A 57,671-nucleotide genomic window follows, 5' to 3' on the forward strand; every position below is an offset into this window, starting at 1 on the left:
GAGAAATGTTAGGAAACAATTTGACGGGATGGGTTCCATCCTCCGGAATTGGTTTGCTGGCCGTGTCGGCGCTCGTTGCGATCATGACGTCGGAATTTACATCCAACGTATCGTCGGCCAATATGGTGGTGCCGGTCATCATTCTGCTTTCCGGGGCGAACGGCTTTCCGGCCGCAATCGCAGCAACGATGGCAGCTTCACTTGGGTTTATGCTGCCAATTTCTACTCCGACGAATGCGATCGTCTACAGTTCAGGCTATATCCCGCTCGGACGCATGATTCGTTACGGGGTTTTGCTGGATATAATCGGGTGGATCGTGATTGTGTGTGGCGTGATGATACTGTTGTAGATATACCTTTTTTGGGTTATTTTATTGGGTACGAATAACCGTTACCTTCATATCTTGCTTCCGGGATTTAGGATCATGGAGTTTTCATGCGGTATTTTCTTTTAATCAGTTTCCTGACATGGTCTTCTTTTGCTCAAAACATTCTGCCGACATCCGGGAAAGAACGTTTATCCGGTTTTCAGAAGCGTCAGGAAATGCAAAAATATTCGCTCGTGCGGCAAGTGCCGTTCCGCTCGATCGGGCCGACGATCATGAGCGGACGCGTTACGGACATTGACGCGTCGCCGGATGATCCGACGCATTTTTACGTAGCGTATGCCAGCGGCGGTTTATGGAAAACTGTAAACAATGGGATTTCTTTCGTTCCGGTCTTCGATTACGAAGCATCCATGAGCATCGGTGATATTGCGGTCGATTGGAAGCATGGTGAAACGATTTGGGCAGGAACAGGTGAAAATAATTCCAGCCGTTCGTCCTATTCGGGTACAGGTATTTATAAAAGCACCGACAGCGGACAGTCGTGGATTTTCTGCGGTTTGGAAGAATCGCATCACATCGGCCGGATTGTAATTCATCCCGGCGATCCCCAAACATTGTGGGTGGCGGCTACGGGGCACTTGTATTCACCTAATCATGAACGCGGTATTTACAAAACGACCGACGGCGGACTTTCATGGAAACAAGTTTTATTTATCGATGATAAAACCGGTGCGATCGATCTCGTTGTTGATCCGAATGATCCGAATATTTTGTATGCGTCGATGTGGCACCGGGAACGTTATTCGTGGGATATGGTCGAAAGCGGCGCTACGTCCGGTATTTATAAAAGCACGGACGGCGGCGAAACATGGAATTGTCTGACGGTGGAAGGCAGCGGTTTCCCGACCGGTGAGGGCATCGGACGAATTGGCCTCGATATCAGCCGAGTCAATTCCCAAACGTTGTACGCTATTCTGGACAATCAATTGCGGCGTCCGAAGGAACCTCAAGCCGATCATATTCTGACCAAAGAAACTTTACGCACGATCAGCAAAGACGATTTCCTGAAACTCAACAACGATCAAATCAATCAATTTCTCGACGACTATAGTTTTCCCGATTATTATCATGCTGATACGATCAAAGATTTAGTGAAGGCGGATCAAATTGTTCCTTCGGCTTTAGTTGATTTTCTTGAAGACGCGAATGTGCAGCTTTTCGATACACCGGTGATCGGGATGGAAATTTACCGTTCAGATGACGCGGGTAAAACGTGGCGCAGGACGCACGAAGGTTATCTTGAAGATACGTATTATTCGTTCGGTTATTATTTCGGGCAAATCCGTGTTGCGCCCGACAATTCAGAAAAAATTTACGTTCTTGGCGTTCCGATCATAACGTCTGACGACGGTGGAAAAACTTTTCATTATATTGGCGGCGACAATGTGCACGTCGATCATCATGCTCTTTGGATCAATCCGCATCGTCAAGGGCATTTAATTCTTGGGAATGATGGCGGTGTTAATATCTCGTATGATGACGGTTTGCATTGGTTTAAAGCCAATACGCCTCCGGTCGGACAAGTTTACGCCATCGCGGTCGACATGGAGAAGCCGTACAATGTGTACGCGGGTTTCCAGGACAACGGCGTGTGGTGGGGACCAAGTTCCTACAAAGCAGGATACGGATGGTATGCCGAAGGTACTTACCCATACAAAGAAGTCTATTCAGGAGACGGAATGCAGGTAGCCGTGGATACGCGGGACAACCAGACAATTTACGTCGGATACCAATTCGGTTACTATTCACGGATCAATAAAAAAACGTTTGAACAACTTCCGGTGAAACCCACGCACCGACTTGGCGAACGTCCTTACCGTCATAATTGGCAAACGCCGATTTATCTCTCGCGCCACAATCAGGATATTTTTTACATCGGTTCGAATCGCTTGCACCGCTCTCTTGATCAGGGCAAGACGTTTGAAGTTATTTCACCGGATTTGACTAAAGGCGGACGTTCCGGTGATGTTCCGTACGGAACATTAACGGTCATCCGTGAGTCTCCGGTAAAATTCGGCATCATCTATACCGGAAGTGATGACGGGTACATACATATTACAAAAGACGGCGGTTACACATGGACGCGTATTTCCGATAATTTGCCGCAAGATCTTTGGGTGAGTTCGATCGAGGCCTCGTATAAAGATACCGGAACGGTTTATGCCGTACTTAACGGATACCGCTATGATAATTTTGAAGCACATATTTATATGTCGCGAAATTTTGGAAAAAAATGGGAACGCATCGGTCTTGATTTACCTGCGGAACCTGTTAATGTAATTCGTGAAGATCCGTTTAATTCAAATATTTTATATGTCGGAACGGATCACGGCATTTATGTGTCGCTTGATCGTGGAAAAACATTCATGGGCATGTTCAAGAACTTTCCATCGGTTGCGGTGCACGATCTGATCATTCATCCTCGTGACAGGGAATTGGTGATGGGGACGCACGGACGGTCGATTTTTGCAGCGCCGGTCGATCATGTAGAAAAACTGACGAACGATCTGCTCGAAAAACCTCTCCACTTTTTTCCAATGCGAAGCGTTGATTTCAATAAAAACTGGGGTAAGGCTCCGGATGGATGGGGGCAGCCGGAGGAAACAAAGATTCAGATTGGTTTTTATGCTAAACAAACGGCGCCCGTCATTTTGCGTATCAAAGGCGAGGGCGATGTAGTCTTGAAAACTATCGTTGACACATGCGTGGCCGGTTTGAATTATGTTGAATACAATCTTTCAGCCGATTCAATGGCCATCGAAAAACATCTCAAAAATGTCGATAAAAAGCTCAAATCATCTGAACGGAAAAAATGGGAAATTAACCGCTCTGCAAATGGAGAATTTTATCTTCCGGTTGGAACCTATACCCTTGAAGTCGGAACGAGCGGTGTCAAAGAAAAACAAACTTTGACTATCAAATCACCGAAACGAAAATCGCGCGGTTCCGTAGAAAAACGTTAAATAGTTCCCTACATCAATTACTTTAAATTAAGTTTAGGAGGTGTCATGAAGTCCAAAGTGTTTTTTGTCCTCTTGGTTTTGTGCGTCAGCCTTACCAATGTTTTTGCGCAGGATTTCAACAAACAGGAATTTGCTTCACGCAGGGCAAAACTAGCTGAAAAGATTCCGGATGGAATTGCCATTATTTTTGCCAATCGCGAACATGTTCATCCAGCTCATTTCAGACAATCTCCGGATTTCTTTTATTTCACCGGCGTGGAGGAATCGGACGCTATTTTAGTAATTAACGGTATGACGAAAAATTCGGCTGTGTTTGCCGGTAACCGGTCCGAAATCAAAGTGATGATTGAAGGCCCCGGGCTTCGCAATGAAAAAAATGCGGCTGAGAAATACGGGTTCGGCGTTTTACCGCTCGAAAGTTTTTATACCTATATGCTGTTCATGACAGGTAATGCTAAAAAAATGTATTTGCCGACCAGCGCGCAGGATGAACTCCAAAAAGCGCGCGATGAAATGCTTGAAGGTGAAATGTCCGGAATGTCGCACCCGGTTTTCGGCGGTATTTCTGAAATGCGACGCGGCATTAATAAATTACGTGAAATGTTTCCGAACCTTGAAGTTGCAGATGTTACACCAATGATCGATGACTTACGTTGGATCAAATCGGCGTATGAAATTGATCGTCTTCGTAAAAGTGGGAAAGTCGGGGCCGAAGGCTTTAAAGAAGCCATGAAAGGAACCAAACCCGGTATGTATGAATACGAAATCGAAGCGGCGGCACATTATGTGTATAGAAAAAATGGTATGCGGGATGCCTTCACGCCGATCGTTGCATCAGGACCTAACACTATTACGTGGCATTACGGCGATAATGACCGCCAGATGCAAGACGGCGATATTGTATTGATGGACTACGGGTGCGACTACGATTACTACACGTGCGACATTACCCGTACATGGCCGGTGTCTGGTAAATTTACTGCGGAACAAGAAAAAATGTATCAATGCATTCTCGACGCAAGCAAAACAATAATCGCAAACATGAAACCGGGTGTCTCCATCAAAGATCTCAAAGATGCCGCGCAGGTGGTCTATAAAAAATACGGTTATGAAAACGAATTTCTTGCCCTGGGACGTTATATCGGCCACTTCATCGGTATCTCGGTTCATGACGTCAAAAATGCAAGCGAAGACGTCGTTTTAAAAGCCGGTGTCGTACTCAATGTCGAGCCGATCATCGAGTTTCGCGACAAAAAAATTCACATGCGTTTAGAAGATACGATTTTAGTAACCGAAACCGGATCGGAAAACTTGACGGCCGGTATTACGGCTGAATTAGATCAAGTGTATTCTTTGATCAAACAGAAGAAGTTTGGCAGTTAATCAAGGTTTATAAAGAACAAAAAACGGAGTTGATATCGATCAACTCCGTTTTCTATTTTAAGATATCAAAAAAATTTTTATGCTGAATACAAGTAACGCTTAACTTTTTTCGTTGGCGTTTTTTCAAATTCCTCAGGATGCAGATCAATGCGGCTGACCGAAATCCACGATGGCATCAGCTGATTGAGGGTCTTGCGGTTCTCTTCCATCTTGAGTTTGAGTTCATCCTCGCCCCAGCCCATTGAGTCGACCAACTCCATATCAGGATAAACCAACGCTACAAGTTTACTATCTTTGCCTTCGAGCAGAATCGATTCCGCTACCATTGGTAATGTATTGAGTTTCGATTCGACCGCTTCCGGATAAATATTATGTCCGGAAGGTCCGAGCATCATTGTTTTGCATCTTCCTTTGATATAAATGTAACCGTCTTTGTCGATCAAGCCTAAATCGCCGGTGTGCAACCAGCCTTCGTTATCAATAGTTTTCTGAGTCTCTTCATCGTTTTTGTAATAACCGGTCATAACATTTTCGCCGCGAACCATGATTTCACCGACTTCATTAACGGGATCCGATGAATCAATTTTAATTTCAAGAGTGTCGACAACTTTGCCGACTGAAAACATACGGAATTGATCCGACGGAATATAACTGATCAGCGGCCCGCATTCCGTCATGCCGTAACCGCAGGTAAACGGAAATTTTATTTTCATCAGGAACTGCTGCACTTCCGTACTTAACGCGGCGCCGCCGATGACAATTTGTGCAAATTTTCCTCCGAAAGCTTCCGTTAATTTTGTACGAATTCTCGAATCAATACCGTTGCCGAGCATCGGGACTTTGCGAAGGAATTCAACCGTTTTTTTATCGAGCATCGGGCGAATCCGGCTTTTGTAAATTTTTTCCATAACCAGCGGAACGGAGAGAATCAATTTAGGACGAATTTGCCTGAACGCTTCCAGAACAATATTCGGAGACGGAATTTTATTCAAAAAAACAATATGTGCACCACAAGTAAACGGATATAAGAATTCAAATGCGCATCCGAAAGCATGTGCCAGCGGGAGGAATGAAACGATCGTTTCATGCGGGTTCAGGTCGAAATTGCGTTGAGCAAAGCGAATATTAGCGCTGAGGCTATTGAGCGGAAGCATCACGCCTTTTGAAAAACCCGTTGTGCCCGATGTATACACAATCGACGCGAGCATATCATTGGAAACCGGATTGATGGTAAACGATTCCGGGGTCAATCGGTAATTGGGTTTATCGAGCAAATGTTCCTGCGCTTCATCGATCGCCTGGCGCACGTCGCTGTGGGATGGCGCAAATAATAACCGATAATCCGTCAGCGAAAAAATTCCTTTCAAATGCCGCATCTGGGTTTCATCGAGCTGATTAAAAATATCGTCCGCGACAAACAGAAAAACGGAATCGGAATGATTAACGATATGATGTAAATCTTCCGAATGAAAATCCGGCAAAGCCGGCACGACGGCCGCACCGTAAGTTATTACAGCCAGATAGGCCATGGCCCAGTGCGCGGAATTTTTTCCAATCAGCGCGACTTTATCGCCTTTCTGTACATGACTCAACCGGAAAATGTAATGGAGCCAGATGATTTTTTCAGCGACGTCGCAGTAGCGCATAGTTTCTCCGCGGTAATTACTAAATGCCGGAAGATCCCAATTTTTTTTGATGCTCTGCTCGATGTATTCAACAAGGTTTTCTTGTAACATAGCCGTAATTCTTGTTTGATGGAATAATTCAATACATCAAAGTCAAAAGTGAAAAGTCAAAACTTCTGACTTTTTAATTTTTGATTTTATTAATAACTATAGCTCTCGCGAATGGCTTCATCAATTTCCTGTTGAGCTTTGATTTCAAGAAGGTACTCTTCCAGATCGTGCTGTTGCACTTCTTCACTGTGCGCCAGTTTCAATAAATAGGCTTTAGCCATAGGGTCGCCGGCTTCTTCGGCACAGTGACAAATAATATCATGGAATTTGTGTTCGCTGGCGATCGCTTCTTCGAGCACTTCCGTAACGGGGCGGCAATCTTTGGGTTTCATACGATACCTCCTTGGAAAATTTAGGCAAGTTAAACATAAACGGATTTACCGTGACGCTCCAATAATTTTTTTCTGACATAGGGCGTCAGGCCGCCCGCGTCCATAATGGCTTGGCGGGCAGGCGGTAAAGGAATGATGGAATAATTTTTTTTCTGCGTCGCATTGACTACTTGATTTTTTTCAACGCTGATTTCGTCTCCAAACTCCGCCTGGATATCCGGGCAAATGACCAGGTGCAGTCCGACGTTGACGGCGTTCTGCAAAAAAATCCGTGCAAAATTTTTAGCGATAACGGTGAGTTCGTGTCCTTTGATGGTTGATGCAGCTTGTTCACGGGATGATCCGCAGCCGAAATTGCTCCCGGCGATAATAATGCTCCCGGGCGGAATTTTTTTCTGGTTTAACGCTTTATTGAAATCCGTATCGTCGGCGAATGCGTATTGAGGAGTTTCCGACGGCAAGACTGTTGCCATAAAACGTCCGGGATAAATGACGTCAGTTGAAATGTCGTCGCCAACTTTGAGTACAACTTTTACCATAATAGCCTCACAATCTTGGATCGGTAATTTCACCTTTGATGGCGCTTGCCGCAGCGACAGCCGGCGAACACAGGTACACTTCGGCGTTGGGATTGCCCATACGGCCTTTGAAGTTGCGATTGGTTGTGGACAAAGCCACTTCGCCGTCGCCAAGAGCGCCTTGATGCACGCCAAGACAGCAGCCGCAACCTGGGTTCATGATTACCGCTCCGGCCTCCATCAGTGTGCTTAGATAACCTTTTTTCATAGCTTCTTTGTAAATGCGCCATGTCGCGGGAAATATCAACATGCGTACGTTTTTTGAAATATGTTTTCCGTAAACTGTTTTGGCCGCCATTTCCAGGTCATCCAACCGTCCGTTAGTACATGAGCCGATCACAACCTGATTGATTTTTTTTCCTTCGATGGAGAAAATCGGCACAACATTATCGACGGTATGCGGGCAAGCAATTTGCGGTGGCATTTTGGAGACATCGATTTCAATTTCTTCAGCGTATTCTGCATCCGGATCGGGCTGGACGATGTCAATTTCGTCAGTGACACCAGCCGTTTCAATCAAATAACGTACGGTTTCTTTATCGGCCGGTACGATGCCGGCCGTAGCGCCCGCTTCGACAGCCATATTGCATAAAACCAATCGTCCCGACGTCGGCATGCGGCGAATGGTCTCGCCGTGGAATTCGATGACTTTGAAATTAGCGCCTTCAGCTGAAATGGCGCCGATAATATGCAGGATCAGATCTTTAGGAGTAACATACGGAGGAAATTCACCGTTGACGGTAAGTTTGATCGTCGCCGGTACTTCTACGTTGAGGATCGATCCGAGCGTCCACACGCCGGACATCTCCGTAGCGCCTATACCAAATGCAAGCGCACCCAGCGCGCCGTGGGTAGTGGTATGGCTGTCCGTACCGACAATGAGCTGTCCCGGACGCACGTAACCATTCTCAGGTAAAATCTGATGGCAGATGCCGCCTTCATCGCCACGAATGTCATGAAATTTGTCGATAGTTTGTTTCTCAACAAATTCGCGAATTTTTTTCTGATTAGTTGCCGTCTTCGCGCTTTCAGCCGGAATACGATGATCGAGAATGATCGCGATTTTGGATGGATCCCACACATGCGGTTCCAATCCCGTGCCTTTGTAAATTTCATTGAATTGATTGATCACCAATGCTGCGTTTTCGTGCGACATTGCGAGATCGACATTCGCCTCCACGACGTCGCCGACTTTGACGCTGTATTGATTGGAAGCACGCGCCAGAATTTTTTGTGCAACCGTCATTCCCATGGTATGCTCCTTTTAACCGCATGTTGAGCGAAGTCTAAAACATGCTCGGATTCGGTTTCAAACAATGACTTTCTTATCGTGATACTTGGAATTTAATTTTTGTTTTGGCAAAAACTCATCTTCTTTGGCACGGTACGATTTCAATCCGACAAAATCGGTGTACTCTTCGAAGGTTGAAACCCAGTGCTTTTCTCCGGACAAGATTCCTGTCGGCGACGCCTTGAGTGCTGTAAAAAAATTCACCAACGCTTTGTGAGTGACCATGATCGACGCAACGGGAATTGAAACGCGGCCAACGCCCATTTTGGCTAATTCCGGGATTGGAATGAGTTCTGTTTTCATGCCCGTGATGGCGTCCATCAGATTGACTGACAACGGTCCCATAATACCTTTCACGGCCGTCTGAATATCCGATTTGGATTTGATGCCGTCGATGAATGCCAGATCGGCGCCTGCCTCGATATAAAGATTGCAACGGCGAATGGCTTCATCCAAGCCTGCGATAGCAAATACATCCGTGCGCGCATTGATAATAAAATTCGGATCGAGTGCATCACGGATTTCCGCACAAGCTTTGATTTTGCCGGCCATCTCGTCCGCGTCGATCACTTCCTTGCCGGCCATGTGTCCGCAGCGTTTTGGAAAAACCTGGTCTTCGATATTCATTCCCGCAACGCCCATGTGAATGAGTCTTTCTGTAATCCATGCGGCATTCAAAGCATTGCCTCCGCCGGTATCAATATCGGCCATCACCGGGATATTAACGGCTTGCGCGATGTTCCACGTCAGATCTAAGATATCCTTCATTTGAATGATTCCGACATCCGGTTTTCCCAAAAAAGATCCTGCCAAACCGTAACCGGAAACCTGAATCGCTTCAAATCCGCATTGTTCAATGATTCGTGCGCTCAAAGCATCGTGACATCCCGGCACCGTCACTGCGCGGCGTTCCATAATAGCATTTCTTAAAACAGTCGTTTTCTTCATAATCAACTTCCTATTTTTTCAATCATCAATTCGCCTTTCGACTTCGCTCAAGGATCGAGTTGGTGAATTTCGAAAGGACTGTGCAATTTACAATTTTCTCGCAATTGCTTTTGCGATATCCAATGTTTTGGCGTCGCCACCCATGTCATACGTACGCACGCGGCCTTCGTGAATGACCTCCGCCACAGCGTGCTCGATCGAAGTCGCTTTCTCCGTTTCGCCGAGCCAATCGAGCATCATTTTCGCCGCGAGGATCGTGGCTATCGGATTGACTTTATATTGTCCGGCATATTTAGGCGCCGATCCGTGGCTCGGCTCGAACACCGCTAATTTATCGCCAATATTACCGGAACAGCCGAAGCCGAGTCCTCCGACCAATTGTGCGGCGAGATCGGAAATAATATCGCCGTATAAATTCGGCGCAACCATCACGTCATAATTCATCGGATTTTTCAAAAGCCACATAGTCATCGCATCAATATTGGCGTCGTCCATTGCAATGCCGGGATATTCTTTGGCAATCGTTTTGGCCGCTTCAAGAAAAAGCCCGTCTGTAGCACGAACAACGTTGGCTTTGTGAACGACAGTAACTTTTTTGCGGTTATTGTTCTTGGCAAATTCAAACGCTGCACGGATAATGCGTTCGCAGCCTTTTTTAGTATTGACTTTGCATGAGATGGCGAATTCGTCGCCCTTCAGGTTTTTGAAAGGCGCAAACGGTTTCGATAAATCGGCCAGCTTTGAAGAAAGTTCGGGAGGGACGGGAGAAAACTCCACGCCGGCATAAAGGTCTTCGGTGTTTTCGCGGAAAATGACAAGGTCGATGGTTTCTTTGTAATTCAACGGATTGCCCGGATACGCTTTGCACGGGCGTAAACACGTGTAAAGATCAAAGAGTTGACGCATACGGACAATAGGTGAACGATACGTAAATCCCTGACCCTTCAAAGCTATGGCCAATTCATGTTCCGCCTCTTTAGCGGGTTTGGACGTGATGGCACCGAACATCGCTGCGTCGACGTTTTGAAGTAGATGAACCGTACGTTCCGGAAAAGCATCGCCTTCTTTGCACCAGAATTCCCATCCGATATCGCCGTGAATATACTCTGCGTCCAGCGCGACACGGTCGAGTACAATTTTAGCAGCTTCGAGAACTTCAATGCCAACGCCGTCGCCCGGCAGCCAGGCAATTTTATATTTTTTCATACATTAATCTCCTGAAATTTTTTGATGATGCTTTTTTCAGAAATTCAGCCAATCAATCTGTCAGACACCATCACGACAATTGTTTTAAATGTAATCAAAATACATTCTTAGAACTCTGATGTACATCATAGAAAAACATGATTGAATGTTCAAAAAAAATGATGAATGATTAATAAGGTCTTTAGAAGATAAATTGGAGGGCAAAGAGTATGTCGCGAGATAAATCAGTAAAAATTATGAATATCCAGAAATAAACTCCGAATGAAGTATTAACAAGAAATTTCGCTTTTTCTTAAGTCTGTCAGGAATGAAAGGACGTTCTATAAATTTTCCGGTTTTAAAATAATTCCTTTATTCTGATGACCGTTCAGTTTAGCTGCGATTGGCGAATTGAACCGAATGTGGCGCGTGAACGTCATGGCTTCGATAGGCGGTTGCTGTAACAACCATTGCCAATCGATAAAGCCGTCGTTGGCGTTTGACGTAACAGTGAAATATCCGACCATAAATGACGTGATATTTTGAAAAAAGTGCGAGCCTTGCGACGGCGTGACTTCGAAATCTTTGAATGTCGATTCAACAATAGCCCGCGCTCCGGAAATCTGATCCCACCGTACGGGAATTCCCAGCCATGGATCGAGCGTACCCCACCGCCCAACACCGATCAAGACGTACGTACGATTTTCCGCAACAAGCTTCTCATTAAATTTACTGATCTCTTGTGCAACTTCCCGGCTTTTGCCGCGGTCGTATTTCTCAAAATCGACAACCACAACGTCGTAAAGATCGCTGATGACTCCATTGCCGAGAACTTGTGAACTTTTGCAAATCAAACGCTCGGCCGGTTCTTCATCGACGTTAAGCGCGTCATCTTCGCGGTTGAGAACCATCGGGCGAATTTGTAAAATGCCAAATTCCTGCGGTTTGCCCGGCGGAACGCTCAGGTTGACAGCGAACTCAATTTCGACCGGTGAGCCCATGCCCCAACTTCCAAGATCGAGCAAAAGATCCAGAATTTCCGGCAAAGGAAAAACACGATTTTTCAGAATGGGAGCAAACGTGACGACGCGCAGACCTTTGCGGGCGATGCCGTCATACACAGCGTCATTTTCAAGTGAAAACGTCGATCCGACATGGCTCAGCGTGCCGTCGCGCTCGGCGATATTCAATCCGTATTTTTTTATGAGCGTATCGTGCGCATGAAATGCTTTTTCATCTTCATGAGCGTCGAGCGCCAGCGCATAAAACTCCTGTTGAGCCGTTTTTAAAGTATCCGCTGTCGAAAAAAACTGCAGCAAATGGCGCGGATATTTTGGACAAAAGCGAACTGTATTACCGCCTTCAACCACCGTCTTCCCCAATCCCAATCCCACCGACGCGATGCCATCCGAAGCTGTTTGCGGCGGCATCGGATAAAAGTTGTAGGATTTTGCAACACCGGCGAAATCGGGATAAAACCGGTTTTCATGCGGCGACCCAACCATCTTCTGAATGATCACAGCCATTTTTTCTTCTTCAAGGCGATAGGAAGTCACTTTGATATAATCTTTGGTGCTTTGATAATACGTCGAAGCGTAAACGCGCTTAATGGTTCGTACGAGTTCATCTAGCCGTTTCTTCGGGTCGGGATGGTTATTGGGCAGCATGAACGTTTCATACACGCCGGCGAATGGTTGATACTGTGAATCCTCCAGAAGGCTTGATGAACGTACGGCTAGCGGCACACGAACGATTTCCAGGAACTCTTTGAGTTGTCGCAATATTTTTCGCGGAAATTTTTGGGTGCTGACAAACCGGCGAATCAATTCTTCATCGTCATGGCATTCCAGTGCGAAAGTTTCAAGATTATTTTCAGCCATAAATTGATCGAAGACATCGGTTGCCACCACCACGGCTGCAGGGATGATAATTTTTACATTTTCAAAATGATCGCGCACGTTGTAATTGTTATTCAACGCTTTGATGAAACCTAAGCCGCGCGCTTTGCCTCCAATGGAACCGCCGCCGATGCGCGCAAAACTTCCGTCCGGATCAAACGTTTCCCTGGAAAAATCGACGATCGTTCCGCGATGTCGTATTTCTCTGTATGAACGTAACGTTTGAATGAGATACGTTCGTAAATCTTCCACATTGGCATAATCGCTGATTTTTTTTGGGCGGAGATTAAACGCGAGCCAGAATTCCGTACGGGCTTTGAGCCAATTGGAAAAATGATTGCGTTCCGCATGATACAGAATACTGTCTCCTGGAACGAGCGCCAATTGCTCCTCCAAAGCCATTAATTGGTTAGCTCTCCCGACTTCTTCACCATTCGGCATACGGAAAACAAAATCTCCGAACGAAAAATAATCGGCCATGAATTTTCGCAATTCGTGGAGCAGCGTCGGCGAGTCTTTAAGCACAAACGAAGCGCCGATGGCATTCGCTTTGTCGGCATTGTCGGCCACGTTAGATTGAAATAAAATCGGAATATCCGGATGCTGATCGCGGACATTACGGGCAAAAGTAAGGCCGGCTTCGGAATCGGTCGTGCCGTTGCGGCGAAATTCTACGTCGCTGATAATTCCTAGAATAAATTCTTTGTATTTTTCATAATAACTCCACGCTTCTTCGTACGTCGTACACAACAGAATTTTCGGCCTCGCACGCATACGGAGAAATTTGTGCGTGAGATTGATGCCTTCGGAAATCAGGCGCTCGGACTGTTTGAGCACTTCGGTATAAATGATCGGTAAAAAAGATGAATAATATTTGACATTGTCTTCGATGAGCAGAATGCATTGCACACCGACGGTTTGCGTGTCGTTTTCGACGTTAATTTTATCTTCGATGGATTTAATAATACCGATCAGTAAACGGTAATCGCCTTGCCAGATAAATACGCGGTCAAGCACAGCCGAATCGCGGTGCAATACGAGTTCGCCCTTTTCACGATTGTCATACGCCAGGGCCACGACAGGAACCGTATATCCTTCTTCTCGCAAACGTTTTGCAAATCGGATAACGTGCATGTCTTCGATGTGCAACGTTGTAATAACCAGATCGAATTCATGTTCTTTGAGTATTTGAAACGCTTCTTGCCCTGTCGCAACATGCGTGATATCCGGAGCTTGAGTGAGATTAAGGCCTTCGTATTCCTGTTGAAGCAATTCGTAGAGCCGCCCGTCTTCTTCAAAAATGTAGGAATCGTACAAACTGGAAACGAGCAGGATATCACGGATTTTAAAACGCATCAGATCCTGAAAATTCTGTATACGACGGCTGTATCCGCGTCCGGCCCACAAAGCATCGAATTTTCTTGCGGGTAATTTGATATCACTCAATAGTCTGTCTTGTTAATTGTGTAATGCACGCATCTGAATCTGGTTGGATGGTAATGTGCAAAAGTTCCGCTTTTATTCAAATAAAAAACGGAGCAAGTTTTTAATCCGCTCCGTTTATTTTATTTCAACAGGATAATCGTATTATACTAATCCCTGATCCAACATCGCGTTGGCGACTTTCAGGAAGCCTGCGATATTGGCGCCTGCAACGTAATTGCCGGCCATGCCGAAACGTTCCGCGGTTTGGAGGCATGTATCGTGGATATTTTTCATGATCTGATGTAAGCGTTGATCCACTTCTTCACGTGACCACGGCAAACGCATACTGTTTTGAGTCATTTCCAATCCGGATGTCGCGACGCCGCCGGCATTGGAAGCTTTACCGGGCGAGTAGAGAATTCCGGCTTCGTGCAGCACTTTGAATCCGGGCAGCGTAACAGGCATATTCGCACCTTCGCAGACGCAGATGCAGCCGTTTTTGACGAGCGTGCGTGCATCGTTGTCGTCAAGTTCATTTTGAGTGGCGCACGGCATGGCGACGTCAACTTTAATACCCCACGGGCGTTTGCCGGCGTGGAATTCAACTTTGAATTCATCCGCGTAATCTTTCACGCTATCGCGCGCGCTGGCACGCATCTTGAGCATGAATTCTATTTTTTCACCTTTGATGCCGTCTTTATCATAGACGAATCCGTCGGGACCGGAAAGGGTGACGACTTTACCGCCGAGTTCATCGATTTTCTGTACTGCACCCCACGCAACATTTCCGAAACCGGAAACAGCAAAAGTCAATCCGGCAACGTTTTTGCCGCGCGTCTTAAGCATTTCCTGTGCAAAATAAACGGCGCCGTAACCGGTCGCTTCCGGACGGATGAGTGAGCCGCCCCAGTTCAAGCCTTTGCCGGTAAGTACGCCGGAAAATTCTTTAGTGAGTCTTTTATATTGGCCAAAAAGAAAACCGATCTCGCGGCCGCCTACGCCGATATCGCCTGCCGGCACGTCAGCGTCCGGACCGATATGGCGATACAACTCATTCATAAAACTCTGGCAGAAACGCATGACTTCGTTATCGCTTTTACCTTTGGGATCGAAATCCGATCCGCCTTTACCGCCGCCCATCGGGAGCGTTGTCAGACTATTCTTGAATACTTGTTCGAAAGCAAGAAATTTTAAAATCCCTAAATTAACGGATGGGTGAAAACGCAACCCGCCTTTGTACGGACCGATCGCGCTGTTCATCTGGATACGAAAACCGCGGTTGATATGAATTTCACCCTGGTCGTCCATCCATGGTACGCGAAACATGACGACGCGTTCGGGTTCCACCATTCTTTCCAGAATTTTGGTGGAGCGGTACTCCGGATGACGTTGTAATACGACATCCAGCGATTCGACGACTTCCTCAACGGCCTGATGGAATTCCGGCTCGCTGGGATTTTTAGCTTTAACCTGTGCAATCAGGTTTTTTGCATAATCGGATGACATAAAATCCTCGTTGTATTTAATGTAATGTGCCGCTAATGTAATGATTTATTAGTAATTAACCACCATTTTTTTGTGCCTTAATGCGGCGACGCAATGTATTGAAATCCGCAGGTTATGACTATGACTTTTGTCAGGTGTGCGACTATCCGGTGTAATTGCAATCTCAAAAAATATTTCAGAAATTACCTGTTAGGGGCAACTTTTAAAACCCAGCCGACGTAAAAGGGTCATTAACTTCCGATATTATGCTCAGCTTACCCGAAAAATTATTCCTATTATCGCTTGACGATCAAAAAGAAGTTCACTTTTCCGTTTCGTGGGCTGTGTTGTCCGTGTCAATAGCCGGAGCGTTGGTGATGGAACTGGCGTTACGCGGGAAGATACATATCGATGCCTCGCAGCGTATTACGTTGATCGAAACTACTTCTTGCGGCGATGAATTGCTCGATGACGTCTTAAAATCCCTCCTCAAAAAAAGAACCAACCAAACGATGAATCTTTGGGTGAGTACATTGCTGGAAAAATTTTCAAAATTGAAAATCAAAGAACGGCTTTTGCAAAACCTGAACCGCAAAGGGGTGTTGCAAAGAGAAGAAAAATTACTGTTCGGTGTTGTTCCTTATAATCGTTACTCACTTGGTGGAAAAACGGTACGTGATAACATTCAACATGAACTGCAATCCGTCATCGAAAAAACAAAAGCTCCCGACGAAAGTAATGTGATGTTGTTATCATTGCTGCAATCCTGTCACTTGTATCACCGCATTTGCCCATCCGTTCAGGAATCGATGGTTCCGCGCTCAAGACGCGAATATGAAGAAATGCTTGCCAGCGCGTAATATAACCGTTGTTTTCCATTTCGTTTTTTCCTAACCTGATTTTGGTCACATCCCATTCATCCTTAGCATTGCCTGAAAATTATGCGTACGACCGTGTGCATGGTGTTTTTGTTTATTTCATCCGTTTGGGGACAAACGCGATACAATGCAGGTTTTCACGGTGGACTGAATTTTGCCAGCGCATCGCAGTCCCAAAATGTCAAAACCTCAACGCGCACAGGATGGATTGCCGGAGGTTTACTTGAGATTGTTCCGCAAACTTCCTTCGTTAGTTTCCAGATTGAATGTCATTATATCCAAAAAGGAATGGATTTCGATTCCGCCGGCAGCACTATTCATTGGCAATTTAATTACATCGAAATTCCAATTTTGGTCCGAACCGCTTACCGGCATGAAGGCTTTCGACCGTTTGCATTCGTTGGACCAAAGATAGGTTTTTTATTACATTCACGCGCCGCTATTCGATTGCCGGATCGCCGTGAAAACATTGATCTAGCCGATGTGACGGAATCGATTGAACTTTCGCTCGACGGCGGATTCGGCTTGCAATACACCCGTGACACGCGCGTTACGTACTTTGCTCAACTTCGTTTTTCAGCCGGTTTAAAAGACATCGATAAATCCAATGCCCGATGGCAGTCGCGTGATACGCAATTGACCGCCGGCGTGAAATTCGCCGTTAATTAAAAAAGGCCACTGTGAATTTACCACCTATTGACATCATCAAACAATTGCCGCCCGACGGCGGAACGGAATTTAACCGGCTGATTTTCGAACAAAGTCCTTACCTGCTTCAACATGCGCGAAATCCCGTCGACTGGTTTCCGTGGAGCGAAGCGGCCTTTGAAAAAGCGCGCATAGAAGATAAACCCATTTTTCTATCGATAGGTTACTCCACGTGCCATTGGTGTCACGTGATGGAACATGAATCGTTTGAAGACGATGCGGTGGCTGAACTCCTGAATACGCATTTTGTGTGTATCAAAGTCGATCGCGAAGAACGTCCGGATATCGATCAGATTTACATGGCGGTCACGCAGGCTTTGACGGGTCACGGCGGATGGCCGATGACGGTGATTCTTACGCCTGATAAAAAACCGTTTTTTGCCGGAACGTATTTTTCGAAACATTCGAAGTACGGGCGTTCGGGCATGATGGAGTTGCTGCCGGCGCTTTCCAAAGCTTGGAAAGAAAGGCGCGACGACGTCGTCAGTTCGGCCGATCAGATCACGCAATTGCTGAGAAATATGCCGTCGGAAACGTCCGATGAAAATCTTGATGAAAGCGTTTTCGATACCGCTTTCGATCAATTTTCGCAGCAATTCGATACGCACCACGGCGGATTCGGCAACGCGCCGAAATTTCCAACGCCGCATAACTTGTCATTTCTGTTGCGATATTGGCGGCGTTCCGAAAAGTCGGAAGCACTAACGATGGTGGAAAAAACTTTGAAAGCGATGCGTCATGGCGGAATGTACGATCACATCGGTTTTGGATTTCATCGCTATTCTACCGACGCGAAATGGCTCGTCCCGCATTTTGAAAAGATGCTGTACGATCAAGCGATGCTGGCAATAGCGTACGTCGAAGCGTATCAGGCCACGCGCAACGATTTCTATAAAAAAACAGCGGAGGAAATTTTTACGTATGTGCTACGCGACTTGCGGTACCCCGAAGGAGGATTTTATTCCGCCGAAGACGCCGACAGTGAAGGCGTGGAAGGGAAATTTTACGTCTGGACCCGTGATGAACTGAAGCAAATTCTGGATGACAATGAATTGAAATTGGCCGAAGAGATTTTCAACGTAACGTCCGACGGAAATTATCACGACGAAGCTTCTCACGAACAAACCGGAACCAATATTCTGCACATCACCAAAGATTTGGACGTGTTGGCTTTTCAATCAGGCTGCAGTGAAAATGAGTTCAATACAAAACTTGAATCCGTTCGCCGGAAACTTTTTGACGTACGAGAGCGCCGCGTGCATCCTTTCAAAGACGACAAAATTCTGACGGATTGGAATGGGCTGATGATCGCAGCATTCGCCAAAGGCGCGGCCGTTTTCGATAATCCTGATTACGCCGCCATGGCCAAAAATGCCGCTGATTTTATTCTGCACAATATGCGCGATCAAAACGGACGTTTGTTTAAGCGCTGGCGACAAGGCGAAGCCGGTTTGCCCGCTTGTGCCGACGATTACGCCATGATGATCTGGGGTTTGATTGAAATTTACGAAGCGACATTCGAAGAAAAATATCTCCGATCGGCGGTGGAATTAAACACGATGTTTCTCGAACATTTCTGGGATGAAGAAAACGGCGGATTATATTTTACACCTGACGACGGCGAAACTCTGATCACGCGCCTGAAAGAAATATATGACGGCGCGGTTCCGTCGGGCAATTCCGTCGCGGCCTTGAATCTGATTCGCCTGAGCCGTCTGACCGGCGACTTATCGCTCGCCGAAAAAAGTTCACACATAGGCCGTGCGTTTGCCCGCAATATCGGTCACGTTCCGATGGCCCATGCACAGTTTCTGATTGCTCACGATTTTTTGCCGTCTAAAGAAATCGTCATCGTCGGCGATCCGGATGCGGAGGACACGCAAAAAATGATCCGCGCGCTGAATGAATTATTTTTACCCAACAAGGTTGTTTTACTGAGGAAAACAAATTCAGACGAATTGTTCGCCATCACGCCATTCACAAAATCGTACACGATGATCAATTCAAAAGCCACAGTCTATGTGTGTGAGGATTTTGCTTGTAAGACGCCGACGAATGAAGTAAAGAAAATGATTGAGCTCTTGAAATAGCCACAGAATGTACAGCAAAACAAAAAACATTCCTCATTATTCATTACTAATTGTTCATTGTAAAAGCTTGCCATTCCACGCAAAGTTGGTTAATTTCCTTTAATCACCACTCATTCATCCCAAAGGCATCAGCATGCGTGAATTACCCGATGATCTGAAATTATTGCAGGAGGAGATCGAGGGCTATGCGCGCGGTTACGGTCTCGATTTTTTTACCCAGATTTTTGAAGTGCTCGACTACGACGAGATCAATATGGTCGCGGCGTACGGCGGATTTCCAACGCGATATCCTCACTGGCGATTCGGCATGGAATACGAGCAATTGGCCAAAGGTTACGAATGGGGTCTGCAAAAAATTTACGAAATGGTGATCAACAACGATCCGTGTTACGCCTACCTGCTGGAATCCAATGGCTACGTCGATCAGAAAATCGTGATGGCGCACGTCTACGGCCATAATGATTTTTTCAAAAATAATTATTGGTTCGCGCACACGAACCGCAAAATGATGGACGAAATGGCGAATCATGCGACGCGCGTCCGCCGTTATATCGAGCGTTACGGTCTCGAAGAAGTCGAAAGTTTTATCGACATCTGTCTGCCGATCGAAAACCTCATCGATTCGCATTCACCGTACATTCAGCGCAGCCGCGATTTACAGGAACCCAACGAAATGCCGGCGGATGAACCTTTGACGGTCAAGAAACTGAAAAGCAAAGATTATATGGATGATTTTATCAATCCGAAGGAGTTTATTGCTGAACAGTTGAAGAAGTTGACTGAGGAGCAGGAAAAGAAAAAGAATTTTCCGGAACAGCCTGAGAAAGATATCCTGGCATTTCTGATCGAGTACGCGCCACTGACCAACTGGCAGCGCGATATTTTGTCGATCGTCCGTGAAGAGGCGTATTATTTTGCGCCTCAAGGCATGACGAAAATTATGAACGAGGGCTGGGCAAGTTATTGGCACAGCAAGATCATGACGGAACGCGCCGCGCACGATCACGAAATCATCGATTACGCCGATCATTGCGCGGGTGTGCTGGCGACGTCGGGCGGGCGGCTGAATCCTTACAAATTAGGCATCGAGCTATTGCGCGATATCGAAGATCGGTGGAACAAGGGTAAATTCGGTCGCGAGTATGATGAATGTACCGATTTAGTCGAATTGCAGCGATGGGATAAAAATCTTGGCCTTGGGCGAAAGAAAATTTTCGAAGTCAGGAAATTATATAACGACGTCATGTTTCTGGATGAATTTCTTACGCCGGAATTTTGCGAGCGGATGAAACTGTTTACGTTCGAATTCAATTCCAGTACGGATCAATATGAAATTGCCGACCGTGAGTTTAAAAAAGTAAAACAAAAATTATTATTTCAACTCACGCATCACGGATTACCGTATTTGTCTGTTGTGGACGGCAACTTTGAGAATCGCGCCGAATTGCTTTTGCAGCACAAATATGAGAGCATTGAATTGAAAATCGACGAAGCCCGCGCGACGATGGAAAGTGTTTATAAAATATGGAAACGTCCTGTGAATGTTACAACGGTCATCAATAACGAAGAAACAATTTTAACTTTCGACGGAAATAATCACACCGAAAAACGTTCGAATTATAATCGCCTTGCGGGATGATTCTCATTTCCAATCGTTTTCAAGAACCATTCTGAAATTGACTTTTCCTGCACGAACTCTATCGAGCGCTTCGTTTACACGTGAAAAAGGCATCGTTTCGATATGCGGCCGGATGGAGTGTTGCAAACAAAATTGTAACATCCGCCGCATCGTCGCCGGACTTCCGATCACGCTGCCGGTAATGGATTTTTGTCCGTCCAATAAATGGTCATTGGCGACGGCAACATCACCCGGCGGATAACCGATCATACAAAAGACGCCGTTAAAGTCGAGACGTTCCATCCAGAAATTCCAGTCGAGTTGCGCTGAAGACGTCGATAAAATCAAATTCATCGGCGGTGTGGATTTCGGATCGTGAACGGGGATGGCGCCGAGCGCTTCGGCTAATTTTGCTTTTTCGGAAACGCTATCGAAGGCATAAACTTCTGCGCCCATGGCTTTGGCCATTTGCACGGCGAGGTGGCCAAGCCCGCCGATGCCGATGACGCCGACACGTTTCGCGTCCGGCTTCAATAATCTTTCCAATGGCGAAAACACTGTCAATCCTGCGCACATCAGCGGCGCAGCAGAAATCATGTCGAAACGATCAGGGATTGCATATACGAACCGGTGATCGATAATAACTTTTTCTGACAAACCTCCGAAACCGTTGACGCAGGTTCTTTTTTTTCCGGTGGCGCAGAGATGTTCCATACCGTGTGTACATTGCGCGCAATGGCCGCACGAACCGGATTGCCATCCCACGCCGACCCATTGGCCTTCCGAAAAGCCGGTAACATTTTTTCCTGCCTGAGCGATTTGTCCGATAATTTCATGCCCGGGTACGAGCGGATATTTTGCAATACTCCAGTCGCCGTCGATCAGGTGAATATCGCTGTGACACAACGCGCAATATTTTACGGCAATAGCCACATCCATATCCGTGAGCGGTGGGAGTGCAAATTCAAACGGCTTCAGTTCTGTTTTTTTGTCGAAAGCGGCGTAGGCTCGTATCATCGGACTCCTTAAGGTGTAATTTCTCTGACAAGCCGGAAACCCAAGCTCGGTCCGCGGTCTTGCGGTTCGTGCGTGTAACGGCGTCCGCTTCGGGCGATCGCCGCGCCGAAATACCAACTGCCGCCACGGATGATTTTTTTACCAGCGCTGCAGATATGCAAAGGATCCGTTTCCATGGCATTGGAATAAGAACAAAAGTCATCTTCGCACCATTCCCACACGTTGCCGTGCATGTCGTAAATGTTCCAGGCGTTCGGTGCAAAACTTCCAACCGGCTGGGGCCGGCCACGAAAGATTCCTTTGGCTGAATTTTCGTACGGCCAATTACCGTCATAATTTGACTGATCTGTCGACAGAAAATCTCCGGTATTAAACGCGGTCGATGTTCCGGCTCGGCAAACGTATTCCCACTCGGCTTCAGTCGGCAAACGAAATTTTAGCCCGGTTTTGGCATTAAGTTTTTCGATGAATGTTTTTATTTCAAACCAATTGACGTTTTCAACCGGACAATTATCACCGCCGTCTTTAAATTGACTTGGGTTTTTACCCATGATCGTTTTCCATTGTCCTTGCGTGATTTCATAGCGGCTGACAAAAAAAGGTTTTGTGATCCGTACGGAATGCAAGGGAGCAATTGAATCGCCTTGCAGTCCCATCGCAAATTCACCCGGCTCGATCTTTTGAAAACTCATTCCGGTTACAGTATCGCGCCATGCGGCGTCAAATTTCAATAAAAAGCCGTCTAATTTTTCTTTCTCGTATTCACCGTCTTCTCCGGGATAGCGTAAATCAGACGCGCCTTTATTTTTTGCAACAGCCCACACCAAACTTTCTCCGGCCGGAATAATATCCGGATTCAGCGAGTAAACAGAATCGGTGTACGCGCTGTCGGCATCAATGAATGTCCATCCGTTTTGTTTAAGACGTTGAATCAACGCGTCAAGAAAAAGCGCATTGAGAAGATTGTGGTGAAGTAAAAGCGTGTGACGGATGGGACGCTTGAAATATTCACGAGCAAGATTGTCGTAATAGCGTGCCCGATCCAAAATATGTTGGATGTAAAATTCTTTGTAACCGGTTAAATCCACGTTGGGGTTTTTACTCAACGTGTCGCGTAAACTCTGATCGACATACCAATCGGAGGCATCAATCGTAACATAACCGTTTTTGTAATTCTGTTCGTGCAGAAAATTTCTGAGACCGTCGCGCTTCTCAATCGAATTGCCTTCTTTCAAATAGGGGAATCGAAAAAGTTTGGTATAATTGCGGTACGATTGAATGATTGAATCGCCTTTCAAAAAATCATTTTGAAAAGATTGCAACGTCTGTTTGCTTGAATGAAAATAAAAATGAGAATAAGAATGATTGGCGATTCGATGATCGTTGTGATCCCATGATTCCAGGAGTTTGCGTCCGTCATCGTTATCCACACGTTTGCCACACACAAATAAAACAGCTTTCAATCCGTTCATTTGAAGGGAGTTTAAAATGCCATCATTTCGTTCTTTCCACGACAGCAAAGGTGTGGATTCCGTCTGCGGATCATCGATAGTAATACTGATGAATTTTTGAGAATACCCGTGTGTTGTTAAAATGAATACAAGCAGCAGTTCGATCCCTGAGCGGAGTCGAAGGGATGAACACGCAACAGAGGATGTCTGCTTCATCGCGGCACCGGAACGATATTGAGAATTTCTCCGATGACTTCGTCGGCGCGAATACCTTCCAGTTCCATCTCCGGCTGCAACATGATACGGTGTCGCAGTACTGGACGTGCGATAAATTTAATATCGTCGGGGTTGACGTAGTCAACGCCACGCATGGCCGTACGGGCTTTGGCGGCAAGAAGTAAGGATACAGCGGCTCGCGGGCTGGCGCCAACAAGTATGCTGGGATAATCCCGGGTTTTACGTACAATTTGGGTGATGTAATCGATCACGCTTTCTTCGATTTTAACACTTTGAATTTCGGCACGGCATCGTTCGATGTCGGCCGGCGTAACGACGCTATTGACATGAGCGCTGGAAAGGTCGCGCGTTGTAAAACCATGATGGTAGTTTCTCAAAATCTGATTTTCTTCTTCGGCGGCAGGGTAGTCGATCAGGATTTTAAACATAAATCGATCGAGCTGTGCTTCGGGCAGCACGTAGGTTCCCTCATATTCGATCGGATTCTGCGTGGCAAAAACGATAAACGGTTCGGACAACGGATATCGCATGCCATCGATCGTAACTTGGCGTTCTTCCATCACTTCCAGTAACGCGGCTTGTGTTTTGGCCGGTGCCCGGTTGACTTCGTCGATCAACGCAAGGTTGGTGAAAATTGGGCCTTTTTTCAGTACGAAAGAAGAGGATTTGGCATCAAAAACATTCGTTCCGACGACATCCGACGGCATAAGATCCGGTGTAAATTGAATGCGTTTAAAATCGCCGGTCATTGCCAGCGCCATCGTTTTTACCAGCAACGTTTTGGCTGTGCCGGGAACGCCTTCAAGCAAGACATGGCCGCCGCTGAACAAGGCAATCATCGCGTGATCGATCACGTACGATTGTCCGACGATCACTTTCTGAATTTCCGAGCGCAGTTTATCGGCGACGGTTTGCGTTATGTTATTGGGGTTTTCCATTACGGGATTTCTCCGAAGTTACATGAATTCGTTGTTGATGAAGAAAATAAATCGTATCGATGTGCCGACACAACCTGATGAGATCGCCGTCGTCTATTGACACCTTGCGCTTTTGAACCGGTTCTTTCGTGGCTGAAATTTCCGCGTCCCGTATTTTCTGATCGGTTTCGCGAAAAAGTTTGAGTATGGCTTCGTTGTTGAGATTATAACGATTGGCTAGCATCTGTGCAAGCTTCGTTTCCGATCCGGTTTTATAGCGATCATAAAGGAACTGCATCAACCACTGCCGCCATATTTTCAGAATGAGCCGGTTGGCCCGTGCACGTTGGTAAACGCGCATGACGGATTCTACGTGCGCTTTCGATGAACGTACCGGCTGCACGCGCACCGGAACTGGCCGCCCGAACCGTTTCGCACCCGAATACGCCCAAACGATCACCGCAAGACTAGCCATCAAAATTCCAAGTTTGACCGGCCATTCGTCAAACCATTGAATTAATGACTGATATTCGCGGAATCCCTGGTGATACTCATCGAAATAAACCCGGTCAAACAACCGATAATCGCCCGACGTCGTAAACGTAATCATACGAATAAGCGCATCGGCCTGACGACCTTCGGCCAGATGAGCATTCGAAACATAATCCGGCGAGTGAAAAAAAATGAACGAACCTTCGCCGTGAGGAACTTCAATAATACCATCGGAACTATCATTGGCGTATAAAACGGTGTACGAAGCTGAATCTGAATAAAAACGCGCTAATATAATTTCTGAAGAATCTGCACTCGGAACTTTGAGTGAGTCGATAAATATATTGTGAGCAGCAGGCTGTTGAAGTGTCAGCCGGTCCGATCCGTAAAAATCGCCGTACTGAATTCCAAGACTTCTCAGAAGCTTTGCAATAGAACGACTGTAAAAAAATATAGCCGTCGAGCCATTCGAGACGCGACTGCTCAGTGAATCCATTTCGACAATTCCGATTGTATCAATCGGAGCAATGCAGATAATAATATTGTGTTGGCCTGAAAGTTCTTTCGCGCGAAAATCTTTCCGTAACCGAGCCGGTGAAAAACCCGATTCGCCAAGCAGCGTAAAAAGCGCATGCGTGCCGTTGGATTTGGTGTTGTATGAGGAATAAATGAAAGCCGCGTCTTTTGAATTGGACTGATCCGATAAAAGTGTAATAAAAATTACACCTACGCTCGCGATCAGGGTGATGATCAGGATGTTTTTACCGGATGTATTCATACTTCAGCCAATTCCTGCGGCAAAGATTGCATGACAATCGCGTGATAGCGTTTACATAACTCAAAATCCGATTCAGTGGTTTCGCTTAAGCCGTACCATTTTCGGTCAAATATTGAAGCGACATGGCGCATCGTATTATAAATCGATTCGCGTTGAGCTAACGACGGTTGTTCCAGTATCCATTTCAGATACTCTTCATTCGTGTGAAATTTTCTGTAACGGACGTATTCGTATTTATCGAGATATAAGATCAGCGATAGCCAGATATGCCGCACGGCTTTACGATAATTATCTTCGGATGCGAAACGATCGGCTAAGAGTAAATGTTCGTCAGGCTCGGTCGATTCGCCTGGATTTAAAATGTGCGAAAAGTCTTTTTGAAGGTCGGCGGTTTCCTGCTGCCGTCGCTGCCAATAGCGTATCCACTGCCGGATTAAAAGAATCAGCAAAACCGCTCCAGCCGCGTAAACGATATATAACATGATCTGACCAATACTTTTAAAATCAATCGGTGTACGCTCCGCAGGTTCAGGCCATTTAAAATCCTTGAAAAGATTTTTCAGAGCATCAATGATTTTTTGCAGCAGCCAATCTAAAGCTTCGGAAAGTAAATTTTTTCCTTTGTTATTCTGGTATTCCTTTCGAGAAAGAATTTCTTCAGCCCGTGAGCGGTAATCGGTAGAATCTTGTATCAATGTATGATGAGACAGCGCTTCAATAAATTCCAAAGCGCGCGTTACGCGTTCCAAAACGATCGAAACGGAGCTGGCATCGTAATTTCGTTCGTTCATGAAATTGACATCACGAATGAGCCAGGCATTGTTCAACGTAACGCTCTGATAATTCGCCGCATCTTCATCGACATCAAAAACGTATGGCACATCGATCGTGCAGGACGCGGGAATCGTCAGCGATTGAATATGTTTGATTGCCAATTCATTTTGATCAGCGTCGGAAATTTCTGTCAGCATTTCCAGGTTGTTTTTTATGTCGGCGAGCAGCGATTGATATGAAATTTCGGAATTTTCGTCTGTTTCAGGCGAAGAAAAACCGAAAACAAAAAAAGCTGCTATTAGGAAAATCCAAAAACGCATCTGGAAATGTTTTAATGATGATATTCGTAAGTGAAATACTTTTTAAAGCTGATCAATCAACACTTGTAAATCGAATCCTTCTTTACGCGAGCGGATATCAAAATAAAATAATGTAACAAAAATCATTTGCATGGGTAAAAGCAGCACGGACACGATGGCTCCTCCGGTTAGTTTTAACACGTCAAAATCCGGCATAAGCCCTCCTATCCATGCAATTTGCTCAAGAATGATGGAATAAATTCCCGCAAATAAATACGTCAGCGAAAATCCGAGAATTCCCAGCAACAACCATGTAATCGCGACCAATCCTATCGCGCGACCCCATTCCAGCCGCATTAATTTTTGCGAACGTTGCCAGACCTGAGTCATGGTTTTGCAACCTTCCATGAGAATTAACGGCGTAGTGAACAGTAATTGTAGGAAAAGCCAAACGCCGGGAATAAAACATAAAACCAAACCTGTAGCTATTAAAATTGTACTCAAAAATGAAATCCAAAACAGTGGACGGATTGATGCGCAGGTTTTTTTTACGACGCGCCATGGCGATATGTTTTGTTCATGCGTTCTTTCCAGCATAAATTGACAGATCAAACCTCCTGAAAACCAATTGATGCATTGATCCAGAAGCAACATCAAAATATTCGTGAAAGTGTACGAAGAAGTTTCGAAAAAGTTGAAGGTGTTGAAGATATGTTCAATATCGATCGCGCCGATTTTATACAACAGAAATTTGAAACCGTATACCGGCAGGAACAGCCATAAAAGCAGAGCAACAAGCGATTGGTATTCTTGCCGATAAAAAGATAATCCGGCATCGATCGTATCGATAATGTTGCGACGGGCGACAAGCCCGGATGAAACGGAATTCATTCAGGCTAAGAATAAAAAAGTTTTTTGATGAGGCTGAGTTTGTTTTTATAAGGCGGGTACCGGATCGGGATATCGGGCCAGACCGGTGTGCGCATCAGGCTTCGCTTGCGTGAAAACGTTTCAAACGAATACCGGCCATGGTATGTACCCATGCCGCTGAGTCCGACGCCGCCGAAAGGAAGGTGCGAATTGACAAAATGTACGAGCGTGTCGTTTATGCAGCCGTTGCCGAAGACGATGCTGCTCAATATTTTTTCTTCAGTGTGATGATCATTGGTAAAAAGATACAACGATAACGGCCACGGTTTCTGGCGAATGATGGTAATAGCTTCGTCGAGATGTTCATACGTCAATATCGGAAGGATCGGGCCGAATATCTCGTCGGCCATGACGGCGCTGTCGGGTTTCGCTGAAATGATCGTCGGTGCAATAAATAATTTTTCCCGGTTGGATTGTCCTCCGATGATGAGATCGGAACCTTCGATCAACTTCATAAGGCGATCGAAATGCCGCGAATTGATAATGTTTGTATAATTACCGCTTTCAGAAGCATCGGCGCCAAAAAATTCCGCCGTATACTGGCGCATTTTGCCGATCAACCGGTCTTTAACGATTTGGTGCACTAATACATAATCCGGTGCAATACAAGTCTGGCCCGCGTTAAAAAATTTACCCCAAAAAATCCGCCGTGCAGCTACGTCGATATTGCAATCATCGTCGACGATGCAGGGGCTTTTACCGCCGAGTTCAAGCGTTACCGGCGTCAAAGTCTTAGCCGCGGCTTCGGCGACGAAACGGCCGCCTGCAATGCCACCGGTATAAAAAATATGATCGAAACGATACTGATCCACCAATTGCGGAACGACCACACGTCCATCGCCTTGAATAACCGCAACATGTTCGGGTGAAAAAGCCTCCGTTATGATCTTTTCAATGATCGTATCCGTAGCCGGGGATAATTCAGAAGGCTTGAGAACGATGCAGTTACCTGCCGCCAAAGCGCCGATGAGCGGAGCCAGCACCAATTGAAAAGGATAATTCCACGCGCCGACGATCAACACTTGTCCCAACGGTTCGTCGTGAATATAACTGCTGGATGGAAAATAAATCAACGGGGTGTGTACACGTTTCGGCTTCATCCATTGATGGAGATGTTTCAAACAATGCTCAATCTCATCGTAGATAAAACCGATTTCACTGAGAAAACCTTCAAAGTCCGGCTTGTTCAAATCCTTTTTCAAAGCGTGCATGATATCGTGTTCATGCTTTTCGATAACGGACAACAAATGTTCTATTCGTTCCCGGCGAAATTCGTACGACCGCGTCGCTCCGGAATCGAAATAGACACGCTGTTTTTCAAGAATGGATAGGAAAGCGTTCATATGAAAATTAGTGGGTGCATGAAGCTTGCATGAATCTACGGATTAGCATCAGTCTATTCAATAACAAACTTTGCATCCGGGAATTTAAAAGAGAGCAAGAGTATTATTTTTATATAATACTCTTGCAATTTTTTTTTCGTGTTAATACATTGACATGTCCCTCTCAAATGACTTTCCTGTAATGATCCTGATCATTTAAATGTAGGCAATGCGTGGATATCCAGAATTTGATCAAACAAGCTATAGCTGCGCGTAAATTTGCTATTGCGCCGTACTCGCACTTCGAAGTTGGATCACTGATCGTAACGGATTCAGGAAAAATTTTTACAGGCTGTAATATTGAAAACAGTACGTATGGCCTGACGATTTGCGCGGAACGAGTTGCACTTTTCAAAGCGCTTTCGGAAGGTGAAACGATGTTTAAATACGTGGTGGTCGTAGCGAATACGCCGACCGTGTGTTATCCTTGCGGTTCATGCCGGCAAATCATTTCTGAATTCGCGCCCAAAGCGGAGATTGTTTGTGCCAATCTTCAATCCGTTTATGAAATATTCAAACCTCAGGAACTTTTTCCTCACGCGTTCGGGCCGGAAGATTTAAAGCACAACGGGGGTTGAAAAATGGAACGGCTCGAAATGTGGTTTCCGGACGAACATTACCGCGTTATCGTATCATCGCTGTTGGTGGTTGTGTGTGGATTTGTGCTGGCCCAATTGGTGCATGTATTATTTTATCTTACTCACAAAATCATAACATCGCGCACCAAAACCGATCTGGATGATAAAATTCTGGATGTGTCACGACGGTCGGTGCAAAGAATTATCGTGGTGTGGGGATTTTATATTGCAACGGATTGGCTTGACGACGTATATCAGGGAACGTGGACACATTATGCCGATGGGATTTTTTTTGTTATAGTTGTTTTTCTGATATCAGTTTTGATTTCCAATATCAATCGCGTTGTGATGGAATGGTATGTGACGTCGATTGCCGTTCGTACCGATTCACCCGTTGACGACGAAATTGTTCCTCTTGTTAAACGCGTCAGCAATCTTCTTTTATATTCCATAGCGGGGATCATTTGCCTGGATCATTTTCATATTGATATTAAGGCACTGGTCGTGTCGCTTGGTGTTGGGTCGTTTGCCGTGGCGTTTGCGGCGCAGGAAACGTTGGCCAATATGATCGCAGGGTTTGTTATCATGGTGGATCGGCCGTTTCGTGTGGGCGACCGGATTCGGGTGACGGCAACGCAACAGGTCGGCGACGTTATTCAAGTCGGACTACGCAGCACAAAAATTCTCGATTTCGATAACAATATTGTTACTATTCCTAATGCACAAATTATCAAAGGCGATATTATTAATTTTTCATATCCGGAAGCTGCGATGCGAGTAAAGATTGAAATCGGAATTGCCTACGGATCCGATATTGAAAAAGCAAAAAAAATTATGGAAGGAACATGTGCATCTTTCCCAGTCATATTGACCGATCCGGCGCCGAAAGCTTATCTTGTTGGATTCGGAGATTCGGCTTTAAATATGATTGTAGTGGCGCGAGCCAGTCATTATAAGGAAGCGTTTGAAGTGTCTGACCAGATCCGGATCAAAATTCATGACGAGTTTGTCAAAGCCGGTATAGAAATTCCTTTTCCTCAGCGCGTTGTTCACATGCAAAAGAATTAAATAATGCTGCGTGAAAACTTGGGTTTATCTTGCATTTATATTCGGCGGTATGTATATTCGTGCCGTTGTTTATAACCCCTTTTCCTGAAAAGACTCATTTTCATATAATCGTTTACCGGAGAGATCATTATGGATTTCAAGAACCTTCCATTGTTCCCCTCCTTGCGGATACTCGTTAGAAATGGTTGCCTGGGTTTGGTATTGCTGTTAATCGGCGGTACCAGCATTGTTTGGTCACAGGCCAATCCAAGAGGTGCGTTTGAATATGTAGCCCGCGCGGGCACGTCGGACGACGGAGCGCTGGATATGGTGTATGAAAATAACTTATTATATGTTGCTAATAAGTTCAGTGGATTACAAATCATTGATATTTCCAATTTCAATGCGCCTAAAGTTATTAGCCGTACGCCATCGGCCGGACAGAATTACGGCTTGGCCAAAAAAGGCAATTACATTTATATGGCCGATAACCTTGCGGGATTTCTGGTCTACGACGTTTCTAATCCGCGCAAACCGAAAAAAGTTGCAGAACTTGCTACTAAAGGCGAGGCGTGGGATGTCGAGATCGTCGGCAACTATGCCTATGTTGCAGCAGGCTTGGCAGGGCTGCTTGTCATTGATGTTACCGATCCACTTGCCCCGAAAGAAGTTGGATCGCTTCGCTACGAAAAAGAATGGGATTACGCCCGAAAAGTTTTTGTGACGTCGTCCGGACGGTTGTATGTTGCAGATCGTAAATCGGGGATCCATATCCTTGATATTTCCGTTCCGGCCACTCCGAAAGAAATCAAAAAATATTTGACTCAATTTGCCGTAGGCGTTTATGCTGATGACAACTATGCGTACGTAGCCGACGGTCCGGGCGGTTTGCTGATACTGGATGTAGTTAATCCCGAAAAAATACGGCAAGTTGCCAAGGTTGATCTGCCGGGTCATGCCAACGATGTCGTTAAAATCGGTAACTATGCATACATTGCTATTGATGACGCCGGTATTCGGGCGATCGACGTGACTAATCCGGCCAAACCTTTATTCGATGCGCGTTTTGACACACCCGGTCAGGCATTTAAAGTGTCCAAACAAGATATTTTCATGTTGGTTGCCGATCTGTCCTCCGTGTTGGTGTTGATTCACAATAAACCACCAATCATCTATAAAGTTGGTGATAAAACTATTGCCGAAAATCAAACGCTCAAATTTAAAGTTCGCGGTATGGATCCCGATGGCAATCCCATAACGTTCTCGGGTAATTTTATTCCGGAAGGCGCTGTGTTCGATCCGAAAGATACGACATTCACATGGACGCCGAGTTTCGAGCAATCAGGTAAATACGAAGGCATCGTATTTACAGTTACGGAAAATACACAGACCAAATTATTTTCACGCGATACGATGTCCATTACGGTGACGAATACCAATCGTCCTCCATCCTTACCGGTAACGGGCAATTATACAGTAGATGAAAATAAACCCCTGGCGTTTACGATCAATGCGCCAACCGATCCCGATGTTGAAGATGACGGTAAATTGAAAGTTGCTTTGACGAATCCTCCGACCGGTGCGCAATTCGATCCTGCCAAGCTGACGTTTAATTGGATTCCGTTGTACGATCAGTCCGGGAGTTATACGCTGAACTTTGTCGTCACCGATGGAGCCGGTGCGACGGAAACAAAACAATCGGTGATTACGGTCGTGAATATTAATCGTCCACCGGTATTTGCTGATTTGAAAAATTCGGTTACCGTTGATGAAAACTTACCTCTGAATTTTCAAATTCAAGCGTCCGATCCCGATAAAGAAGATGTTGGAAAATTAGACTATCTCGGATTCAATCTTCCTCCGGGAGCGGCGTTTGATAAATCGACGCAGACATTTTCATGGACGCCCACCTACGAACAGTCCGGCCAATATGACGGTTTATATTTCATCGTCAAAGATTTTGAAGGTTTGACGGATACGGTGTTTACTTCCATCACGGTCAACCACGTGAACCGTGCGCCTTTCCTGGCCAGCATTGTTGCTCAACAGGTGGATGAAGACAAGCCGTTGACGTATAAAGTCACCGGCGATGACCCGGATGTGGAAGACAACGGCAAGCTCACGGTCAAATCGGTTGCATTACCTGAAGGCGCGACGTTCGACGAAGCGACCAAAACATTTTCATGGAAACCGACATTCGACCAGTCAGGCGATCATACGGCGTCTTTCAAAATTTCCGATCCGGCAGGAGCTACGGATGAAATTGCAGTAAACATTGCAGTGAAAAATATCAACCGTCCGCCGACGATTGCAGCTGTCCAAGCGCAAACTGGAGACGAAAACAAAGACTTCACCGTGGTCATTCCTGAAGGACAAGATTTAGATAAGGAAGATATTGGCAAGTTGACTTACTCGGCAGAGAATCTTCCTCAAGGCGCGAAGTTTGATCCGCAAACGCGTACGATCACGTGGTTGCCGACGTATGATCAATCCGGCGTTTATGATGGCATTAAAGTGACGGTCAAAGACGTGCTGGGTTTGACGGCTGTTGTTTCGTTCAAAATTACGATCAACCATGTCAACCGTCCTCCAGTGATGACCGACATTCCGGCACAAACAGTTGACGAGACTAAGCTATTGAGTTTTGCCATTACGGCCTCCGATCCTGATAAAGAAGACGCCGGTAAGCTAACATATGCTGCAGAAAATCTTCCGTCCGGTGCAACGTTCGACGTCAATACGCACCGTTTCTCATGGACGCCGACATTCGAACAGTCGGGTTCATATACCGTTACTTTCAAAGTAACGGATTTTGAAAAATTGACCGATTCGAAAACAGCAACGCTTACCGTAAATAATGTCAATCGTGCGCCGAAGTTACCGGTACTCGCTTCGACAACCGGCGATGAAAATAAAGCGTTCACTGTAACAATCGGAGCGGCCGAAGATCTTGACAAAGAAGATGCCGGTAAGTTGACTTATAAAGCGGAAGGGTTGCCGCAAGGCGCAACGTTTGATGAAAACAGCCGGACGATTTCGTGGACGCCGACATACGATCAATCAGGGACGTACCTCGTTAAGATTACAGTGACTGACGCTGGCGGATTATTGGAAACCAAAAATCAGGAAATCAAAGTTAACCATATCAATCGTCCGCCGGTAATGACGCAGCCGTCCAATCAAACGACGGATGAATCCAAAGCCGTCACGTTTACCGTTGAAGTATCCGATCCTGACAAAGAAGATCAGGGTCGTTTGGTCGTGCGTGCAGATGGTTTGCCGCAAGGTGCCGTATTCAATGCTCAAACACGATCCTTCTCATGGACGCCGACGTATGACCAGGCCGGTGAGTATACGGTTAAATTAACCGTCAATGATGCTGCTGGATTGAACGAATCCAAGAGCGTTACCGTCAAGGTTAATAACGTCAATCGCAAACCGGCTTTGGGTTTGGTGACTAACCAAACGACGACCGAAAGCAAAGCTGTCGCCTTTACCGCGACCGCCACTGATCCTGATAAAGAAGATGCCGGTAAATTAACATTCTCTGCTGATGGCGTTCCGGACGGTGCGACGTTTGGCAGCGACGGTAAATTCTCATGGACGCCGACATACGATCAGGCCGGCGATTATAAACTGACTATTAAAGTTAAAGATGCCGACGGTTTGGAAGATTCCAAATCGATCAGCATTAAGGTCACTAATGTGAATCGTCTGCCTAAGTTGGACGCGGTTTCCAATCAAGACGTAGAGGAAAACAAAGAACTGAGTTTCAAATTGTCGGCTTCTGATGAAGATAAAGACAATAAACTGACGTTTACCATGAGCGGCGCCCCTGCCGGTGCAACGCTTTCGGCTGATGGCAATTTTGCATGGACGCCTAAGGTTGGACAAGCCGGTAAATACACCGTTACTTTCAAAGTTTCCGATGGGACTGCAGTGGATACCAAAGCCGCAACCATTACCGTCGCTAAAGCGCCCGTTGAAAACAAGAATTAATTAATTGATGAAAATTGGTTTGAAATTGAATAGAGCGATCTTCGGATCGCTCTATGTTTTTGTAGCCGGCGGAAAATAAAAAAAGGCTGTCCAAATTTTTTTGAACAGCCTGCAAATAAATTAAGATAATTTTTACTGGATCAACATTGCGTCGCCATAACTATAAAAGCGGTAATTGTCTTTGATGGCTTTTTTGTATGCTTTGAAGACAACTTCTTTGTCGGAAGCGAATGCACAAGCCAGCATCAGTAAGGTTGACTCCGGTAAATGAAAATTCGTGACGAGTTTGTCGACAATTTTAAATTCATACGGAGGATAGATGAAACGATCTGTCCAACCGCGGTGCGGCTTGACGCGATTGAGCGCCGTAACGGCGCTTTCAATACTGCGAACGACCGTCGAACCGACGGCGATGACTTTTCCTCCGGCGTCTTTGGTTTGATTGATCGCACGCGCCGTGATTTCAGGAATTTCAAAATATTCGGAATCCATTTTATGACGGCCGAGGTCTTCGACGGCTACTTTGCGGAATGTGCCGAGCCCGACATGCAGAACCAATGGAACGATTTTGACGCCTTTACGTTTCAGTTTGGTCAATAATTCTTTAGTGAAATGGAGTCCGGCCGTGGGTGCCGCGACTGATCCACGAACGCGGGCGAAAACGGTTTGATAATCGATCTTGTCGCTTTCTTCCGCGTGACGTTTGATATACGGAGGAAGCGGGCATTGTCCGATCTTGTCGATAAATTTATGGAAGTCGCCGTTGTATACGAAACGTACGACGCGTCCACCGGAAACTGTATTGTCGATCACATCGCAAAAAACGCCGTCGACGACAAGCCGGTTGCCGATGCGAACTTTGCGGGCCGGTTTCACCAGAACTTCCCATAAATTATTTTCAAGTTCGCGCAATAAAAAAACTTCAACTTTGGCGTTGGTTTTTTCTTTACGCGCCATCAGACGAGCCGGAAAAACGCGCGTTTCATTGACAACTAAACAATCGTTCTTAGTAATGTATTCCGTAATGTCTTTAAATTTTTTATCTAGAAGGCTCCCGTCGCGGCGGTTAACTACCATTAATTTTGCATTATCCCGAGGATCGACTGGATATTGCGCAATGTATTTTTCGGGTAATTTAAATTTAAAATCCGATAATTTCATAGAGCCTCTATATTTGAATTATTTGAAGAATTTTCTAAAATCGCGTAAATATAATAAAAATAATATGCGAATGCAATAAAAATTTAAATTAACCGTAAAAACTGCCATTCTGACACTGTTATGTCAGAAGATACACTGTTAAGTATAGTTGAATCAGCTAATTACCTATTGATAAATAATGAGTACAAAACAACAATATATCATTGACGGCTACAACATGATCCATAGAATAGAGCGCTATCGGTCATTGTTGGTCACAAGTTTAGAAAGTGCGCGTCAAGGTCTGTTGTTGCAATTATCTAACTTTCGTGTACGTACATCGGTGGAGATATCGGTTGTATTCGACGGCCAAAAATTATCGCAGCAAAAAACGTATGGAATTAAAGTATATTATTCGGATCGTCCGAATAACGCCGATGATTTTATCAAGGGCCTGGTTGATACGCTTAAACATCGCAACATGGTGACTGTAGTAAGTTCGGACAAGGAAGTGATGTGGTACGCCAAAAACAGCGGATGCGGTGTAGTGAGTGCAGAAAATTTTCAATCGCGACTCGAGCAGGCTAAAAGCCATTCAACCGTCAATGAAGAAATAGGCGGAAAATCCAACCCGAATCTTTCATCGAAAGAAATCGATGAATGGATGAAATTATTCAACCAAAAGCCGTGAACTATTCTTTACGATCATTTCGTTTTTATTCCACAGCATCAATCATAACCATAATCGCCTGTACGATTATCCTGATTAGAATCGATCAATTTATCGAATCGTGGATATCGTTGCTTTTGTCTTTCTTTCTTGTTTTTGGGAATCTGTCGGAATTACAAAAAATTTTTAACGGCGGCGTGATTGAACATTGGCTAGCGGCTGTAACATTGGTGGTAATGCTCATCAGCGGTATTGGCTTTCACTTTCGCAAATCAGAACATAAGAATCGGTTGCACATACTGCAGAATAATTACGTTGCCAGAATTGCCGGCGTTATCGTGATCGGATTGTATACAATGATTCTGTTGTGTCCGATGGTTGCGCCGTACGATCCTGATTTCCAGCAAGATATTATCGTGACGCGTTACGCTCGTCCACTACAAACGATTCCTTATCTTAAATTGAAAGCACCAGACAAAATTGACTTACCGTTTCGGCAGGGCGATGGGGTAGTAGTGCAGGCTGTCAATCGATTGATCCGGGCAAACTATCGATTGTTGAACCGAAACGAACGGGCAATTTATGTCGATCAATACCATATTAACCAGCAAGCGGTGTTTTACAAACAAGGCATTCAGAACAAGCAAATCAATATCTCTGAATTAATTTCGTATGATGAATCGGAGTTTGCAGGAAAACGTTTGTATGTACTCGGATCGGATCGATACGGAAGGGATTTGTTAAGCCGGATAATTTACGGTTCTAGAATTTCTTTGATCATCGGATTGCTGGCGGTTGTCATAGCCGTGACGCTGGGCGTTGCCATCGGCGCCGTTGCGGGATATTTCGGAAAATTTACCGATACTGCACTCATGCGTTTCGTCGATTTGATGCTATCGTTTCCCAATTTATTTTTGGTGTTATTGGTAATGGCGCTGTTTGGCAACTCGGTTTTTCTGATTATTCTGGTTTTGGGATTGACAGGTTGGATGGGCGTGTCGCGTTTGATTCGCGGGCAAATTCTTTCATTGAAAGAAAATGAGTTCGTGCTCGCGGCAAAGGCGATGGGATTTAGTCATACGCGAATTATTTTCCGGCATTTGGTGCCGAATGCGATGGCGCCCGTGATCGTTGCGGCAACGCTGCGGCTCGGGGGACTGATTTTAGTCGAAGCGGGTTTGAGTTTTCTGGGACTTGGCGTACAACCGCCGGCCGCAAGCTGGGGAAATATTATCAATGAAGGGCGTGATACGTTGATTCAAGCGTGGTGGATTGCGACATTTCCGGGATTGGCTATTGTATCGACCGTGATTTGTTTTAACGTACTTGGGGACGGATTGCGTGATGCGCTTGATCCGAGAATGGCTACCGATAAACGAGTGGGAAATTAAAAATAGAATCTCGATTCTCCGCGCTCAGGATGAAATACTACAATTCAATTTTAACAAATTTACTGACTTCTTTTTTGGAAACAATAAATTCGTGTACAATCTTCAAACCCTCTTTTTGTGCCGGCCACGGCAAAGCTTCCAGCGCTTCTTCATAGGTCATCCATTGATAATCCGAATGTTCGTGCGACAGTTTGATATCTTGAGATGTTACTTCGGCGGCAAAAACCGGGATCATATTGATCCGGTCGTGTGAAGCTTCATAAAAACTATTGATGAACGGCACCGTCCAAAAATGAACGGGCTTTAATCCTGTTTCTTCTTTGAGTTCGCGTAAAGCTGTTTGATACGCTTTTTCGCCGTTTTCAATTTTTCCACCGATCATGCGCCACGAATCAGCGTATATTACTTGACCGGCTCGCTTCAAAAGTAAGTACAACGGTTCGTCGTCCTCGAGACGAAATACATGACAATCGATTACTCGGCAGATTATTTCCGGCATTAGGGCGTCTCCTCGGCGTGGTGGATCATTTCTTTCGCTTCACGTCCCAAATAGCGGTCGATCAGAAAGTGCGCGAGATAGATCAACGGCGTAAGCAGGATCGCGAGCACGAACTTATAAATATAATTAGTAATTCCGATATTTACAATCTGATCAAATGCGATTTTTCCTGAAAAAGCAATAAACAGAACTACAAATGAATCGATAAACTGAGATACAAACGTCGATCCGGTTGCGCGTAGCCACAAAAGTTTTTCATGCGTGCGTTTGCGAATCCAATGAAATATCTGGATGTCAATTAATTGTCCGATGAGATAAGCCGTGATCGAGCCGAGGATAATGCGATTCGATTGACCGAAGACACCGTTGAACATCTCGTCGGTTACGGGTGAAATCGGCGCCGCCGGAATCGACATATCGATCAAAAGAGCCACGTAAGCGATAGCGATCATCACCATACCGATGATCGTAACAAAACGAATGCCGGGTTTTCCATAATATTCATTAATTAAATCGGTAACAATGAATGTAACAGGAAAAGGAACGACGCCCATCGTCATAGTAAAAATCAATGATTCCGTAATCGGCCATTGAATAAGTTTGCTGCCCGTAATTTCTGCGAGGATAAGCGCTGTTAAAAAAATACCCATCAAGATACAGTACAACTTCTGCTCTTTATTCATAACACTCTCCAATAATGTCAATAAACGATTTTTAAAAATATGAGGATTCGGGGATAGAAATGCAATAACCTATTGAAATAAGAAATTATTTTGTCTATTTTTACAACCGTTAAGTTCGTCCCATCCCTTGCAGCTTGGAGAGGACATTTTTTCGACCCTAAATCGTAGTCCTCGCAATAAAGCTTATCAAACCTGAAATTCAGAATTTGTATGAAGCAATTCGTTAAATTTAATATTGACGGTGAAGTTTTCGGCGCCGACGTTTTTGCCGTGAGCGAAATCTGCCGCGATACCGGTATTACCAAGGTTCCGAATACATCACCGGTCGTCGAAGGCGTCATTCAAATCCGCGGCAAAGTGATTCCAACCGTTGATTTGCGTAAGCAATTGGGTTTAACGCCATCGGAAAATTCCAAACGTCGGATTCTGATTACTAAAATTCAAAATCGTATATTGGGTTTTGTAGTAGGAGAGATCGACGGATTTGTGGCAGTGTCTTCCGATGCGGTCAAACCGGCGGCGTCTGAAGCGCTAAAATTGGAACGGAAGTGGATCGAAGCGCGCGTCGATCACCCGCAAGGAACGTTTTGGGTAATTAATTTTGAAGCGATTCTCGCCCTGCTCGAAGAACATCATCGCGTCTAAGTTTAGGAGACCGTGACATGCTTAGCCATTTAAACATACAGCTTAAAATTCTGCTCGGCTTTACGTCCATCCTCCTCTTATTACTGCTTAGTACCGTTATTTCCAATGAATTTGTTGCCGATGTGAATGAGGATATTCGTTTCCTGAATGAAGTTTCTAATCAACTCGTAAGTGAGGCCGGCGAAACGGCCGCTTTATTACTCAAAGCATCATCGGAGCTCGAAAAATATAATCGCGAAAATAATAAAGACGTTGTTGTACAAATCGGCGAACGCCGGGATGAGTTGATCAAAAAACTTACGGAAATTTTGGTTAAAATCGATCAGACTAAAAAACACGTCAAAAATGATAAACTCAACGAGCAACTGGCTGAAGCTCAAAAAAATCTTGAACGGTACGAAGGATTTTCCAGCCAGATCATGTTCAAACACCGTGTGTTACTTGAGACACGTTTTCTCAGCCAGATCCAGAAATTGACCGCTGAGAAAGAAGAACTGATGGCGCAAGTTCGCATGCATGAAGAAGCGACGTCGAAAAATCTGCAGCAAATCGCCATTATCGCACACGAGATTAACCGCAGTGCTGTCAAGAAAGCCATGGATACCACGGCTACAGTTAGCCGTACGATGATTATCGGTACGATCGTATCGATTGTACTCGGTATCATTCTCGCCATTTTTATCGGGCGTGATCTGTCAGGACCGATCAACGAGTTTTCGCGTTTCATGGATAAGATCGGCTTGGACATGAGCCAGCGTTTGCGCGTGCAGCAAAAAAACGAGATCGGAAAACTCGCAACACAGTTCAACGAATTTCTGTCAAATTTAGAAAATAACCTGAAGCAAGTTTTCGTGTCATCGGAATCCACACTGAAACATTCCGGAGCGATGACCGGTAATGTGGAAAGTTTCGTTTCGCAAACGCAGGATCAGTTAGACGAGTTAAAACAAGTCGAAGGTATGTTAGATCATCTGGCCAACGATACACAAGGAGTCGTAACGTCGTTACGCGAAGTTGAAAAACTGGGCGAAATTAACGGAAGCCAGGAAAAGATTCATCAGACCATTCAAAACATGGATGCGACGCTTCAGGAAACTTATAAAACTATCCGTGAAACACGCTCCTCCCTTACGTCCGTCAGCGTCGTAGCGCAGGATACGATGCGCGAAACCGAAGCATGGGACCGTTCCGTAGTGGACAGCGAGAAAGTCATTACGGATATGATCGGGCTGACGCAAAAAGTTGAAGCAAATGCCCAGCAGATGGAAGAGACGATTCGTACGATGAAAGATATTTCCGACCTCGTACACGTACTGGCGTTGAATGCTTCACTGGAAGGAGCCAAAGCCGGGGAATATGGAAAAGGTTTCTTAAATGTTGCGGATCAGTTGCAAACCGTTTCAAAACGCGTCGATTCTTTGGCCGCCGAGGTTAATAACCTGATTAATGACGACCGGCATCGTGCGGATCAGGTGCGTACGTTCGGTCAGCGTTTGGCGGAGTGTTTCAAAACATCGAAAGCTCAAAGCCGCACTGCGCACGAACATATGGTCAAACTAACGGAAAGCTCGAAGAATTATACCGGTCAATTGGATCGGCTTTCAGAAACTTCTTCGGCAATGACCAATCTGCTCGCTTCGGTCGAAGAATGGACTGAAACGCACGAACAACACATTTCGAATTTAAAAAATCAACTTGTGCAGATTTCACAACAGGCATTCGGCGAAAATGCGAAGATGGAAAGAACCGCCGATTCGGTGCGTATGGCTATCAAAATATCGAAAGATACATTGGTTTCAGCAGCAGCCAATAAAGACAGCATTACGCAATTGTCTCTTTCGACCAAACAATTATCCAAATTACTGGAAAATTTTAAAGTAGGTAAATCGCGGTATTAACCGGTCATTCATGTATTAGGAAGGATCACGTCATGGCGATGTATGATCGTGAGCAGGTGGAATTGTTTCTTTCACAAGCCCGGAAGAATCTTCTGACGATCAAGAACGATCTTAATCGTTTTGAAGATGAAATAATCGATGACACTCATTTGGTGCAAATGGCTGACGGAATGTATAGCATTAAAATTGCCGCCGCCCAAGCCGGTTTGCCTAAAACACAGGCATTAGCCGACGCGATGGAACATGCGGTGAATCATTTCGTGAAAGAACCGGACCAATTTGATTTTGCCGCCCGTCAAACGTTGCTGGAGTGCGTGCATGCCCTGGAAAGAAGCGTAACGGCTTTGTCACAGGATATGGAAGAACCGGATACGGAGGAAGCCGTAGAAAAAATAAAAACTTTCGAAGCGGATGAAGAAAACGGGGAGATTGCCGAATCACCGGCGCCGCTTCCTGTTCAGCCGGCAATTCTTTATCAGGCTATCAACGATCACGCCGAAGAGTTTTTGCATTTTAAAGAAAACGTTGAAGCACTTCTGAATAAATTGGCCAAATTGATTCCGGAAATGGAACGCAAACACAAGTTGTCCGACCAGAGAGAAATTTATGAATTGCTGGACGACCTGATCATGATGGCCGAGTATCGGGGATTTGATCACGTGTGGCGCTTTATTGGCGACCTCAAAAAGAAAGTTGTTCTTGGCGGAGAAAGCATGCAAGCGCTTGAGAGCGCGGTTTCGCAAATGATTTCGCTTGATCCGCGTACTGCTTCGCTTTTGGAAAGTGAGCATCCGGCTACGACCGGTCGGACGGCGCAGCCACAACGCACCGTCGGAAAAAAATTTCAATTCAATATCGATACTGAATTGATGCAGGCCCTTGAGATTCATCTCGATGTCATGAATCCTCTCGTCCATGATCTCGGCAGCGAGATGACACGTACGATGTATGTGGATTCGGTGGAAAATCTTTTGACCAAAGCGAGGGCTATGGCGTTGTCCTGGCTGGAAGAATTAATGTACGGCCATAAAGAGATGGTCAAATATACATTGGATAACCATTCCGAATTGCGGACTGAACAAATCGAAAAAATTCAGGACGACTTACTGGCATTAAATGCGCTGGTGGATGAAGCGCGTCGCAAGATGGTGGCGACCGGACAAAATTTACGTCAAAGCAGGAAAGGACCGCGCGATGAGGATCAGCGTGAAAAAAGCCGGAAGGAAGTACTGTACACGGTGGTCAATCTGCATGTGATTTTATCAGCCATCGAAGCGGAGGAAAAGACTTTTCAGAATTATCACAAATACAGGCATCTGCTGGGTCAATTGTATTCGGCATCGTCCCGCCTGCGTTACGAAGACATCAAGCGGCTGGCCGAAAAACAGCAAGCCATTATCGAACGGGCGCTTTATAAAACAGCGCGCCACCTGACTAAAAAAGAAATTGAGCGGCTGTCGGAATATCTTCGCGAAACCGTTCAATGGATGGCAGAAAAAACCGATCTGAAAATATCGGACTTTATCCAAGATGGAAAAGTTATCAGCCAAAAATTCATTCTGGACGAATTACTCAATAACCTGGATTCGCAGTATGTCCTTCAACACCGGCTGCCGGCTGAAACAGGCAAAGTCAATGCGATGATGGATTCCGTGGTGGCGCTGGCGTTGAGCCAGTCGGGTTTTATTCAATTGCAGGAAAATTTCGAAAAATTATACGATCGGTGGCGCGATGGAAAAACAGACGATGTCTTATCATTGATGAAAGATTTCAGCGCCCGGATGGAAGCGTCGTTGGATATGCTGAATAAAATCACTATGGAAATGGAAGACACGGTGACGTATATCCGCGAAGTGCCCGTTCATTATTTCTTTAACCGCATTCAGAAAATGGCCAAAGATGCCGCCGACCGAAACGAACGGAAATTATTTTTTACCGCAACCGGCACTGATACGACAATTGATCTGAATCTGCTTCAGGATGTCGAAGATCCGCTGTTGCACATTTTCAAAAAGAAAATCGATTCCGGCGTTGAAAAAAACGATACTATGAACTTACGAATTCATGCCTTTGAAGAAAACGATCAGATTTGCTTTGCGGTGGAAGATTCGGCCCATGAACTTGATCCGGATGTAATTTTTAAAGAAGAACGCACCATTCGTTCGAACAGTGAGCTTCTGGGTTTGTCCCGTACGGAAAAATTGAATTTGATTCTGTCGGCCATATTCGGCGTCAATGTCGAATCGCCCGAAGCACGCGCGAGCGGAGTCAGCTTTGTCCGCCGGAATCTCGAGAAACTTCAGTGTTCGATGGATCTGGAAACATCGGGCGATCATACCACCAAACTGATCATCAAAATTCCACGGCGTCCGGTTTTCTTCCGCGCCATGTTAGTCCGTGTTTTAAATTATGTATATTGTATGCCGGCTCGGCCTGTGATCGAAACCCTCTCAATTGCCGCGGAAAGTATTTTAAAAATTGAAAATCATGAAGTGTTGCGTTATCACGAAAAACTGATTACGCTATTACGATTGACGGATATTTTCAACCTGGAATCGGTTCAGACCGGCGAGACGCAAGCGGTCATTGTCAACATCGGAACAAAAGAAGTGGCGATCATGATCGACGCTTCATTAGGCGAAAAAGATATCGTCATTAAGCCCATGGAAGAAGAGTGGGTCATGGCGGCCGGAGTGTCAGGAGCGACGATTCTCGGTAACGGCGATATAGCGCTGGTACTGGATCTGAGAGGATTAACAGAAATGGCGTTCGAACGGGAAAGGGCGCTGAGACAATATTTAGCGTCGTTGAAATCGACGGAGATGGAAACGGCTTAACGAAACTCAATCATGTATGGCGAAAGTAATATCCATTGCTAATCCCAAAGGCGGGGTTGGAAAAACAACGACCGCTATTAACCTCGGTGCCAGTTTTGCATACGCGGGCTACAAAACGCTGGTGATCGACATCGATCCGAGCGGGGCGGCAAGTATTGGTCTCGGACTAAATAAGGAAGAAATCCGGCAGGGCGTGTATGAAATTTATAAACGTCAGGACGGACTTGATGTGGATTTTATCGAAGATTGTATTCATTCGACGTCGATGGACGACTTACACATTATTCCCTGCAACGTATGGGCCAGTGAGCAGGAAGAAGAATTATTCTTGATGGCATCCAAGCTCGCTCGCTTACGTTTGATCCGTAATTATCTGAACAAGAAATATCATTATATCATTATCGATTGTCCACCGTTCGTCGGCAATCTCACGGTCGGCGCTTTGGCGGCGTCGGATTCCATTATCATTCCGCTCCAATGCGGTTATTTATCTTTGAAAGCGCTCAATCGTCTCATGAAAGTCATTCGTAAAATTCAGGATGGCATGAACTACGGGCTCAAAATCGAAGGCATTTTGATCACGCTGTACGAATACGGAACCAATGTGTGTATCAAAACTGAAAATGAAGCGCGAATGGTTTTCAAAGAAATGGTGTTTGACATAAAAATCCCCAAAAACGTTAAGCTCGGCGAAGCCGTTTTCAATGGTAAACCCGTTGTTCTCTATGATTCTAAATCGGTCGGTACCAAAGCCTACCTTCAATTAGCTGCGGAAATTGTCGAACGCGATCAAGTACTCTGAAAGCTTCTATGACTTCGACACGGGGTAATTTTCAAATCTTTTAATTCTGATTGTCTCAACACTGTGATGACCGATGAAAGGCCTATATATTTTTCGGTCAGAATTTTATGCAGATCGTCCATTCCGTTGATACGGTGATGATCGTAATGCGTAATGACATCGCCGTCCAATATTCCTGCATGCTGAGCCGGACTTCCCGGTTCGGTTGATACGACACGCAATCCTTTTTCCGTTTCCAATTTTAACGTTCGGACAAGAAACCGGGGTATCGTAATATTTTGACCGCCGATGCCAATATAGCCTCTTGAAATACGCCCGTCGCGAATCAATTGCATGGCAATGATTTTGGCCGTATTGATGGCGATGGCGAAACAAATTCCCTGTGCCGGCAAGATGACAGCTGTATTAACGCCTATGACTTCACCGCGCGAATTGACCAAAGGGCCGCCTGAATTACCGGGATTGAGTGCGGCGTCGGTTTGAATCACGTCGTCGATCAGGCGTCCGGACTGAGAACGCAATGAACGGCCCAGCGCACTGACAACGCCGGCCGTGACCGACGACTGAAATCCGTACGGACTCCCGATCGCTATCGCAAGCTGGCCAACCTGTACGCACGACGAATCGCCGAGTTCTGCCGGCAAAAGATCATGCGCACCAATCCGTATCACGGCGATGTCATTATCGGGATCGTGGCCAATGAGATCCGCGTCGTACTGACGACCGTCAGTCAAGGTTACTCGAATTGATGATGCGTGTCCGACAACGTGGCTATTCGTCAGAATAAAACCGTCGGGCGTAAAAATAAAACCCGATCCGGAGCCTCGTTGATTTTTATGCTGGATATCGATATGGACAATCGATGTCTGCATCGTACGATTGACCGCTATGACTGCATTGGAATAAGCATCAAGTAAAGCAGCATCATTATCATTGTGCTGAGAAATTTCAGATAGATGTGAAGGCGCCGATAAATGAAACGTTTGAGCCATGGGAATTCCTTTCGTTGTGAATCGTATAACGGCTCACTATCGTAAACTATTCCCGACGGCATTACTCTATAGGGATAAAACAGGCAGATTAAATAGCCAGCCAAAGTGATGTTTTCGCGACAACATAACCTAAAACGGCGCCAACGGCTACGTCTGTAGGATAATGAACGCCGAGGTAAATGCGCGAAAAACCAATCAACAGCGCCCAAATCAATGCAGGAACTTGAACAGCGGGATAAAAATGGCTCAATAATATGGCCATTAAAAAAGCAGCCGCGGTATGGCCGGAAGGAAAACTAAATTCATCAGGCGGGGCGATGAGAAATTTCATTCCAGGGATTGTATTAAAAGGTCGTGCTCGTTTGATCGTGCGTTTAATGATCGTGTACAATGGAATCTCCAATGCATATGCCATCAATGCGGCCATAAAGAAATTTCGTCCGTGCGTTGGTTCCAACAGCAATAACAGTATGCCGATCAATCCGTAAATATAACCGTCACCGCTTTTCGAAATCCAATAAATCGATCGGTCGAATAAAGCTTTTCCATTCAATCCGAAAATTGTTTGAAAAGCTATGGTATCCCAGCGGTGTAATATTTGACCAAAATCGCGAATCATAAAGTTTTCATTAAATTTAATTGGCGGTAATCTAATGAAACATTGTTAATGCATGATAAAATGAATATTATCTCAATATTTTTAAACACCTTGGAATGTTAATTTTTTTGAAACAAATGCCCGGTTTTTACGTCTCTCGCAATGCCATTCAAATCTGATTTTATTAAATTTCTTTTACCTAAATATGAGGAGATGACTTATGAAAAAACATTGGAAAACCTTTTTTCTGTCTGTTTTTGGCGTATGGATTTTGCACCATTCTGCAACAGCCGGCGAAGACGGTAATGTCAGCAATCCTTTATTTGCCGAATTCAATCAGATGATGGAATTGAGCAAGCTTAATAAAGATCACATTGCTAATGCCGCGACGACGATAATCGAACAATCGAAGAAATCGCTGGAAGTTATTTACGCGATTAAAAAAGAAAATCGCACATTCGATAATACTTTGTTGGCTTTTGACAACATTCAAAATGATTTCGGCAAAGTAACTTATCTGGTCTATTTGATGAATAACGTTCAACCGAATGCCGATATCCGTGACCAGGCCCGTGCCTCGTTTGGTGATCTGGATAAATTCAGTACCGATATGGGCCTCGATGAGCAATTGTATAAAGCCGTCAAGGAGTATTCGGAAACTGCCGAAGCCAAAAAACTTACCGGGTACAAAAAACGATTCTTAGATGAAACCTTGCGTGATTTCGAGCGGAACGGTTTTGCACTTTCCAAAGAAAAGCGTGATGAACTCAAAACTATTCAAAATAAATTATCCGATCTTTCGATTGCGTTCAGCAAGAATATTGCCGATTACAAGGATTTTCTGATTGTAACTGAAAAAGAAATGGAAGGCCTTCCGGAGGATTACAAAAAGCAACGTAAACAGGAAGACGGCACGTATAAGATTGATCTTTCTTATCCTTCCTATTCCGGTTTTATGAAATCGTCTGAATCCGAGTCAGCGCGCAAAGCATTATATACGAAATATATGAATCGCGCGACGGATAAAAATTTAGATGTTCTCAAGGAGATGTTGATTTATCGTCAAAAATTAGCTTCACTGCTTGGCTACAAAACGTTTGCACAGTATCAGACCGAAACACGCATGGCGAAAAACCCTAAGAATGTATGGGATTTTGAAAATCGTATGATCGATAAAATCAAAGTCAAAGCCAAAATAGATTACGATGAGTTGCTCGATGTCAAACGCAAGCAACTCAACGATCAGTCAATCAACGTCGTTCAACCGTGGGAATCTTCTTATTACAATAATATTCTGCTCAAAGAAAAGTACCAAGTCGATCAGGACAAAGTAAAAGAATATTTTGAGATCAATAACGTGATGAGCGGGCTTTTTCAGATTGCGCAAACCTTGTTTGATGTAACGTTCGATGAAATCAAAAATCCTTCCGTATGGCATCAGGATGTTCGGGCATTCGAGGTTAAACAAAACGGAAAAGTCATTGGAAGATTTTATTTCGATTTATTTCCCCGCGACAATAAATTTACTCACGCCGCATGTTTTGCAATGGTCAAAGGGAAAACGACCGTTAACGGCTACCAGATTCCTTCCGCAACATTGGTGTGCAATTTTCCAAAACCGACAGCCGATCAACCGGCACTGATGTATCATTCGTTGGGCAGTGCATCGGTCACGACGTTTTTCCATGAATTCGGCCACGTTCTGCATAACATGTTGACGCAGTCGGATTTGTATTCGTATGCCGGAACGGCCGTCCCGCGCGATTTTGTTGAAGCGCCTTCACAGATTTTTGAAAATTGGACATGGAATTACGACGCCCTGAAAATGTTTGCCCGTCATTATAAAACCAATGAAGTATTGCCAAAAGATCTGTTTGATCGGATGGTGGCTGCCAAAAATGTCGGATCCGGTGTTGCTACATCTTATCAGGTTTTTTACGGTGTACTCGACATGACCCTGCATGATCAATACGATCCAAACGGCAATGAAACGACAACGGAAGTTGTCAAACGTCTGCAGGAGAAAATCCTGCTTTATCCGTATCTTGAAGGAACGGCATTTCAGGCAGGATTCGGCCATTTGACAGGTTATGCTGCAGGATACTATGGTTACCTGTGGGCGGAAGTCTATGCACAGGATATGTTTTCAGTTTTTGCCAAAAATGGCATCATGGATAAAAAGACCGGAAAACGCTACCGCGATATTATTTTAGCCAAAGGCGGCACGGAAGATCCGTTAGAATTGGTCAAACAATTCATCGGACGTGAACCCAATGAAGATGCGTTTTTAAAATCGCTGGGATTATAGAAACAATAATAATTCGAATCGTAAAAAAGGCGCAACGATGGTTGCGCCTTTTATTTTGCCAGTACTACCGGTAGTTCATTCCACCGTGTGGTGTAATTAGGAGAACGTTTTTCGGATAACATGCGCCAGCGCTGACTAATGCCCGTCGATGCGTAATGTACCGTATGCGTTCCCATGCTATGATTGATTTGATCCAATACGTTCATCAGCTTTTCTGAGCGTTCGCGATCTTTGGTATCAAGCAAACTGCCCTGGATGCTTTCCCTGGACGTGATGCCCGTCAGGATGACCCCGGCTTTTTTGTAGCGGTAACCCTTCCTGAAAATCTTATCCAAAACTTGAAGAGCGTGCTGAATCATTTCGCCCGTATCATCGGTTGGCACTTGAAAAGTCCATGATGCGGACTTGTAATATTGTTTAGCCGTCTCGGAAAAAGGATTGGTGTGTAGAAATACGGTTAGCATTTGCGCAACGGAATTTTGTTTACGCAATTTTTCTGCCGCCCGCGTAACGTATGTTGCAACGGCTTCTTTCAGATCGTCAATTTCAGTTACAATTTTTCCAAATGAACGGGTTGACGCAATACCTTGTTTGGGCGGCGGACATGCGTCTAATGGCAGGCAAGGAATTCCGCGTAATTCCCGAACCATCCTCGCACCGACAACGCCGAATTGTCTTCTGATCCACGATTCTGAAGCATTACGTAAATCCCATGCCGTACTAATATTATATGTCAATAACGTTTGTGCGATGTTCCTTCCGACGCCCCATACGCTTTCAACGGGCGTTTTTTTCATCCACACTTCCTGCTCGGAATCGGTTACCAATTCGAAAACGCCATTCATATCAGGATTTTTTTTGGCAATGCGGTTAGCGATTTTGGATAGCGTTTTCGATGGAGCAATGCCGATCGATGCCGGAATGCCGGTACATTGTCTGACACAGCGGCGTATGGTTTGTCCATAGTCGGTTAAATTTTTGTGATCAAATCCTGAAAAATCGAGAAAGGCCTCATCAATAGAATACAATTCTATCGATGGTGTGAACTGGGACAAAACCCTCATGACTCGTTGCGACATGTCTCCGTAAAGGGCGTAGTTGGATGAAAAAACCTGTATGTTGTGCTTACGGATCAAGGACATGGCCTTATAAAGCGGTTCGGCCATGGGGACGCCTAGTTGTTTGGCCTCTTCAGAACGGGCGATGATACAACCGTCATTGTTCGATAAAACGACGATCGGTCGTCGTCGCATGGCGGGATTAAATACACGCTCGCACGACGCATAGAAATTATTGCAGTCAACGATTGCAATCATGACTTACAGAAAATATTGTTATAGAAAATACGTAAAATCAAATCTGTTGTAAATTATTACACCCAATGAATCACAGCCGTCACGACGCCCCAGATTTCAAAGTCGGCGAATTCAGAAACTTCGATAGGAGGATAATTTTCATTTTCAGGAACGAGAAATAATTTATTCTTCGTTTTACGAATTCGTTTCACGGTCAATTCACCATTGATCACGGCGATGACGATTTTTTTATCGGTTGGCTCCAGTGAACGATCAACAATCAGAAGATCGCCGGATTGAATACCCGCTTTGGTCATAGAATCGCCGCTAACCCGGACGAAAAACGTTGCGGCGGGATGTTTAACCAATAACTCATTAATATCGAGATTTTTATCGATGTAGTCGTCGGCGGGTGATGGAAATCCTGCAGAAACGGCTGTTTGAAAAAGAGGCAATTCTTTTTTGACCGGTTTAATACGGCCGTTTAGCCCGTGAATTGCTGTTTGTGTATCGTGTTTCTTTTTCATGGCGAAATATGAATAGTTCGCAGGATAGAATCAAGGCTAGAAAGGAAAATTAATTTCCCTAAATGTAAAAAAACCTTGCATTGTGAAAGTCGCTTTATTATATTGCCTGCCCTTAATATCAATACTCTAACCTTACGGTTTGAACAGGCAAAGCCCAATTGATTTTAAGCGATTTACGTGTCACAAATGGCCGTAAAAAACAGAGATTAAAAAATAAAAATTTAGATATAATAAGCGCCTCTATACTGAAGGAGTTACTGTTGTGAAAACTTCATTTAAAACCAAAATGCCGAAAGCGGATACCATTCAAAGAAAATGGTATATTGTCGACGCGTCGGACAAGACGTTAGGACGTTTTGCCAGTCACATTGCGGCGATCTTGAAAGGTAAGAACAAAGCGTATTATGCGCCTCACGTCGATTGCGGCGATCATGTCATCATTCTTAACGCCAAAAATATTCGCTTGACCGGCAAAAAAACAAAACTGAAAGAGTACGTTCACAATACGATGTATCCTGGCGGACAACGCGTTGAGAAATTTGAAGAATTGATCCGTACAAAACCGGAGCGCATTCTGTATTACGCAATTCATGGCATGTTGCCCAAAAATCGTCTTGGAAGCGTGATGATCAAAAAACTCAAGATTTATGCGGATGACAAACATCCTCATGCCAGCCAGAATCCCGAACCATTGAGCTTATAAAAAATATTATAGAAACAGGAGTATTTATGAGTACAGCCATTACCGCTGTAGGCCGTAGAAAAACTTCCAGTGCGCGCGTGACATTGGTGCCCGGCACTGGCAAGATCACCGTAAATAACAAACAACTTGCCGAACATTTCAAACGCGGTACGGAACAGCTTCATGTGGAAGAGCCTATGAAGGCTACAGAAGCAGGAGCTAAATATGACGTGATCGCCAATGTTCGCGGCGGCGGCAAAAGCGGCCAAGCCGGTGCTGTACGTCTGGGTATTGCTCGCGCTCTCGTCAAAATCGATGAAGAATTGAAAAAATCGTTGAAACCGCTTGGCATGATGACCCGCGATCCGCGTATGAAAGAACGCCGGAAATACGGTTTGGCCAAAGCCAGAAAACGTTATCAATTTAGCAAACGTTAATAATCAACCAATCACACTTTTGGATTTGCGCAGGGGTGTTCCGGCCATTGCTGGAATTCTGACGCAAAAACGACAAAAGTGGTCGTATAACCCAAACCCTTTAAAGGAGTTCGTATGATCGAAGAAATGCCTGTAACGTCGTTCGACAGCAAGAAAAAACTTGAAGAGTTGCTGGCGGCCGGCGTTCACTTTGGCCACCTGACGCGCCGTTGGAATCCGAAAATGAAGCCGTATATCTTTATGGAAAAAAACGGCATTCATATTATGGACTTGAAAAAAACGGTCGTGTCGTTGCAGGACGCCTGCAAAGCAATTGCTAAGATCGTGGCTAATGGCGAAAAAGTTCTTTTCGTCGGAACCAAAAAACAAGCAAAAGAGATTATTAAAACAGAAGCTTCACGCGCCAATATGTTTTATGTAACGGAACGGTGGCTTGGCGGCATGTTGACCAACTTTTCGACGATTCGTAAAAGCATCAAGCACATGAAGAATATCGAAAAGAAAGAAACCGACGGTACGTTTGAAAAAATTACCAAAAAAGAACGGTTGACACTTGAACGCCAGAAAATGAAATTGAAATCCGTTCTCGAAGGTATTGAAGACATGCGGCAGTTGCCCGGAGCGATCTTTGTTGTTGATACCAAAAAAGAACACATTGCTGTCAAGGAAGCAAATGTGCTTGGCATTCCGGTATTTGCTATTGTCGATACCAATTGCGATCCTGATACGATTCATTACGTTATTCCCGGTAATGACGATGCATCGAAATCTATCCAGGTAATTACGAAAACAGTTGCCGATGCGATTACAGAAGCCAGCCAGCACATAGTGGCCGTTCAAAAAGAAGTGAAAGAAGTAGATGAAGAACGCGTGAAAGATGAAACGCGTATGAAATACGAAGAAGATGAAAAATTTGCCAAACTCAAAGGCGGTAAAGAAAAAGACGTCAATCTGAAGTAACCGCATACCGGAGATGGTACAGTAAAGGAGTGATGAATGTCGACAGAAATTAGCGCCTCCGCCGTCATGCAATTGCGTGAAAAAACCGGCGCAGGGATGATGGATTGTAAAAAAGCGCTTGCGGAAGCCGGCGGCGACACGGAAAAAGCAATTGAGATACTGCGTCAAAAAGGTTTGAAAAAAAGCGCTGAAAAAGCCGACCGCGTCGCTAAAGAAGGTATTGTATTGGCTAGCGTCAACGATGCAAAAAATGCGGGTGTCATGATCGAGATGAATTGTGAAACCGATTTCGTGGCTCGTAATGCTGATTTTGTTGCGTTCGCGAATAAAGTTCTGGATGAAGTTCGCAAAGCTAAACCGGCGAATGTCGACGCATTTTTAAATGCGTCCGCTTCGTTTAGTAACGGTAAATCCGTTGGCGATTCCATTGCAGAACTGACCGGTAAAATCGGCGAAAAAATTGCCTTCAAAAGATTTACGACCGTGGATGCAGCCAGCGGTGTCATTGCCGATTACATTCACCCCGGTAATAAGCTCGGTGTGTTAGTTCAATTGGAAATTGAACATTACGATGCGTCGGTTCAAGCCGATGCCTACTCTCTTGCTCGCGATATTGCGATGCAAACGGCAGCGATGAGCCCGATGTATGTGAACCGTACGGAAGTTCCGCAAGAACTGCTTGAAAAAGAAATGGCCATTTTGCGCGAACAAGGCAAAAATGAAGGCAAACCGGAAAAAGTTCTGGAAAATATCATCAAAGGCCGTCTTGAAAAATATTTGCAGGAAATTTGCCTTGTGGAACAGATTTTTGTAAAAGATTCTTCCAAGACGATCAAAGAATTAGTCAACGATTTTGGGAAGAAAATCGGTAAAAAAGTCGCCGTTCAGAAATTTGAACGTTTTCGACTTGGCGATTGATTTTAATCAAAACCACGAATAAATTTATTCGTGGTTTTTTTATGCCCTTTTAAACCTGCGAGGAATCATGCCCATACCCGTTTTCAAACGTATTCTGCTGAAGCTCAGCGGCGAAGCGCTGATGGGCGAGCAGGGATACGGCATCGACCGCACCATTCTGACGCAAATTGCCGAAGAAATCAAAGACGTAAAATCGCTGGGAGTTGAAGTGGCCGTCGTAATCGGCGGCGGCAATATTTTTCGCGGCTTGGCCGCGAGCGCGCAAGGGATGGACCGGGTATCGGCCGATCACATGGGTATGTTAGCTACTGTGATTAATTCACTCGCGCTGCAAGATGCGCTCGAAAAGCAAGGTCTCTTTACGCGCGTTTTAAGCGCTATCAAAATGGAACAAGTTGCCGAGCCCTTTATTCGCCGGCGCGCAATCCGCCACCTTGAAAAAGGCCGTATTGTGATTTTTGCCGCCGGTACGGGCAATCCTTATTTTACAACCGATACGGCGGCGTCATTGCGTGCCATCGAAGTGGAAGCGGATGTGATCCTCAAAGGTACCCGGGTCGATGGCGTCTATGATTCCGATCCTGAAAAAAATGCTGATGCATTTAAGTTCGACCGTATTTCTTATCTCGATGTCGTAAAAAAAGGGCTCAATGTCATGGATATTACGGCGGTAACTTTATGTATGGAAAATAAATTGCCGATTATTGTGTTTAATCTCAAAACTCCCGGTAATCTGAAAAAGCTTATTTTGGGAGAAAATGTTGGAACAAGGGTTCATTGATTTTTTTATTGCAAAATTGTATCTTGAATCAGGAATTTGAACGCGTGTAAAGGAATGGTATATGTTTGACCTGAATAAGCAATATCACGACACAGAAGAAAAAATGAAGAAAAGCATCGAATCGGTGCGTCATGAATTATCGCATCTTCGTAGCGGCCGCGCCACAACGACGTTGCTTGACGGCGTCAAAGTTGATTATTACGGCACACCAACACCGCTCAATCAAGTAGCCAATGTCGGCGCTCCGGAAGCGCGCCTTTTGACCATTCAACCGTGGGACAAAAGTATGGTTCCGGCTATCGAAAAAGCGATCCTCACATCCGACCTCGGACTGAATCCGACGAATGACGGTACTATGATTCGCATTCCGATCCCGCCGCTTAATGAAGAGCGCCGTAAAGAATTGGTCAAGCTCGGAAAGAAATATGCCGAAGACGGACGGATTGCTGTACGCAATATTCGCCGTGATGCGAACGAGCATATCAAAAAAGCCGAAAAAAATCATGAAGTATCGGAAGACGATTCTAAGCACGCTCAGGACAAAATTCAGAAAATGACGGATTCATACGTTAAAAAAATTGACGAAATGTTGGTGATTAAAGAAAAGGAAATAATGGAAGTTTGAGTAGGTTCTAAATTTTTGAATTGTAAAAAGGCTGCCTTATCCCAAAGCAGCCTTTTTTATTATAATCCTGCAGCCACTTATCTTGACTTTAAGAGCGAATATGCCTAAGTTTTTGCCAGCGCGACCAATGTAATCCACACCTTTTGACCAACTGCGAATGGCCAACGACCGAACATCTTCCTTGACTCACAAGAAGATATCCACGTATGCAGTAGCCGTGGCCATGATCGTACTCGCGCTTCTCATTCCGTTTAGCATACCCTCCTGGAAAATGATACTGATCAGTGAAATTCTCATTGCCATTGCACTTTTTGCACTGATGCTGACTGATTTTCAAAAAGCTCCGGTCATCGATTCGGCGAAATACGAAGAAGAAAACAACAAACCTATATCAATCGAAAAGCATCCGGTTATTTCACCGGTCAACGATACTGAAGGATTTGCGCAAAAATCCGATCAAAAAACCCGCCTTATTGACGATACACAGGCGTCGATGATTTTTAATCAGACCGCCGATTCAATTATCGAATTGCTGCATCAAACGGTCGGTGGGTATTCTTCGTTCATGTACATTTATGATTATCCTGAAAAGTCGCTGGTTCTGCAAAGTTTTCGAAGCAATAGCGCCTCATTTTCGACCCGCACTCGATTTGTAATGGATGGAACACGCGGTACTCAATTTTTTCAGAATGTGATTGAAAAAAAAGAAATCAATCTTTTTGAATTTTCTGAAATTCGGCCGTCGACGCTATTCTATTACGAGCCGCAAGAAAAACTCAGTTCATTGCTGTTGGTGCCTGTAATCCGGCGCGGTACCGTATTGGGTGTGCTGGGAGTGGATAGCAAAACCTCGCAAGCCGGCGTCGAAAAAAAGACAGCGTTATTGAAAAAATATGCCGAATTAATTGCCGAATCGATTCAAGCCATTGATGCATTGTACATTAAAAATCATTTAAGGCGAACTTCGAAAGCGTTGCATCATTTTAGTGAAACGTTGAGCCTTGAATTGAGCGAAGAAGCGATTTTGCAACAATTGACAGCCTGTATTGAAGAACACATCGATTTTGAACGATTATCATTGTGGGTCAATACTGGACAGGATGATAAGTATTTATTGTTTACATCGCGGAGTGTGAGCAGTTTGAGCGAAGGAACTTTGCGTAAATTAAAAGATCACATAGAAGGCCAGGCGACTATCAAAAAAGAAAGCGTGTACGTGCCGCAGTGTGACGCCAGTATAACTAATCCGATGCCGGATGATATATTTTCTTTATTTGTCTGTCCGATCTCAAATTTTGGGAATTGTTTCGGGCTCGTATCGCTTGAAAAAAATGAACCGAACGCCTATAACCGTTTTGAACGTGAATTTGTAGAAACTTTATGTAATGCCACGGCGCCTGCACTTTCGCGTTTGCGGCTCAATGCCCATATTTCATCGCGATCCGAAGCTGACGATCAAACGCGATTTGACGAAAAAATTGACGATGAGATTCACCGCGCCAAACGGTATGCGACGACGTTTGCTTTGTTGCTCGTTCAATGCGATACGCATTCCGTCAAAGATACCCATGGTCATGACGGTGAATATTTTGTACTTGATAAAGTATCTGAAATTTTGAAAAATTCCATTCGTCAGATCGATTTCGCCGGGCGATTGAGTCACGATCAGTTTGGCGTCATTCTCATTGAAAACAACCGGAAAGCTGCGCAGGAATGCGCACAGCGTATTTTGAAAAATATCGATGCCGCAAAACTCCGGTGGAATGGATATGACATGATCGTGCCGATCAAAGTCGGCATTGCAACATTTGGTGAAGACGGCCACGATCCGGCATCGTTGATCCGGGCAGCTGAAAAAGCAAGCGATCACGACGATGCACCACGACCCGCAAAACAGATAACATTATTCTAACCGGAGAACGCATTTGGTACTGGGCAAAGTCATTGGCAATGTTTGGGCGACGCGTAAAGATCAAAAGCTCACAGGCGTAAAACTTCTGATCGTTCGAACCGTAGATTTGGATTATAAAGAAAAAGAAGGTTTTGTAGTTGCGGCTGATTCGGTCGGTGCAGGTGTTGGCGAAATTGTGTTATACTGTACAGGCAGTTCAGCGCGGCAAACCGAAGCAACGGAAAATCGGCCGGTTGACGCCGTCATCATGGCCATTGTTGATA

The 57,671-nt window shown here is 45.0% G+C and carries 47 protein-coding genes (1 of these 47 running past the window's edge); 25 read left to right on the forward strand and 22 right to left on the reverse strand.

The genetic code is table 11. The features are described 5' to 3' along the window. The 3 genes from K1X84_03565 to K1X84_03575 form a co-directional block, all read left to right on the forward strand. A partial coding sequence (locus K1X84_03565) for an anion permease (GenBank protein MBX7150693.1) occupies nt 1-350 on the forward strand: 350 nt, incomplete at its 5' end. 86 nt (nt 351-436) lie between these two features. Continuing rightward, nucleotides 437-3,352 carry a glycosyl hydrolase gene (locus K1X84_03570; protein MBX7150694.1) on the forward strand — a complete coding sequence of 972 codons (2,916 nt, stop codon included), beginning with the start codon at nt 437-439 and terminating at the stop codon, nt 3,350-3,352. A 45-nt stretch (nt 3,353-3,397) separates the two neighbouring features. Then, complete coding sequence (locus K1X84_03575) at nt 3,398-4,735, forward strand: aminopeptidase P N-terminal domain-containing protein (protein MBX7150695.1); 1,338 nt, start codon at nt 3,398-3,400, stop codon at nt 4,733-4,735. Between the two features lie 77 nt (nt 4,736-4,812). On the opposite strand, the gene K1X84_03580 is transcribed toward K1X84_03575, so the two are convergent. The 8 genes from K1X84_03580 to gdhA all read right to left on the reverse strand — a co-directional run bounded on the left by K1X84_03580 (nt 4,813) and on the right by gdhA (nt 15,634). Beyond that, on the reverse strand, nt 4,813-6,471 hold the full coding sequence (locus K1X84_03580; GenBank protein MBX7150696.1) for an AMP-binding protein: 1,659 nt from the start codon (nt 6,469-6,471) through the stop codon (nt 4,813-4,815). A gap of 89 nt (nt 6,472-6,560) precedes the next feature. Continuing rightward, complete coding sequence (locus tag K1X84_03585; GenBank protein MBX7150697.1) at nt 6,561-6,803, reverse strand: hypothetical protein; 243 nt, start codon at nt 6,801-6,803, stop codon at nt 6,561-6,563. 29 nt (nt 6,804-6,832) lie between these two features. Further along, a complete protein-coding gene (leuD, locus tag K1X84_03590) occupies nt 6,833-7,342 on the reverse strand; it encodes a 3-isopropylmalate dehydratase small subunit (GenBank protein MBX7150698.1) in 510 nt (169 codons plus the stop codon). Between the two features lie 7 nt (nt 7,343-7,349). Beyond that, the gene (locus tag K1X84_03595; protein ID MBX7150699.1) at nt 7,350-8,633 is read right to left on the reverse strand and encodes a 3-isopropylmalate dehydratase large subunit; all 1,284 of its coding nucleotides are present in this window, start codon (nt 8,631-8,633) and stop codon (nt 7,350-7,352) included. Nucleotides 8,634-8,690: 57 nt separating this feature from the next. After that, complete coding sequence (locus tag K1X84_03600) at nt 8,691-9,620, reverse strand: isocitrate lyase/PEP mutase family protein (protein ID MBX7150700.1); 930 nt, start codon at nt 9,618-9,620, stop codon at nt 8,691-8,693. Nucleotides 9,621-9,707: 87 nt separating this feature from the next. Further along, nucleotides 9,708-10,826 carry an isocitrate/isopropylmalate dehydrogenase family protein gene (locus K1X84_03605; protein MBX7150701.1) on the reverse strand — a complete coding sequence of 373 codons (1,119 nt, stop codon included), beginning with the start codon at nt 10,824-10,826 and terminating at the stop codon, nt 9,708-9,710. Between the two features lie 320 nt (nt 10,827-11,146). Further along, on the reverse strand, nt 11,147-14,059 hold the full coding sequence (locus K1X84_03610) for a histidine kinase (protein ID MBX7150702.1): 2,913 nt from the start codon (nt 14,057-14,059) through the stop codon (nt 11,147-11,149). Nucleotides 14,060-14,290: 231 nt separating this feature from the next. Beyond that, nucleotides 14,291-15,634 (reverse strand): NADP-specific glutamate dehydrogenase, encoded by a 1,344-nt coding sequence (gene gdhA, locus K1X84_03615; GenBank protein MBX7150703.1) that lies wholly within the window; start codon nt 15,632-15,634, stop codon nt 14,291-14,293. Between the two features lie 245 nt (nt 15,635-15,879). Here gdhA and K1X84_03620 point away from each other — a divergent pair, with 245 nt between their 5' ends. From K1X84_03620 to K1X84_03635, 4 genes are all read left to right on the forward strand, one after another. After that, a complete protein-coding gene (locus K1X84_03620; protein MBX7150704.1) occupies nt 15,880-16,473 on the forward strand; it encodes a GPP34 family phosphoprotein in 594 nt (197 codons plus the stop codon). Nucleotides 16,474-16,554: 81 nt separating this feature from the next. Next, nucleotides 16,555-17,160: a PorT family protein gene (locus tag K1X84_03625; GenBank protein MBX7150705.1), complete on the forward strand. Its 606-nt coding sequence runs from the start codon at nt 16,555-16,557 to the stop codon at nt 17,158-17,160. A gap of 44 nt (nt 17,161-17,204) precedes the next feature. Then, nucleotides 17,205-19,289: a thioredoxin domain-containing protein gene (locus tag K1X84_03630; protein ID MBX7150706.1), complete on the forward strand. Its 2,085-nt coding sequence runs from the start codon at nt 17,205-17,207 to the stop codon at nt 19,287-19,289. Nucleotides 19,290-19,422: 133 nt separating this feature from the next. Further along, nucleotides 19,423-20,928: a SpoVR family protein gene (locus tag K1X84_03635; GenBank protein MBX7150707.1), complete on the forward strand. Its 1,506-nt coding sequence runs from the start codon at nt 19,423-19,425 to the stop codon at nt 20,926-20,928. A gap of 3 nt (nt 20,929-20,931) precedes the next feature. On the opposite strand, the gene K1X84_03640 is transcribed toward K1X84_03635, so the two are convergent. From K1X84_03640 to K1X84_03670, 7 genes are read right to left on the reverse strand one after another with little or no spacing between them, the layout of a single operon-like run. Beyond that, the gene (locus tag K1X84_03640; protein MBX7150708.1) at nt 20,932-21,924 is read right to left on the reverse strand and encodes an NAD(P)-dependent alcohol dehydrogenase; all 993 of its coding nucleotides are present in this window, start codon (nt 21,922-21,924) and stop codon (nt 20,932-20,934) included. A gap of 8 nt (nt 21,925-21,932) precedes the next feature. Then, the gene (locus K1X84_03645) at nt 21,933-23,591 is read right to left on the reverse strand and encodes an SUMF1/EgtB/PvdO family nonheme iron enzyme (protein MBX7150709.1); all 1,659 of its coding nucleotides are present in this window, start codon (nt 23,589-23,591) and stop codon (nt 21,933-21,935) included. Next, nucleotides 23,588-24,550 carry a MoxR family ATPase gene (locus K1X84_03650; protein ID MBX7150710.1) on the reverse strand — a complete coding sequence of 321 codons (963 nt, stop codon included), beginning with the start codon at nt 24,548-24,550 and terminating at the stop codon, nt 23,588-23,590. Before K1X84_03650 ends, K1X84_03645 begins: the two co-directional genes overlap by 4 nt. Continuing rightward, entirely contained in the window at nt 24,534-25,799 is a 1,266-nt protein-coding gene (locus K1X84_03655) for a hypothetical protein (GenBank protein MBX7150711.1), read from the reverse strand. The genes K1X84_03650 and K1X84_03655 overlap by 17 nt, the downstream gene beginning before the upstream one ends. Further along, nucleotides 25,796-26,893 (reverse strand): hypothetical protein, encoded by a 1,098-nt coding sequence (locus tag K1X84_03660; protein MBX7150712.1) that lies wholly within the window; start codon nt 26,891-26,893, stop codon nt 25,796-25,798. Before K1X84_03660 ends, K1X84_03655 begins: the two co-directional genes overlap by 4 nt. A 42-nt stretch (nt 26,894-26,935) precedes the next feature. Then, entirely contained in the window at nt 26,936-27,763 is an 828-nt protein-coding gene (locus tag K1X84_03665) for a hypothetical protein (protein ID MBX7150713.1), read from the reverse strand. A 5-nt stretch (nt 27,764-27,768) separates the two neighbouring features. Further along, nucleotides 27,769-29,145 carry an aldehyde dehydrogenase gene (locus tag K1X84_03670; GenBank protein MBX7150714.1) on the reverse strand — a complete coding sequence of 459 codons (1,377 nt, stop codon included), beginning with the start codon at nt 29,143-29,145 and terminating at the stop codon, nt 27,769-27,771. Nucleotides 29,146-29,357: 212 nt separating this feature from the next. Here K1X84_03670 and K1X84_03675 point away from each other — a divergent pair, with 212 nt between their 5' ends. The 3 genes from K1X84_03675 to K1X84_03685 all read left to right on the forward strand — a co-directional run bounded on the left by K1X84_03675 (nt 29,358) and on the right by K1X84_03685 (nt 34,808). Continuing rightward, on the forward strand, nt 29,358-29,762 hold the full coding sequence (locus tag K1X84_03675; protein MBX7150715.1) for a cytidine deaminase: 405 nt from the start codon (nt 29,358-29,360) through the stop codon (nt 29,760-29,762). A gap of 3 nt (nt 29,763-29,765) precedes the next feature. After that, entirely contained in the window at nt 29,766-30,830 is a 1,065-nt protein-coding gene (locus K1X84_03680; protein ID MBX7150716.1) for a mechanosensitive ion channel family protein, read from the forward strand. A 129-nt stretch (nt 30,831-30,959) separates the two neighbouring features. Beyond that, nucleotides 30,960-34,808 carry a putative Ig domain-containing protein gene (locus K1X84_03685; GenBank protein ID MBX7150717.1) on the forward strand — a complete coding sequence of 1,283 codons (3,849 nt, stop codon included), beginning with the start codon at nt 30,960-30,962 and terminating at the stop codon, nt 34,806-34,808. Nucleotides 34,809-34,940: 132 nt separating this feature from the next. Here K1X84_03685 and queA read toward each other — a convergent pair whose 3' ends face one another. Beyond that, nucleotides 34,941-35,969 carry a tRNA preQ1(34) S-adenosylmethionine ribosyltransferase-isomerase QueA gene (gene queA / locus K1X84_03690; GenBank protein ID MBX7150718.1) on the reverse strand — a complete coding sequence of 343 codons (1,029 nt, stop codon included), beginning with the start codon at nt 35,967-35,969 and terminating at the stop codon, nt 34,941-34,943. Nucleotides 35,970-36,147: 178 nt separating this feature from the next. Between queA and K1X84_03695 the strand changes: the two genes are divergently transcribed. Both K1X84_03695 and K1X84_03700 read left to right on the forward strand, forming a co-directional pair. Beyond that, the gene (locus K1X84_03695) at nt 36,148-36,639 is read left to right on the forward strand and encodes an NYN domain-containing protein (protein ID MBX7150719.1); all 492 of its coding nucleotides are present in this window, start codon (nt 36,148-36,150) and stop codon (nt 36,637-36,639) included. Next, on the forward strand, nt 36,609-38,009 hold the full coding sequence (locus tag K1X84_03700; protein ID MBX7150720.1) for an ABC transporter permease: 1,401 nt from the start codon (nt 36,609-36,611) through the stop codon (nt 38,007-38,009). Before K1X84_03695 ends, K1X84_03700 begins: the two co-directional genes overlap by 31 nt. Before the next feature lie 37 nt (nt 38,010-38,046). On the opposite strand, the gene K1X84_03705 is transcribed toward K1X84_03700, so the two are convergent. Together K1X84_03705 and K1X84_03710 are read right to left on the reverse strand one after the other, a co-directional pair. Further along, nucleotides 38,047-38,508 (reverse strand): NUDIX domain-containing protein, encoded by a 462-nt coding sequence (locus K1X84_03705; protein ID MBX7150721.1) that lies wholly within the window; start codon nt 38,506-38,508, stop codon nt 38,047-38,049. Next, nucleotides 38,508-39,191, reverse strand: coding sequence for a queuosine precursor transporter (locus tag K1X84_03710; protein ID MBX7150722.1), 684 nt, complete (start codon nt 39,189-39,191; stop codon nt 38,508-38,510). The genes K1X84_03705 and K1X84_03710 overlap by 1 nt, the downstream gene beginning before the upstream one ends. 210 nt (nt 39,192-39,401) lie before the next feature. Here K1X84_03710 and K1X84_03715 point away from each other — a divergent pair, with 210 nt between their 5' ends. From K1X84_03715 to K1X84_03730, 4 genes are read left to right on the forward strand one after another with little or no spacing between them, the layout of a single operon-like run. Then, nucleotides 39,402-39,836: a chemotaxis protein CheW gene (locus K1X84_03715; protein MBX7150723.1), complete on the forward strand. Its 435-nt coding sequence runs from the start codon at nt 39,402-39,404 to the stop codon at nt 39,834-39,836. A 17-nt stretch (nt 39,837-39,853) separates the two neighbouring features. After that, nucleotides 39,854-41,734, forward strand: coding sequence for a methyl-accepting chemotaxis protein (locus K1X84_03720; GenBank protein MBX7150724.1), 1,881 nt, complete (start codon nt 39,854-39,856; stop codon nt 41,732-41,734). 32 nt (nt 41,735-41,766) lie between these two features. Continuing rightward, the gene (locus tag K1X84_03725; GenBank protein MBX7150725.1) at nt 41,767-44,571 is read left to right on the forward strand and encodes a chemotaxis protein CheW; all 2,805 of its coding nucleotides are present in this window, start codon (nt 41,767-41,769) and stop codon (nt 44,569-44,571) included. A gap of 16 nt (nt 44,572-44,587) precedes the next feature. Then, nucleotides 44,588-45,373 (forward strand): ParA family protein, encoded by a 786-nt coding sequence (locus tag K1X84_03730; GenBank protein MBX7150726.1) that lies wholly within the window; start codon nt 44,588-44,590, stop codon nt 45,371-45,373. On the opposite strand, the gene K1X84_03735 is transcribed toward K1X84_03730, so the two are convergent. Continuing rightward, nucleotides 45,361-46,365 carry a trypsin-like peptidase domain-containing protein gene (locus K1X84_03735; GenBank protein ID MBX7150727.1) on the reverse strand — a complete coding sequence of 335 codons (1,005 nt, stop codon included), beginning with the start codon at nt 46,363-46,365 and terminating at the stop codon, nt 45,361-45,363. The genes K1X84_03730 and K1X84_03735 overlap by 13 nt on opposite strands. 88 nt (nt 46,366-46,453) lie before the next feature. Continuing rightward, nucleotides 46,454-46,984, reverse strand: coding sequence for a phosphatase PAP2 family protein (locus K1X84_03740; GenBank protein ID MBX7150728.1), 531 nt, complete (start codon nt 46,982-46,984; stop codon nt 46,454-46,456). A gap of 199 nt (nt 46,985-47,183) precedes the next feature. On the opposite strand from K1X84_03740, the gene K1X84_03745 reads away from it, so the two are divergent. Next, nucleotides 47,184-49,271, forward strand: coding sequence for a Zn-dependent oligopeptidase (locus tag K1X84_03745; protein ID MBX7150729.1), 2,088 nt, complete (start codon nt 47,184-47,186; stop codon nt 49,269-49,271). 50 nt (nt 49,272-49,321) lie between these two features. Here the strand turns inward: K1X84_03745 and K1X84_03750 are convergent, their stop codons facing one another. Continuing rightward, nucleotides 49,322-50,587, reverse strand: a complete 1,266-nt coding sequence (locus tag K1X84_03750) for a Y-family DNA polymerase (protein ID MBX7150730.1) — start codon at nt 50,585-50,587, stop codon at nt 49,322-49,324. 56 nt (nt 50,588-50,643) lie between these two features. Beyond that, entirely contained in the window at nt 50,644-51,093 is a 450-nt protein-coding gene (umuD, locus tag K1X84_03755; protein MBX7150731.1) for a translesion error-prone DNA polymerase V autoproteolytic subunit, read from the reverse strand. A gap of 262 nt (nt 51,094-51,355) precedes the next feature. Here umuD and rplM point away from each other — a divergent pair, with 262 nt between their 5' ends. From rplM to K1X84_03795, 8 genes are all read left to right on the forward strand, one after another. Then, complete coding sequence (gene rplM / locus K1X84_03760; GenBank protein MBX7150732.1) at nt 51,356-51,796, forward strand: 50S ribosomal protein L13; 441 nt, start codon at nt 51,356-51,358, stop codon at nt 51,794-51,796. Between the two features lie 26 nt (nt 51,797-51,822). Further along, on the forward strand, nt 51,823-52,212 hold the full coding sequence (gene rpsI / locus K1X84_03765) for a 30S ribosomal protein S9 (protein MBX7150733.1): 390 nt from the start codon (nt 51,823-51,825) through the stop codon (nt 52,210-52,212). A gap of 126 nt (nt 52,213-52,338) precedes the next feature. After that, entirely contained in the window at nt 52,339-53,172 is an 834-nt protein-coding gene (gene rpsB / locus K1X84_03770; GenBank protein ID MBX7150734.1) for a 30S ribosomal protein S2, read from the forward strand. A gap of 36 nt (nt 53,173-53,208) precedes the next feature. Continuing rightward, nucleotides 53,209-54,090: a translation elongation factor Ts gene (gene tsf, locus K1X84_03775; protein ID MBX7150735.1), complete on the forward strand. Its 882-nt coding sequence runs from the start codon at nt 53,209-53,211 to the stop codon at nt 54,088-54,090. A gap of 73 nt (nt 54,091-54,163) precedes the next feature. Then, the gene (pyrH, locus tag K1X84_03780; protein ID MBX7150736.1) at nt 54,164-54,871 is read left to right on the forward strand and encodes a UMP kinase; all 708 of its coding nucleotides are present in this window, start codon (nt 54,164-54,166) and stop codon (nt 54,869-54,871) included. 61 nt (nt 54,872-54,932) lie between these two features. Beyond that, the gene (gene frr / locus K1X84_03785) at nt 54,933-55,496 is read left to right on the forward strand and encodes a ribosome recycling factor (protein ID MBX7150737.1); all 564 of its coding nucleotides are present in this window, start codon (nt 54,933-54,935) and stop codon (nt 55,494-55,496) included. A 157-nt stretch (nt 55,497-55,653) separates the two neighbouring features. After that, nucleotides 55,654-57,408 carry a diguanylate cyclase gene (locus K1X84_03790; protein ID MBX7150738.1) on the forward strand — a complete coding sequence of 585 codons (1,755 nt, stop codon included), beginning with the start codon at nt 55,654-55,656 and terminating at the stop codon, nt 57,406-57,408. Nucleotides 57,409-57,421: 13 nt separating this feature from the next. After that, nucleotides 57,422-57,671: the 5' portion of a EutN/CcmL family microcompartment protein gene (locus K1X84_03795; protein ID MBX7150739.1), read on the forward strand. The gene runs 20 nt beyond the window's last position; 250 of the gene's 270 nt are visible here — the first part of the coding sequence; its start codon is at nt 57,422-57,424; its stop codon lies off the right edge, out of view.

This window comes from bacterium (assembly GCA_019695335.1).
In the GTDB taxonomy this organism is placed as follows: Bacteria; CLD3; CLD3; order SB21; family SB21; genus JABWBZ01.

Coding starts and splice junctions, on each gene's coding strand:
- K1X84_03725 (MBX7150725.1), top strand. CDS start 41,767: ATGGCGATGTATGATCGTGAGCAGGTGGAATTGTTTCTTTCACAAGCC.
- umuD (MBX7150731.1), bottom strand. CDS start 51,093: ATGAAAAAGAAACACGATACACAAACAGCAATTCACGGGCTAAACGGC.
- K1X84_03740 (MBX7150728.1), bottom strand. CDS start 46,984: ATGATTCGCGATTTTGGTCAAATATTACACCGCTGGGATACCATAGCT.
- K1X84_03790 (MBX7150738.1), top strand. CDS start 55,654: ATGGCCAACGACCGAACATCTTCCTTGACTCACAAGAAGATATCCACG.
- K1X84_03680 (MBX7150716.1), top strand. CDS start 29,766: ATGGAACGGCTCGAAATGTGGTTTCCGGACGAACATTACCGCGTTATC.
- tsf (MBX7150735.1), top strand. CDS start 53,209: ATGTCGACAGAAATTAGCGCCTCCGCCGTCATGCAATTGCGTGAAAAA.
- K1X84_03670 (MBX7150714.1), bottom strand. CDS start 29,145: ATGAACGCTTTCCTATCCATTCTTGAAAAACAGCGTGTCTATTTCGAT.
- K1X84_03570 (MBX7150694.1), top strand. CDS start 437: ATGCGGTATTTTCTTTTAATCAGTTTCCTGACATGGTCTTCTTTTGCT.
- K1X84_03600 (MBX7150700.1), bottom strand. CDS start 9,620: ATGAAGAAAACGACTGTTTTAAGAAATGCTATTATGGAACGCCGCGCA.
- K1X84_03585 (MBX7150697.1), bottom strand. CDS start 6,803: ATGAAACCCAAAGATTGCCGCCCCGTTACGGAAGTGCTCGAAGAAGCG.
- K1X84_03645 (MBX7150709.1), bottom strand. CDS start 23,591: ATGAAGCAGACATCCTCTGTTGCGTGTTCATCCCTTCGACTCCGCTCA.
- K1X84_03650 (MBX7150710.1), bottom strand. CDS start 24,550: ATGGAAAACCCCAATAACATAACGCAAACCGTCGCCGATAAACTGCGC.
- queA (MBX7150718.1), bottom strand. CDS start 35,969: ATGAAATTATCGGATTTTAAATTTAAATTACCCGAAAAATACATTGCG.
- K1X84_03660 (MBX7150712.1), bottom strand. CDS start 26,893: ATGCGTTTTTGGATTTTCCTAATAGCAGCTTTTTTTGTTTTCGGTTTT.
- K1X84_03610 (MBX7150702.1), bottom strand. CDS start 14,059: ATGCGTTTTAAAATCCGTGATATCCTGCTCGTTTCCAGTTTGTACGAT.
- K1X84_03750 (MBX7150730.1), bottom strand. CDS start 50,587: ATGATTGCAATCGTTGACTGCAATAATTTCTATGCGTCGTGCGAGCGT.
- K1X84_03665 (MBX7150713.1), bottom strand. CDS start 27,763: ATGAATTCCGTTTCATCCGGGCTTGTCGCCCGTCGCAACATTATCGAT.
- K1X84_03720 (MBX7150724.1), top strand. CDS start 39,854: ATGCTTAGCCATTTAAACATACAGCTTAAAATTCTGCTCGGCTTTACG.
- K1X84_03695 (MBX7150719.1), top strand. CDS start 36,148: ATGAGTACAAAACAACAATATATCATTGACGGCTACAACATGATCCAT.
- K1X84_03745 (MBX7150729.1), top strand. CDS start 47,184: ATGAAAAAACATTGGAAAACCTTTTTTCTGTCTGTTTTTGGCGTATGG.
- frr (MBX7150737.1), top strand. CDS start 54,933: ATGTTTGACCTGAATAAGCAATATCACGACACAGAAGAAAAAATGAAG.
- K1X84_03575 (MBX7150695.1), top strand. CDS start 3,398: ATGAAGTCCAAAGTGTTTTTTGTCCTCTTGGTTTTGTGCGTCAGCCTT.
- K1X84_03710 (MBX7150722.1), bottom strand. CDS start 39,191: ATGAATAAAGAGCAGAAGTTGTACTGTATCTTGATGGGTATTTTTTTA.
- gdhA (MBX7150703.1), bottom strand. CDS start 15,634: ATGTCATCCGATTATGCAAAAAACCTGATTGCACAGGTTAAAGCTAAA.
- rpsB (MBX7150734.1), top strand. CDS start 52,339: ATGCCTGTAACGTCGTTCGACAGCAAGAAAAAACTTGAAGAGTTGCTG.
- K1X84_03605 (MBX7150701.1), bottom strand. CDS start 10,826: ATGAAAAAATATAAAATTGCCTGGCTGCCGGGCGACGGCGTTGGCATT.
- leuD (MBX7150698.1), bottom strand. CDS start 7,342: ATGGTAAAAGTTGTACTCAAAGTTGGCGACGACATTTCAACTGACGTC.
- K1X84_03735 (MBX7150727.1), bottom strand. CDS start 46,365: ATGGCTCAAACGTTTCATTTATCGGCGCCTTCACATCTATCTGAAATT.
- K1X84_03580 (MBX7150696.1), bottom strand. CDS start 6,471: ATGTTACAAGAAAACCTTGTTGAATACATCGAGCAGAGCATCAAAAAA.
- K1X84_03635 (MBX7150707.1), top strand. CDS start 19,423: ATGCGTGAATTACCCGATGATCTGAAATTATTGCAGGAGGAGATCGAG.
- K1X84_03625 (MBX7150705.1), top strand. CDS start 16,555: ATGCGTACGACCGTGTGCATGGTGTTTTTGTTTATTTCATCCGTTTGG.
- K1X84_03595 (MBX7150699.1), bottom strand. CDS start 8,633: ATGGGAATGACGGTTGCACAAAAAATTCTGGCGCGTGCTTCCAATCAA.
- K1X84_03640 (MBX7150708.1), bottom strand. CDS start 21,924: ATGATACGAGCCTACGCCGCTTTCGACAAAAAAACAGAACTGAAGCCG.
- rpsI (MBX7150733.1), top strand. CDS start 51,823: ATGAGTACAGCCATTACCGCTGTAGGCCGTAGAAAAACTTCCAGTGCG.
- K1X84_03655 (MBX7150711.1), bottom strand. CDS start 25,799: ATGAATACATCCGGTAAAAACATCCTGATCATCACCCTGATCGCGAGC.
- K1X84_03730 (MBX7150726.1), top strand. CDS start 44,588: ATGGCGAAAGTAATATCCATTGCTAATCCCAAAGGCGGGGTTGGAAAA.
- K1X84_03620 (MBX7150704.1), top strand. CDS start 15,880: ATGCTCAGCTTACCCGAAAAATTATTCCTATTATCGCTTGACGATCAA.
- K1X84_03705 (MBX7150721.1), bottom strand. CDS start 38,508: ATGCCGGAAATAATCTGCCGAGTAATCGATTGTCATGTATTTCGTCTC.
- K1X84_03700 (MBX7150720.1), top strand. CDS start 36,609: ATGGATGAAATTATTCAACCAAAAGCCGTGAACTATTCTTTACGATCA.
- K1X84_03685 (MBX7150717.1), top strand. CDS start 30,960: ATGGATTTCAAGAACCTTCCATTGTTCCCCTCCTTGCGGATACTCGTT.
- K1X84_03715 (MBX7150723.1), top strand. CDS start 39,402: ATGAAGCAATTCGTTAAATTTAATATTGACGGTGAAGTTTTCGGCGCC.